General features: G+C 36.6%; 56 protein-coding genes, 1 pseudogene and 1 other annotated feature (2 of these 58 cut by a window edge). Of the genes and pseudogenes, 50 read left to right on the top strand and 7 right to left on the bottom strand.

The window, feature by feature from the left end; genetic code table 11:
- The 6 genes from ORH16_RS03110 to ORH16_RS03085 form a co-directional block, all read left to right on the top strand.
- Positions 1-557, top strand: the 3' portion of a protein-coding gene (locus tag ORH16_RS03110; protein WP_265456136.1) for a helix-turn-helix domain-containing protein. Its footprint begins 184 nt before the window's first position; only the last 557 of its 741 coding nucleotides appear in the window; its start codon lies off the left edge, out of view; it ends in the stop codon at positions 555-557.
- 43 nt (positions 558-600) lie between these two features.
- Entirely contained in the window at positions 601-2,880 is a 2,280-nt protein-coding gene (locus tag ORH16_RS03105; protein ID WP_265456134.1) for a hypothetical protein, read from the top strand.
- A complete protein-coding gene (locus tag ORH16_RS03100; protein WP_265456132.1) occupies positions 2,856-3,227 on the top strand; it encodes an LPXTG cell wall anchor domain-containing protein in 372 nt (123 codons plus the stop codon). The genes ORH16_RS03105 and ORH16_RS03100 overlap by 25 nt, the downstream gene beginning before the upstream one ends.
- Positions 3,224-3,784: a WxL domain-containing protein gene (locus tag ORH16_RS03095; protein ID WP_265456130.1), complete on the top strand. Its 561-nt coding sequence runs from the start codon at positions 3,224-3,226 to the stop codon at positions 3,782-3,784. Before ORH16_RS03100 ends, ORH16_RS03095 begins: the two co-directional genes overlap by 4 nt.
- A gap of 53 nt (positions 3,785-3,837) precedes the next feature.
- Positions 3,838-4,470: a hypothetical protein gene (locus ORH16_RS03090; protein WP_265456128.1), complete on the top strand. Its 633-nt coding sequence runs from the start codon at positions 3,838-3,840 to the stop codon at positions 4,468-4,470.
- A gap of 128 nt (positions 4,471-4,598) precedes the next feature.
- A complete protein-coding gene (locus ORH16_RS03085) occupies positions 4,599-5,687 on the top strand; it encodes a DUF916 and DUF3324 domain-containing protein (RefSeq protein ID WP_265456126.1) in 1,089 nt (362 codons plus the stop codon).
- A 613-nt stretch (positions 5,688-6,300) separates the two neighbouring features.
- On the opposite strand, the gene ORH16_RS03080 is transcribed toward ORH16_RS03085, so the two are convergent.
- The 3 genes from ORH16_RS03080 to ORH16_RS03070 form a co-directional block, all read right to left on the bottom strand.
- The gene (locus tag ORH16_RS03080) at positions 6,301-6,618 is read right to left on the bottom strand and encodes an antibiotic biosynthesis monooxygenase family protein (protein ID WP_265456124.1); all 318 of its coding nucleotides are present in this window, start codon (positions 6,616-6,618) and stop codon (positions 6,301-6,303) included.
- 306 nt (positions 6,619-6,924) lie between these two features.
- Positions 6,925-7,272 (bottom strand): VOC family protein, encoded by a 348-nt coding sequence (locus ORH16_RS03075; protein ID WP_265456122.1) that lies wholly within the window; start codon positions 7,270-7,272, stop codon positions 6,925-6,927.
- A 341-nt stretch (positions 7,273-7,613) separates the two neighbouring features.
- On the bottom strand, positions 7,614-7,913 hold the full coding sequence (locus ORH16_RS03070) for a bacteriocin immunity protein (RefSeq protein ID WP_265456120.1): 300 nt from the start codon (positions 7,911-7,913) through the stop codon (positions 7,614-7,616).
- A 436-nt stretch (positions 7,914-8,349) separates the two neighbouring features.
- On the opposite strand from ORH16_RS03070, the gene ORH16_RS03065 reads away from it, so the two are divergent.
- The 7 genes from ORH16_RS03065 (at position 8,350) to ORH16_RS03035 (ending at position 14,017) form a co-directional block, all read left to right on the top strand.
- Positions 8,350-8,817, top strand: a complete 468-nt coding sequence (locus ORH16_RS03065) for a hypothetical protein (protein WP_265456119.1) — start codon at positions 8,350-8,352, stop codon at positions 8,815-8,817.
- Positions 8,818-8,870: 53 nt separating this feature from the next.
- The gene (locus ORH16_RS03060) at positions 8,871-9,218 is read left to right on the top strand and encodes a hypothetical protein (RefSeq protein WP_265456117.1); all 348 of its coding nucleotides are present in this window, start codon (positions 8,871-8,873) and stop codon (positions 9,216-9,218) included.
- A 224-nt stretch (positions 9,219-9,442) separates the two neighbouring features.
- Complete coding sequence (locus tag ORH16_RS03055; protein ID WP_265456115.1) at positions 9,443-9,757, top strand: DUF5713 family protein; 315 nt, start codon at positions 9,443-9,445, stop codon at positions 9,755-9,757.
- A gap of 405 nt (positions 9,758-10,162) precedes the next feature.
- A complete protein-coding gene (locus tag ORH16_RS03050; protein ID WP_265456113.1) occupies positions 10,163-10,747 on the top strand; it encodes a DJ-1/PfpI family protein in 585 nt (194 codons plus the stop codon).
- Between the two features lie 1,237 nt (positions 10,748-11,984).
- On the top strand, positions 11,985-12,494 hold the full coding sequence (locus ORH16_RS03045; protein WP_265456112.1) for a GNAT family N-acetyltransferase: 510 nt from the start codon (positions 11,985-11,987) through the stop codon (positions 12,492-12,494).
- A gap of 398 nt (positions 12,495-12,892) precedes the next feature.
- A complete protein-coding gene (locus ORH16_RS03040) occupies positions 12,893-13,243 on the top strand; it encodes a RidA family protein (RefSeq protein ID WP_265456110.1) in 351 nt (116 codons plus the stop codon).
- Between the two features lie 363 nt (positions 13,244-13,606).
- Positions 13,607-14,017, top strand: a complete 411-nt coding sequence (locus ORH16_RS03035) for a helix-turn-helix domain-containing protein (RefSeq protein ID WP_265456108.1) — start codon at positions 13,607-13,609, stop codon at positions 14,015-14,017.
- A 255-nt stretch (positions 14,018-14,272) separates the two neighbouring features.
- Here ORH16_RS03035 and ORH16_RS03030 read toward each other — a convergent pair whose 3' ends face one another.
- The gene (locus ORH16_RS03030; RefSeq protein ID WP_265456106.1) at positions 14,273-15,091 is read right to left on the bottom strand and encodes a MerR family transcriptional regulator; all 819 of its coding nucleotides are present in this window, start codon (positions 15,089-15,091) and stop codon (positions 14,273-14,275) included.
- A gap of 638 nt (positions 15,092-15,729) precedes the next feature.
- Here ORH16_RS03030 and ORH16_RS03025 point away from each other — a divergent pair.
- Entirely contained in the window at positions 15,730-17,565 is a 1,836-nt protein-coding gene (locus ORH16_RS03025) for a glycosyltransferase family 2 protein (RefSeq protein WP_265456104.1), read from the top strand.
- A gap of 629 nt (positions 17,566-18,194) precedes the next feature.
- The gene (locus ORH16_RS03020) at positions 18,195-19,490 is read left to right on the top strand and encodes a glycosyltransferase family 2 protein (protein ID WP_265456102.1); all 1,296 of its coding nucleotides are present in this window, start codon (positions 18,195-18,197) and stop codon (positions 19,488-19,490) included.
- A gap of 416 nt (positions 19,491-19,906) precedes the next feature.
- Here ORH16_RS03020 and ORH16_RS03015 read toward each other — a convergent pair whose 3' ends face one another.
- A complete protein-coding gene (locus tag ORH16_RS03015; protein WP_265456100.1) occupies positions 19,907-20,101 on the bottom strand; it encodes a hypothetical protein in 195 nt (64 codons plus the stop codon).
- A gap of 290 nt (positions 20,102-20,391) precedes the next feature.
- Between ORH16_RS03015 and ORH16_RS03010 the strand changes: the two genes are divergently transcribed.
- From ORH16_RS03010 to ORH16_RS02965, 10 genes are all read left to right on the top strand, one after another.
- Positions 20,392-20,748 (top strand): helix-turn-helix transcriptional regulator, encoded by a 357-nt coding sequence (locus ORH16_RS03010; RefSeq protein ID WP_265456098.1) that lies wholly within the window; start codon positions 20,392-20,394, stop codon positions 20,746-20,748.
- 433 nt (positions 20,749-21,181) lie between these two features.
- The gene (locus tag ORH16_RS03005) at positions 21,182-21,520 is read left to right on the top strand and encodes a PadR family transcriptional regulator (protein ID WP_265456096.1); all 339 of its coding nucleotides are present in this window, start codon (positions 21,182-21,184) and stop codon (positions 21,518-21,520) included.
- A 2-nt stretch (positions 21,521-21,522) separates the two neighbouring features.
- On the top strand, positions 21,523-22,074 hold the full coding sequence (locus ORH16_RS03000) for a DUF1700 domain-containing protein (RefSeq protein ID WP_265456094.1): 552 nt from the start codon (positions 21,523-21,525) through the stop codon (positions 22,072-22,074).
- Positions 22,075-22,406: 332 nt separating this feature from the next.
- Positions 22,407-23,153: a helix-turn-helix transcriptional regulator gene (locus ORH16_RS02995; protein WP_265456092.1), complete on the top strand. Its 747-nt coding sequence runs from the start codon at positions 22,407-22,409 to the stop codon at positions 23,151-23,153.
- A gap of 151 nt (positions 23,154-23,304) precedes the next feature.
- Complete coding sequence (locus ORH16_RS02990) at positions 23,305-23,853, top strand: VanZ family protein (RefSeq protein ID WP_265456090.1); 549 nt, start codon at positions 23,305-23,307, stop codon at positions 23,851-23,853.
- A 336-nt stretch (positions 23,854-24,189) separates the two neighbouring features.
- Positions 24,190-26,031, top strand: a complete 1,842-nt coding sequence (locus ORH16_RS02985; RefSeq protein ID WP_265456088.1) for a beta-glucoside-specific PTS transporter subunit IIABC — start codon at positions 24,190-24,192, stop codon at positions 26,029-26,031.
- A gap of 4 nt (positions 26,032-26,035) precedes the next feature.
- Positions 26,036-27,451 (top strand): 6-phospho-beta-glucosidase, encoded by a 1,416-nt coding sequence (gene ascB / locus ORH16_RS02980; protein ID WP_265456086.1) that lies wholly within the window; start codon positions 26,036-26,038, stop codon positions 27,449-27,451.
- Between the two features lie 93 nt (positions 27,452-27,544).
- Complete coding sequence (locus tag ORH16_RS02975; RefSeq protein ID WP_265456084.1) at positions 27,545-28,114, top strand: DJ-1 family glyoxalase III; 570 nt, start codon at positions 27,545-27,547, stop codon at positions 28,112-28,114.
- The gene (locus ORH16_RS02970) at positions 28,107-28,658 is read left to right on the top strand and encodes a DJ-1 family glyoxalase III (protein ID WP_265456082.1); all 552 of its coding nucleotides are present in this window, start codon (positions 28,107-28,109) and stop codon (positions 28,656-28,658) included. The genes ORH16_RS02975 and ORH16_RS02970 overlap by 8 nt, the downstream gene beginning before the upstream one ends.
- Before the next feature lie 13 nt (positions 28,659-28,671).
- Positions 28,672-29,445 carry a MurR/RpiR family transcriptional regulator gene (locus ORH16_RS02965; RefSeq protein ID WP_265456080.1) on the top strand — a complete coding sequence of 258 codons (774 nt, stop codon included), beginning with the start codon at positions 28,672-28,674 and terminating at the stop codon, positions 29,443-29,445.
- Positions 29,446-30,267: 822 nt separating this feature from the next.
- Here the strand turns inward: ORH16_RS02965 and ORH16_RS02960 are convergent.
- Positions 30,268-30,639, bottom strand: a complete 372-nt coding sequence (locus ORH16_RS02960) for a winged helix-turn-helix transcriptional regulator (RefSeq protein ID WP_265456078.1) — start codon at positions 30,637-30,639, stop codon at positions 30,268-30,270.
- A 157-nt stretch (positions 30,640-30,796) separates the two neighbouring features.
- Between ORH16_RS02960 and ORH16_RS02955 the strand changes: the two are divergent.
- The 11 genes and pseudogenes from ORH16_RS02955 to ORH16_RS02905 all read left to right on the top strand — a co-directional run bounded on the left by ORH16_RS02955 (position 30,797) and on the right by ORH16_RS02905 (position 40,667).
- Positions 30,797-31,635: pseudogene (locus ORH16_RS02955) on the top strand (aldo/keto reductase).
- A 17-nt stretch (positions 31,636-31,652) separates the two neighbouring features.
- Entirely contained in the window at positions 31,653-32,129 is a 477-nt protein-coding gene (locus ORH16_RS02950; RefSeq protein ID WP_265456076.1) for a VOC family protein, read from the top strand.
- 367 nt (positions 32,130-32,496) lie between these two features.
- Positions 32,497-33,246 carry an ATP-binding cassette domain-containing protein gene (locus tag ORH16_RS02945; protein ID WP_265456074.1) on the top strand — a complete coding sequence of 250 codons (750 nt, stop codon included), beginning with the start codon at positions 32,497-32,499 and terminating at the stop codon, positions 33,244-33,246.
- Positions 33,247-33,302: 56 nt separating this feature from the next.
- Positions 33,303-33,630, top strand: a binding site (T-box leader).
- A 117-nt stretch (positions 33,631-33,747) separates the two neighbouring features.
- Positions 33,748-35,112 carry an anthranilate synthase component I gene (trpE, locus tag ORH16_RS02940; RefSeq protein ID WP_265456072.1) on the top strand — a complete coding sequence of 455 codons (1,365 nt, stop codon included), beginning with the start codon at positions 33,748-33,750 and terminating at the stop codon, positions 35,110-35,112.
- The gene (locus ORH16_RS02935) at positions 35,109-35,696 is read left to right on the top strand and encodes an anthranilate synthase component II (protein ID WP_265456071.1); all 588 of its coding nucleotides are present in this window, start codon (positions 35,109-35,111) and stop codon (positions 35,694-35,696) included. Before trpE ends, ORH16_RS02935 begins: the two co-directional genes overlap by 4 nt.
- Positions 35,680-36,693 carry an anthranilate phosphoribosyltransferase gene (trpD, locus tag ORH16_RS02930; RefSeq protein WP_265456070.1) on the top strand — a complete coding sequence of 338 codons (1,014 nt, stop codon included), beginning with the start codon at positions 35,680-35,682 and terminating at the stop codon, positions 36,691-36,693. The genes ORH16_RS02935 and trpD overlap by 17 nt, the downstream gene beginning before the upstream one ends.
- Entirely contained in the window at positions 36,694-37,464 is a 771-nt protein-coding gene (gene trpC, locus ORH16_RS02925; protein ID WP_265456068.1) for an indole-3-glycerol phosphate synthase TrpC, read from the top strand.
- The gene (locus ORH16_RS02920; RefSeq protein WP_322597280.1) at positions 37,464-38,087 is read left to right on the top strand and encodes a phosphoribosylanthranilate isomerase; all 624 of its coding nucleotides are present in this window, start codon (positions 37,464-37,466) and stop codon (positions 38,085-38,087) included. The genes trpC and ORH16_RS02920 overlap by 1 nt, the downstream gene beginning before the upstream one ends.
- 11 nt (positions 38,088-38,098) lie before the next feature.
- The gene (gene trpB / locus ORH16_RS02915; RefSeq protein ID WP_265456067.1) at positions 38,099-39,292 is read left to right on the top strand and encodes a tryptophan synthase subunit beta; all 1,194 of its coding nucleotides are present in this window, start codon (positions 38,099-38,101) and stop codon (positions 39,290-39,292) included.
- Entirely contained in the window at positions 39,289-40,053 is a 765-nt protein-coding gene (gene trpA, locus ORH16_RS02910; RefSeq protein ID WP_265456065.1) for a tryptophan synthase subunit alpha, read from the top strand. The genes trpB and trpA overlap by 4 nt, the downstream gene beginning before the upstream one ends.
- A gap of 47 nt (positions 40,054-40,100) precedes the next feature.
- Positions 40,101-40,667 (top strand): GNAT family N-acetyltransferase, encoded by a 567-nt coding sequence (locus tag ORH16_RS02905; protein WP_265456064.1) that lies wholly within the window; start codon positions 40,101-40,103, stop codon positions 40,665-40,667.
- Positions 40,668-40,768: 101 nt separating this feature from the next.
- On the opposite strand, the gene ORH16_RS02900 is transcribed toward ORH16_RS02905, so the two are convergent.
- Entirely contained in the window at positions 40,769-41,233 is a 465-nt protein-coding gene (locus ORH16_RS02900) for a GNAT family N-acetyltransferase (protein ID WP_265456062.1), read from the bottom strand.
- A gap of 412 nt (positions 41,234-41,645) precedes the next feature.
- Here ORH16_RS02900 and ORH16_RS02895 point away from each other — a divergent pair, with 412 nt between their 5' ends.
- From ORH16_RS02895 to ORH16_RS02830, 14 genes are all read left to right on the top strand, one after another.
- Positions 41,646-41,906 (top strand): hypothetical protein, encoded by a 261-nt coding sequence (locus ORH16_RS02895; RefSeq protein WP_265456060.1) that lies wholly within the window; start codon positions 41,646-41,648, stop codon positions 41,904-41,906.
- Positions 41,907-42,448: 542 nt separating this feature from the next.
- Entirely contained in the window at positions 42,449-43,690 is a 1,242-nt protein-coding gene (locus ORH16_RS02890; RefSeq protein WP_265456059.1) for a hypothetical protein, read from the top strand.
- A gap of 481 nt (positions 43,691-44,171) precedes the next feature.
- Positions 44,172-45,284 (top strand): tyrosine-type recombinase/integrase, encoded by a 1,113-nt coding sequence (locus ORH16_RS02885; protein WP_265456057.1) that lies wholly within the window; start codon positions 44,172-44,174, stop codon positions 45,282-45,284.
- 267 nt (positions 45,285-45,551) lie between these two features.
- Positions 45,552-46,268, top strand: coding sequence for a winged helix-turn-helix domain-containing protein (locus ORH16_RS02880; protein ID WP_265456055.1), 717 nt, complete (start codon positions 45,552-45,554; stop codon positions 46,266-46,268).
- A gap of 140 nt (positions 46,269-46,408) precedes the next feature.
- The gene (locus ORH16_RS02875; protein ID WP_265456053.1) at positions 46,409-50,032 is read left to right on the top strand and encodes a hypothetical protein; all 3,624 of its coding nucleotides are present in this window, start codon (positions 46,409-46,411) and stop codon (positions 50,030-50,032) included.
- A 14-nt stretch (positions 50,033-50,046) separates the two neighbouring features.
- Positions 50,047-50,358, top strand: coding sequence for an LPXTG cell wall anchor domain-containing protein (locus ORH16_RS02870; protein WP_265456051.1), 312 nt, complete (start codon positions 50,047-50,049; stop codon positions 50,356-50,358).
- Positions 50,358-51,167 (top strand): WxL domain-containing protein, encoded by an 810-nt coding sequence (locus ORH16_RS02865; RefSeq protein WP_265456050.1) that lies wholly within the window; start codon positions 50,358-50,360, stop codon positions 51,165-51,167. The genes ORH16_RS02870 and ORH16_RS02865 overlap by 1 nt, the downstream gene beginning before the upstream one ends.
- Before the next feature lie 70 nt (positions 51,168-51,237).
- Positions 51,238-52,086 carry a WxL domain-containing protein gene (locus tag ORH16_RS02860; RefSeq protein WP_265456049.1) on the top strand — a complete coding sequence of 283 codons (849 nt, stop codon included), beginning with the start codon at positions 51,238-51,240 and terminating at the stop codon, positions 52,084-52,086.
- Positions 52,087-52,248: 162 nt separating this feature from the next.
- Positions 52,249-53,334: a DUF916 and DUF3324 domain-containing protein gene (locus ORH16_RS02855; RefSeq protein WP_265456048.1), complete on the top strand. Its 1,086-nt coding sequence runs from the start codon at positions 52,249-52,251 to the stop codon at positions 53,332-53,334.
- Positions 53,335-53,370: 36 nt separating this feature from the next.
- Positions 53,371-54,054 (top strand): hypothetical protein, encoded by a 684-nt coding sequence (locus ORH16_RS02850; protein ID WP_265456047.1) that lies wholly within the window; start codon positions 53,371-53,373, stop codon positions 54,052-54,054.
- Positions 54,047-55,114 carry a signal peptidase I gene (gene lepB / locus ORH16_RS02845; protein ID WP_265456046.1) on the top strand — a complete coding sequence of 356 codons (1,068 nt, stop codon included), beginning with the start codon at positions 54,047-54,049 and terminating at the stop codon, positions 55,112-55,114. Before ORH16_RS02850 ends, lepB begins: the two co-directional genes overlap by 8 nt.
- A 205-nt stretch (positions 55,115-55,319) precedes the next feature.
- A complete protein-coding gene (locus ORH16_RS02840) occupies positions 55,320-56,231 on the top strand; it encodes a metallophosphoesterase (protein WP_265456044.1) in 912 nt (303 codons plus the stop codon).
- Between the two features lie 439 nt (positions 56,232-56,670).
- Positions 56,671-57,219 carry a hypothetical protein gene (locus tag ORH16_RS02835; protein ID WP_265456042.1) on the top strand — a complete coding sequence of 183 codons (549 nt, stop codon included), beginning with the start codon at positions 56,671-56,673 and terminating at the stop codon, positions 57,217-57,219.
- A gap of 46 nt (positions 57,220-57,265) precedes the next feature.
- Positions 57,266-57,671 carry the 5' portion of a hypothetical protein gene (locus ORH16_RS02830; RefSeq protein ID WP_265456040.1) on the top strand. The gene runs 149 nt beyond the window's last position, so only the first 406 of its 555 coding nucleotides appear in the window; the start codon lies at positions 57,266-57,268; its stop codon lies beyond the right edge, outside the window.

Genomic DNA, 57,671 nt, shown 5'->3' with positions numbered 1-57,671 from the left:
ATTTAGTAGAAGGATTAGTTCATAAATTGAGAAATCTTAAAATTCAACTGTATCGTATTGAAGCGGAAACTACTGATGATTCTCAGGACAGTGATTTGATGCTGACAGGAGTATTTTCACCAACAATTTCTATAGCTGAATTAAGAGAAGAAATATCAAATGACTATTATCAGCATAGGTTTTATAGTAGTCAAAAAAATGGTCAGCGTTCTTCGTCCCTATATATGTCAAATTTAGAATTGAACGAAAATCCGAGTGGAGCTTTCATTAGTATGCTATCAAAAAAAGAACTAGAAGTTTTTTTACAACTCTATCATGCTCAAGGGCAACATATTAAGCGTAATGATTTGGCTACAAAATTGTGGGGACTACCAATTAGCCAATCTAATTTAGCTCAACTTTCACAGATTATTACCAGACTAAAAATGAAGTTGATGAAATTGAATTTTGATGAACGTTGTCTGACAACTAGTTGGCGTAAAGGATATGCATTATCTCCAGAATTTTACGAAAAAAATTCTTTTTTCACAGAAAAACAGATGGAAAGTACAGATTAAGATTTGTGAAATTAGCCAAAAAAGGGGGGAGAGAAGTTTACTTATGAAAAAAAAGAAGGTTTTGTTTGTGGTATATTGTGGCACGTTATTATTGTCAGTGCTGCTCTTCAAGGAACGAACGTGGGCATCAAGTGTTGATTTACAAAATTCTACTGAGTTAATCACCGAAGAAACAATTATGGATAGTCCTTTAAATAAAAATGTTAATAATTATGTTGAGTCAAAAGCGTCGGGTATTTCTGGACCAGGTTTGAAGTCTATTCCATATGGTGCAAAAAAATTGGATGGCGTATTTGATAATGCAAATACCGCTGGATCTGGTTCTGGGAAAAATGTTGTTGTCCCACAATATCCAACCAACGGAACGAATGACAATCGTCCCTATGACGAAATTCGTTTAAGTGGTTCGCAGAATTGGCTATCTGTTTTTTCGAATGATTATCAAAAACTAGATTTTTCAAAGGATTTTAATGGGCGGGTTTTTGTCCAATTTCAGAAGAGAAGCACAGACGGTTTGGCTTTTGTTTTACACAACGATGTACAGAAATCAAAAGCAATTACTTCGGCCGTATCAAGTTTAGATGGTCAAAACCTCGGGGTATATGGTTCCTATCGAGGTGTTGGCGAGACTGCTTTTCGCAACCCTGCAGAGAAAGCCATACAAAATTCATTGGCTATTGAGTTTGATATGTATGGGAATTGGAACACTGATTCTGACAATTTTGATAGAAACTTGTTTCTTGCCACAATATATCCAACTCATATGGCTTATTCATTTCCAGGAAACCCAGATAGTTATGCTCCTTTTGGTGCATATTCTTGGACTAATAATGGAAATCCTAGTATTGCGACTCAGAAACACTATATTGGAAACCAAGCAGAAGGGTATCAATCTTTAACCAATGTTGTGGATGATACCTGGTATGAGTTTAGGTTTAGTTATCAAATAGGTGTAGGACTAAGTTACTTTCTATTCAACCCAATGAATAACTCTCAAACTGATGCAGTGCTGATTCCTGACAAACAATTAGAAACAAATTTAAAACTCTCAGAGAATAACCATACAGCTTATTGGGGATTTACGTCCTCAAATGGTAATTTAAGCGGGACAACTAAATTTGCTTTTGCTGAAACCCCTGTCGATAGCGTCGCTAGCCTAGCGAACCAAGTGACGAATAAAGATGGTATGGAAATTACTGTGCCAAGGGATGAACCTCTAAGTAACAAGTTTATTAGTAGTGGTGATCCTGTGGAATTTCAATCTCTTTATACATTAGCAAGTTCTCAACGAAGCTACACTATTGATAGTTGGAAAGGAAAAATTGACAGGAATGTGATCGCTATACCTTCCGATAATCAAATTAGTGTCTCTTATTCCGTAAATGATGGTGAGGAAAAGACACAAAACGTGATTGTTGATGCCAATGGTAACTTTGCCTTAGAGGGAATCAATTTAACAATCCCAAGAGAAGGCGGACATGTCGAATTCAAACTCAGTTTGCCAACTATAACTGATTTATCAGCTCAAAAAACGGTTTTTTACAGCAATATCAATGGACGCTATGGCACAGATAATTTTAATACAATTGTTGAAAGTGAGTCAAGCTATTTTTGGATTAATAAGCATAACAGCAATCCTGTCATTGATAGCGTAGTCTTCAATGAAGCGAGCTTTAAAGATTATCTCAGCACCTTTGGCTTCAAGATGGATTATCATGATGATGACATGACTGATGAACTGAAGATGAAAATTGTGATCAATAAACAATTTGTAGATGAAATTTCTTTGGCTGATGTTTCAGCACAGGATTTCTCTTGGACACTGCCAGTGCCGATTGATCTCCTATCAAAAGACAATATTTTGAAACGTGGGCGTAATGTTTTGGAATTAACACTGACAGATAAAGATGGTGCAACCACTACCCAAGAGTCTGAATTTCAAGTAGAAGGCTATCAAGGATTTGAAAAAGTTACTACTGAATACCAATGGAATTACAGCCGTGCACAATTACCTGTGAATAGAGAACCACAGGCGAGACAAGAAGAAATGATTTTTAAAGCACGGGATACAACTAGCACGACACCAACAAGTAAAGTCTCTTTGTCAGTAACAAGCATAACTTCAGATGAAAATAGTTTACCAGCTTCAGATTTCGTCTTTAAAGAAAATAATCAAGTTTATGAATTAGGAGCAATCACCTTTGAACCAAATCAAGAATATGTTTTTGATCAAACTGAAGGACTGCTTTTAAAACTTAGCGATCAGGATAATCCTGGTGAGTATAGGGGGGTTATTAATTGGACAATCAAAGATGCCCCATAAAAAATGAGGGAAGGGGACTAATAAAATTAGTAAAACAATCCGTGATATTAGTATTGCTTATAATTTTTATCAGTTTTCCCCAACCTTACTATACTCAAGCTGCACAAGCTACTGATTCCGCAGAGAGTCAGATAACAATTGAACTTAGAGATGGAGTCACAAAAGAATCTGAAAACAGTGGTGATGTACAGTTAAATGAAAAAAATCCAAATGGTGATTCTTCAACAGGAAAACTGCCGCGTACAAACGATGTTGAAAATTTGACTTTAGCTTTTGTGGGGACAATCATTATCCTCTTTGCTTTTTATGGATTTTACAAATTAAAAAAGCGGAGGAATTCTAAATGAAAAAGAAATTATGTTTTAGATTGGTTATTCTTAGCGGACTAATTTTAATGATACAACCGAATTTTGTGCAAGCTTCTGAAGGCGAGAGTTCACTTACAATAACTCCACTAGATGAAAAAAACCCGAGAATTTATGAAGTTAGTGATTTAGATTTTGGAATTCAAGATCAGAATGCTACTAAGGTAAATTTCCAAGCGACAGACGATTTGGTCATTAAAATTTTTGACCGACGCTTAATCGAAGGCGCTTGGACGTTACAAGTCAAACCCGGGATATTTGAAAATCAACAAGGTCAACAATTAACAGATGTCGATTTGACTGTTGGGGAGGGTATCTTGACCGCAGAAGATGCTTCAGGTATTCAACCCCACAACTTATTAATTGAGAATGACGGAGAAGACTATCAAAGTATTCTTACCTCTGATGCTGATCACAGTCGCGGGTGGGCTGAATATCGAGTACCTAAAGAAAAAATATCTTTAGCACTTAGTATAAAAGAAGCTTCAGGAGAATATACAGCAACAAATTATTGGCGAATTATTAACGCTGATACTTAATTTATTATCAATTATTTTGATAAAATATTTAAAATATACGGAGGAACAAAGATATGAAAAAAGCATTTGGAGTTACATTTATTGCGGCAGTTGCATTATTGACAGCAGTGCCAGCTGCACAAGCAGCAACAGATTTGAGTACAAAAGACGGGACGACTAAATTAGTCATTACTGACTATACAGTTGATCCTGGAACTGGCTTACCAAGCGACCCAGGAACATTCAGCTTAGTGGATGTTTCAAGTATTGATTTTGGAGCTCATTCATTGGATAGTATTGCAGATGCCAATCAAACATTGATTGGAACCTATGATAAAGATGTGAAAGTTCGAGATACTCGTCCAACAAAAGACAGTATAACAGCAGCGATTGCCCAAATTGGTCAGTCAACTGCAACACAAACGGAAAAAGATGAATCATTAGCAAAATGGAATGCAGCAGTTGCTGCTTCAGCGTTTAGAGTTCAAGCTTCTGCCACTTCATTGGACGGTGTTGGCTCTTCACTAAAAATTGGCACAACAGAAATTTTAACAGCGCCAGGAGTTGTTATCAGTGAAAGTGCTACTGCACCAGTTGGAACCAAAACTTATGCTTTAGACGAACCAGAATTGACAATTGCTAATAATAAATTGGACGCTAAAACTTATAACGGCACAGTCACTTATACTGCGGTATCAGCTGATTAAATTTATAAGCGCTTAGGAGGCTGTGGCTTAAGTAGCAAACTACTTGAGTCACAGTTTCTTTTTCTAAATAAGCCACTCAGTAATTTTTACATAGTGTCGTAAGTTACATATAATTTGGAGGATTTAATTTGAACAGAAAAAATTTTTTTTTATTGTTAGGTTTTTTAACTATCCTATTCACACCTTTTATAAGAGCACAAGCAGTCGAAAATAATGAGGTTGATTATAGTATTAAAGCCATTATTCCGGAGAACCAAGTCAATAAAGATTTGTCCTATTTTGATTTACGGGTAGAGCCAGGTGCCAATCAAACAATTGAGGTACAGGTCAATAATTTTTCCGATAAAGCAGAAAAGTACTCAGTTGAAGTGAATACTGCCCAAACGAATGGAAATCTGCTAATTGATTATAATAGCATAACGTTACCAGAAAATTCAATTAATTCTGTACCAATTTCTGAGCTTATTGACTATCCAGAAGAAGTGGAAATCCCACCACAAAAAGCAGGAATTATTTCTTTTGAAATCAAGGTTCCGGATGAGCCTTTCACTGGAATCCTATTAGGCGGGATTCATATCAAAAAAGATTTTAGTGATGAATCTAGTGACGATACAGGCAAAATAAAAAGTGAGTATGATTATATATTAGGCTTGCGTCTTTCTGAAAATGACGAATCTGTAACACCAAATATCGAATTTTCAACAGTGGCTGCATCAAATATCTCTAACAATGCGGGCGTCACTGTTCAACTTAAAAATCCTACTGCAACAACAATAAAAGGCGTTTCGATGACTGGTAATATATATTTAGGTGATTCTGATACGCCTGTCATTAGCAGAGAAATTGAAAATGGTAGTATAGCACCCCAAAGTATTTTTGATCTATTCTTCTTTAATGGTCAGACAGGAGGTACACAACCACTTGAAGCTGGAGATTACCATCTCGAAATGGAAATTAGGGACAATGCCGATAATCATTGGGAGTTCAATGAGGCTTTCAAAATAAGTGCTAGGGAAGCACAAAAGGTTAATAATCAGATTTTCACTACTGAGCAAGACAATACAATGTTATATATTGTTATTGGTATATTATGTGCTCTTGTAGTTGGTTTATTGATTATTTGGTTTATAAAGAAGGAACAGAAAAGAAGACAGAAGGAAAAAAGAAAAGTTCAGAAAGCAAAAACACAAAAATCGAAAAAAAGAAAGAAAGAATAGATTCTAATAGAAAACTGGTAAAAACAATTTTCAAGAATAGGGGTGAGACCAGCATGGAAAATACTACTTTGGATAGGATTTTTCATTCTTGTGAATTACATTTAAGAGAAAAAAGGAATTACGATGAATCCATTAATAAATCGTGGTACAGACTATATCATTCTTTTCTGAATGAAATTACGCTTCAACTAAATATCTCTGAGAATCAACTTTCTGAAAAATTACTTCGACACTGTGCCTATCTTTACTTATCGGATAATCACTAATGAGCTAGATCAATTTGTTATTGAAACACCAGTGTTAAATCAAATTTATGAAAAGAATCAATCATCGAAAAAAAAGATGGACAAGTTCTCAGAAGTCTTGGCAAATGATTACAATTATACACTTAGTGATACTGAGATTGCTTTATTTTTAACATATTTATTTTTGTAATCTGTTGGAACAAATAAAAAGAACTAGGTAGAAAAATTTTCACAAGTTGTATCAGTCATGCTTATACTTAAAGAAAATAGATACCTTTAGCCAAGAGACTGTAGAGTCGCTATTAAAATTAATCAAAAAATTAGCCTACCCAATAATATGGCAGGTCTACTGAGTATAGTGATAACTATTAATTAGGTTTTGATGAAAAGAAACATTTTTCAGTTTTATAAAAATTACTTTTACAACTGTTTAAATTTAAAAATGAATAAAATTTCTTAGCAGTTCCACTTTTGTCAACGACTTTTGTGAAGTTTTTCGCATCTTCCATTGTTTCAAAAGTAGTTGCATCTGCCCACGTATCATTGTCCGAAAATACCTCGAATGAAATATAACCTTGTTGTTTGGAGATATGATTTTCGTTTAAGTTTTCAACTGCTAGTAGAAATTCAGAAATATCGACATCTTTTTTTAGCTTATAAGAATTAAAAAAAACAATTTTACTCATAAAATTCTTTCTCCCTTCAAATTGTCAAGTTAGTTTCTATGATAAACGTTTTCATTGAATGGCACAATAATAAATGGAAATAAACAAAAGAAAGTCTACTTATATTGTGAAACTGAAAACAAAGTGTTTTGTTATTAGTCTGTAAGCGACAGATTTCGTTTACTCTGATAGTAATCAAATTTTCACTGCCAACTCAAATCAGCTGGCAGTGTTTCTTCATCTTCAATAAATGAAAAGAGTAGTAGACTAACTCAGGGAACAGTTGATTAACGGAAGATTCAGCAGATTAAAAGATATAAGCCTAACTTACTTTTCGGGCCCCTCTACAAAACTGATAATGTTTCCATCCAAGTCTGCAAACAAAAAAGAAAATGCACCCCAAGGTTTACGTTCTGGTGGCGCTACTATTGTAAGTTCAGGGAAACATTGAATTAGGCGCTTATACTCCATAATTAAATCCGGAACAACGAACATGAGTGACATATTTTTATCCTGGGCCACTTTAATATTTCCAGGGTTGTATACAGCAATTTGCGATTTTTTAAACCCATAATGCTGTTCTTCTTGGAAGGGTTCTTCTTGTAAAACTATTTTATAAAATTCTGCTAGTCGCTTAGCATTATCAGTATAAATGCAGACACCAATTAATTTCATAGTGGATTACTTCCTTTAAAGATCGTTTTAAAAAATTTATCATAAGGAGTATTTTAAAGCAATATTGATCTGAAAAACTGAAAAAAAGTATTTTAACGACGGATTTTACCTACTCAAAATAAAAATAGAGTTCCCATCACTACCAACTAGAAATCTGTTGGTGGTGATTTTTTTTATTCAAGTGTTTATTGTGTAAAATGATCTAGAAATTACGATTGGAAATTGGGAAAGATTGGGTGAATATGATGTTTAAGTGGTTGAGCATTTTTAGAAAAAAAGAGCCAATCAGATTAGACTGGCTGAAAGTGAAGAATAATTCGTCTTTACGGAGTTTTGAATTATTAGAACCAAATTGGTAGCATCATAGTGCTTAATGCAACACCTTCATATTTGGCTGCGTCATGAACCAACTGATTGTATAGCGTGATAAGAGCCTTTGGAGATTTGTCTTGGTGCATTAAAACATACCGTCCAATGTCTCTACAAAGCTTAGCGGACATTAATTCAATGCTACCGCCTTTGTCAACATCCATAGCTGCGGCAAAAATCAATTTCTCTAACTCAGGAATTTTTTTTACTTGTTCATCTGAATAAGCTGCACTTAAATAATCAGTCACAGTTTTAACTTTATCTTTTGACATGTTAATCCCCTCCTAGCTATTAATCTACTCTAATAACTAATTAAATTCAAATACTAGAAAAAAATAATTTGTATTTTGCGCAAAAAAATAACTAATAGTCTATATTTGCTAGCTATGAAAAAAAGGTGAGTGAAGACTTTAAACTTAAATCACTAATTGTTTAGAAAATATGTATCTTCCAGGCAATAATTGAAATCGCTTTTTTCATGTTTTTTTACAAGTAAAAAATCATCCTTGTACCATTTTTTTGTTATTGTGGAAAGGTATACATCCGATTTATTCTCATGTTCTTAAATCTATAAAATCATATTTAATTGGGAAAATGTGACCAATGTGACTATATTGATAGATTTTTATTGTTCAAATGGTGCTAGAATGATCTTATCAAGATCAGTTATACATGAAAAATCAAAATTGGTATAGGAGGAATTTACACATGAAAAACATTAACATTAGAAAAAATGAGCATTCAAGTAAATGGTTCAGCAAACTTTTTTTAATCACTTGTATCTTAGGAGTAGCAATAGGAACAGGAATTACAGCTCATGCTGCAGCTGCGGAAATTCCATCAACAAATACTCCTGAAATATTATCAGACGATAATGATTCAAAATTACCAAAAATGAGTCTTTCAGAAGCTCTAAAATCGGGAGAAAAGGAAGTTATCTTGGAAGATATCGATATTCCTGAAGTAGCACAAGTGCTAAATGAACACGCGGACGCTCCGTCCTCTTTTGAAACTAGATCTGCTGGATATTGGAAATATAAATATACAGCGCAACCTTATGCTTTTTATCAACACACTAAGACAAAAAAATGGAAATTAGTGCAAGTAACTCCTTATGTGACTCATATGACAAATACTATGATTAATGGTTGGGCGCAAACATTTCATTTGAGATAGGAGGCAGCATTCAGATAGTTATCATTTTGTTCTTAAGAAAAGAGGAAAAAATCATGAATAAAGAAACTTTCAAAACACCATTTAGTAGATATTTCCCAAGGAAAGTAGTTCGTTATTTGTTGGCTAGTATTGATGACATATTGGAGTACAGAAATTCTTCTGTAGACGAGAACGAACAAGAAATATTGATGAAATTCAAAAATGACTTGTTAAATAAGAAACTCTATTATGAAAAGGCTAGTTTAAATTTTGCTAGAACTGTTTACCCTTTAATTTTAAAGAAAGAAATTAGTGCTCAAACACAACAGCTATACTCAGAGGTATTGCGATTAAACCCAAATTTGGTTAGTGGTTTCTTAGGTTATGACTTAATTTTTAAAAAAGTATTTCACGTTCAATAGACTATTACTAATGGTACATCAATTTAAAGCATGGGAAATCTTCCATGCTTTTTTTCCATTAAAACAATTAATTTGTATCTTTCGAAATCCTGTGAATCAGAATTTTATTGTATCTAAAAAAGCTATTCAAACTACTCATTGAATCACACAAATCACCTTAACCAAAATGAAAATTTTAACGATATTTCTGATATAATAAACTTAAAACAAAAGGTGGTTATGTTATGGAGGAAAAAGATTATCTTTCTGATATGTATCGAGATGAGTATTATCCAAAGTTTTTAGTAGATAAATTGAAATTGATTTTACAAAATATTGTCTTAGTCCTTGAAAAAGGAGAAACTAATCTAGATACTATTCAATCTGAATTTGATAAGGCAACTATTGCTATCAATGAATTGGAAGAAGAATTTGAAAATCATGGTAGTCAATTAGAAACTGTCGCTAGAGAATCTATCGGTGAAACCGTATATCTAATACTAAAGCAATACAAAATAGAGCTTAATATGGAAGATGCTCTTCGAAAACGAGAATGGTAATTTATATATGGAATGACGCTATTTAAAATAGTGATTCTTATAATATCGATTAGATAAAGTCAGCCCGCCAGATCAACGTTTGGCGGGTGTTTACATGTGAAAAAGCACTTATTCCGTTGGCATAAATAGTAGAGTCCTGAGATTACGAACTTTGTAGATAAAAATAGTTAATGGAGTAAGTTTCGGCGTGAGGATATAAACTCAGGGTTTAATAGATTAATCTCAGAACTAAGCTAGGTCTTCTATTAAATGAGCTAATGCCAAGTAAAAGGAGTATTGTTAAACTTTTGTATAACTAATGTATTTATATTATAAGAACTACTACTCTTTTCACTAAGTTTATATTACCCTAAGTTTAAGTAATATATTGGGTTCAACATTAAAAAATTAGAAGGTTGTGATTTAATGAAGATTCTTTTATTTTGTTGTGTAGGATTTGAAACAATGGAATTTAGCCCCTTTATTGATGTTATGGGTTGGGCTAAAAATGATTTTGGATTTGATGTTGAAGTAGTAACATGCGGATTTAACGAATCAGTAAAAAGCTCATTTGGTGTATCAATACTTATTGATAAATTGTACAAAGATGTACAAGTAGATGACTACGACGCACTTGCTATACCTGGAGGGTTTGAAGAATTTGATTTCTACAAAGAAGCTTACGATAATCGTTTTCTAGACTTGATAAGGCAATTTGATATCCAAAATAAACCAATAGCAACAATCTGTGTTGGTGCATTGCCTGTTGGAAAAAGTGGGGTCTTGGTTGATAGAAATGCAACAACCTATCATTTGAAGGACGGGTATCGACAAAAAGAATTAGCTTCTTTTGGGGTAAATATTAAAAATGATCGTATTGTTATTGACTCGAATATTATTAGCTCGTATTGTCCTGAGACAGCTGCTGATGTTGCTTTTGAACTTTTGAAAAAGATATCAAACGAAGAGTTAATGCAACAAGTTAAATCTGCAATGGGTTATAGTTGGTAGACGCTAACTTGCTTTGATAGAAATAAAGTTATTTCAATTAGTGTAGACAAATGACGGATTTCATGGACTCATAATGAATTCTTCAATAATATGTGATAGTAGTATGATAGAATGATTGAAAAAATAAAAATGTTATACGTCTACTTTTTTCTGATGTTTTTTTGATATGTCAGAAAAAAATCTGGTAGTATAAGGTAGAAATTCTGAGAAATGGTGGTTGTAAGGAGCAAAAAATTTGTTCCGAAGGCTGATGGAGTTATTATTAGAGTTATTAGGGAATATCGCTTTTTTTGCAGATGAGCTCTTTGATGGAGTTGCAAACAAGGGTAAATCTAAAGGTAAGTTTTTGTTAACTATCCTCGTTTATCTAGTTGTTTTATCTTTCTTTTTAGTGTTTCTTTATTTATCGATTGCTACCTTGATCTATTGCCACCAAACTTCATCCTTGATTCTCTTTTCTGTCGGCCTGTTATTAGTTCTTATTTGCATGTATTTTGGGTACAAATTGTATAAATTTACTTTAGGATTATGGTTTATGCTAATCTCATTAAAAAGCAAAAAGAAGAATTAATTTTTTAATTTATCTGATAGAGAATAGTTGAATACGTAACGAAACTTTCAGGTAAATTCAGTGAATCAAATCAATCTTCAACTTATTATAACTATAAAGAACAATGTATCGACTCTTCAAAAATTAGACAAAAATCTAACTTTTTTGGGTTGATATTTTTCATGTTCAATAAATGAAAAGAGTAGTAGACTAACTCAGTGGTTAATACACTAAGATAACTCTTGGAGGATTTTTAATTTTTACTGGATATCGAAACGCTCTCGTAAAATGAGTTATTGAATTTCAGCATATGCTATACTATTAGATAATTAAATTAAAGAAAGCTTCAAATTGATAGGAATAAGAATAGCTACTGCTTTGATTATAATTGGTGGTAAATTAATCATAACAAGAGTTCAAGAGATTGCTAGAGCAAGTAAATACTATAAAATCATATTAATGACAGTGCTAAAAATAAAAAGTTTTTTAGTTTTTATCAAAGTCTGGTTTTAATCAAATAGATAAAACAGCATTTGTTCAATGATTAAGTGGGATAGAATAAAAATTTATAATTAAATCCGCAAGACACTTGATTCTTGGTTGATTAGTACGGTGATAAGAAATGGAAACGAATACATCATGTATTTATCTTGAGAATGGATAGTTTTACCAGAAATGGAGAAGCGTATGGAAATTGAAACTGGGCGATTATTGTTAAGAGAGCATGCACTTGAAGATTACGAAAGATTTTGGCAAATGATGATTGATCCAATAGCAAAAAAATATACTGGTGGTATAACCACACTAAGCTACGAGGAAAGAAAGAAGAAATTTCAAAATGATTTGGAAACTGGTAATGATAGTGACGAACTTGAACTTGCAGTGATTGAAAAAAATTCAGGGAAATACTTAGGTTATTGTGGTGTTAGAAGAATGAAAAATAGTGATAACTATGAATTTCTCTACGGATATTGTCAAGATAGCTGGGGACATGGTTATGCAACAGAGGCTGGCAAAGCTTTTTTGGACTATATGTTCAAGCACTTTAACCAAATCAGCTATTTTGCAACCTCTGACCTAAACAACACGGCCTCTGTAAAAGTACTTAAAAAATTGGGCTTCAAAAGAAAGAAAAAGCAAGAAGAGTTAGACTATATAGTTGATTTATATATCCTTGAAAAAGATGAAGCAAATTAATTCTATCTGTATAGGAAAGTGTAAGTTCCAATATATTTGCGGTATGTGTGGCAGATGTATTTGTATCGAGTCTGAGCCTAAGATAAATGTTCGCCGTTGGAATCTCGCTTTCAAACCTCTTGAAATTGCTAAACTATTTTTAAGAACTGGTGATTATATCGAACAAAGCTGTCGTGGACTTTATGAGATTGTAAATGGCTCATTTTAAAAGAATGCTTTATTTCAGATGGAGAAATATAGTTATCTAAAAGACTGAAGTAAGGCGACTAACTGAAAGTGAAATCAGTCAATATGTACCTTCAATTGAATTCACTAACGACAGAGCTCATTGGCACAATGAGTTGAAGAGAGGAGTACTGTATTTCATTGGAAAGAAAAAATATTAGTGGTAACTCTCCTTGGAAGATATTGTAGGTTATTCTAGAGCAATAAAAATCGAGAACACTATTGAAGTTGCAGGCACTACGGCTATTAAAGACGGTATGCCTTTTGGGGTGGGGAATCCTTATCTACAGACTAAGTATATTTTAAGCGAAATTGAGAAGATACTTAACTTAGAGGGCTTTTGTATAGAGCATGTCTATAGAACGAGAATGTTTGTGACCGATATAACAGTTTGGGAAGAAATAGGGAAAGCGCATGGGGAAGTTTTTAAAGATATAAAACCTGTTGCAACGATGGTCGAGGTTTCGTCTTTGATTGAAAAAGATTTGCTGGTTGAGATTGAAGTATCTGCAATTAAATCGTAAAAATATTTACTGTATCATTTTGAATTGATAAGAAAAACATCTGACTGTAAGAATATGATGTGGTAAAAATTATCGCGTTAGATTTCACCTACTAATAGAAAGCTCTGATCCACCGAATAACTCCGGTGGGTCATTTATTTTTCTATTATGTCAAAAGTGATAAGTTTTGATAGCTTGAAAAAAATCTGAGTGAATGCACGCAAGGGTTAGTAGCTATAGCAGTAGTTATTAGTATCAGTACACGGGTAATTATTGTCGTATCAGCAATTGCAACCGCCAGTTGCGGAATTTCAACGTCCAGATAGTAGATTCCCCATACTAATTTAAGTAAACTGAGAGTGAATGAATAAGGAGGTCCCTATTATGAGACTAGGTGAGAAGTTGCTACATTTGAGAAAGAGTAAAGGTTTGTCACAAGAACGGCTGTCTGCTGAAATCACAGTGTCCAGACAGGCAATATCAAAATGGGAGTTAGGAGAGTCTACACCAGATGTAGAAAATATTATTCAACTTTCACGAATTTTTGATGTCACAACAGATTTTCTTTTAGATGATGAACTTAGTGTACCAGGTACAAAAATCAGGAAGGATGAGACAGAGTCAGATATTGTCCGTGCCATGCTTGAAAGGGAATTACACGACTCTGACAACTTAGCATCAAAAATGTACAACAGCCAATCCAAAAGAAGCAGCGCTACAATGTTGCTATTGAACTTTTCTGGAATTTTACTAATCGTAGTACTAATTTGCCTTTATTACTTTTTCTTTAAGTGATTTATTTTTTTCAATGTAGAATACTGACAGATTTTTAGAGTAAAAGAGCCACCATCATGATTATTATTTGAAGGTGGTCAGTGTCTCATTTTATAATTTTTTTTGAAATAGTCAGTCTACTAACTCAGGGTTTTACTCATTAAAAAAGTCACCTAGTTTTCGCTAGATGACTTAAGAAACAAGTGTTCAATTGCTCCTAACGAGTTCTAATTGTCTACATTGAAATATTTTTTTGATGTTTTTGTGCGAAAAGGTTCAATTCAAATTTTTCGCAACAACAAAAGCAGTTTCTGTCACCCAATTATCTACAATAGGATCTTGGGACGGGGAAACATGAGAGATATTAATCATTGGACCAGCGATATGATAGTCGTTCAGTTCAATCCATTCTGCAAGAGCAGCTGTCACTTCAGACATTTGATCGAAACTTCCATGAAAAGTGACTGATGCTAGATTCATTGCAGGAGCGTTAAAAAATTTCACATCCTCATTATCTTTATAATCACCTGTAATTTGACTTTGGATTTCTACATTAGGATTTTTTTCTTGATAATCTGTATCGTGAAAAATGGTGATTTCTAAAGGTGGCGTACTTAATTGAACCTGCTGTTTTTGCTGCTCATTGTGCAACAACTCCCAAAGCGTTCCTTCTGCCTGATATGTTGGAATAGTTTTATGGATAGACATGACCTTTCTTTCAGGGAGGGTTTTCAATTGTACGTTATAGTTTGTCATATTAATGCCTTCTTTCTGATTTTTTAATATCTGGAGGAGTTTCTTTTGGTGCTGCAGTTTCTCCAATTCGGATTGCAGGTCTGCCTCTAGTTGTTGGTAGTGAAAATTTAAACTATCTAAATTATCTTCATCTAAAACATTTTTAATTGCTTCTAAAGGTAAGCCTACTTTCTGTAATACTTTGATACTGTTTACTATTGGCAGTTGTTTTGCTTTGTAAAACCGATAACCCGACTCAGGATCAATGAAGTATGGTTGTAGTAGCTCGACTTTTTCATAATATCTTAATGCTTGAATAGTAGTGTTACTGAGTTTGGAGAATTCACCAATTTTAAACATATTTTTCCTCACTTCGAAATGATTTATCTGCTAGCATACTTAAAGTATAAAGTCTTCTCTACGAATAGAGTCAAGCTTTTATGAAAATTTTTTTGAAAAATTGGACTCAAAGAAGTAGATAATAAACGGAATTCGTAGAGTCCCAGGAAATTTTTCAAACTTTTGTAATACTGATTACACGAAAAAATTCAAAGTGACAAGCTATTATTACTTTATCCCAATAAAACAAACCCAAACAAAATATTTTTTACTCCTAAACCCGCCAGTCCCTGCTGGCGGGTTCCCTTTTTGTCTAAAATCACTCCAAAAGAAGTTAATTCACATGCATCACCTTATACAAAATAAATAAATTCTGTCCTTGGTAGGCTAATTCAGTCAAGGTTACATCTCTTGTTATACAGATTAGTGATTATCGCTATATTTTTTCGAATTATATGTAATATGTAGTTAAACTTAAGATATTTTCCTTTTTTAAAACCTTATTATTGACATGAATACACATATGTGAAAAAATTTTATTATATAAAGACAATGAAAATCACCAATAAAAGAAAAATCTATTTAATGGTCAGTATTGTTTACCAAAATATATTCAAAAGAGTTAATAAATCATTTGAATTGTCTAGGAAGGATAGTACATGTATAAAAATAAATCTCAAAAAGCACCATGGCTCCATTTAGTTCTATTAGCTACTGTAATATTGCTGACAGTAGCTATCTTACCCATGATCATTGGAGACTGGTACGCATCAAATAACTATGCACACGGAACAGCAATAAAAGTCTGTTTGATTATTAATTCGATTATTCTCTTTTATTTCTGGTTAAATGGGTTTAAAGATGTATTTTATGTTGTATTCTTTTATTTGAAGAAAAAGAAATTTAAGCGAATTGAAGAGCAGTGCTATAAAGATGATGAGGTAAATAATTTTGTTTCAGATAAAAAAAGGCAGCCTATTGTGCTGTTGCTTTATTGCACCTGCAATGACTTTATGCCAGATGCGCTCTATCAATCGATGCAACAAGACTATCATAATTTTAAAACAATTATTTTAGATGATTCATCAGACGAAGAGTATCAGAAAGCCATTGATGAATTTTCTTTGGTACATAAAGTTTCCGTTATTCGAAGGAAAGACCGTACAGGATTTAAAGCTGAGAATATCAATAATTATCTTAAAGATAAAGAGGATTACGATTATTTTGTAATACTGGATAGTGATGAGATTATTCCACCTAACTTTATCCAAGACACGTTAAAAGTTTCACTGAATTATCAAGATGTTGGTATTGTACAAGCGCGCCATATTTCCACACGCAATGAGAATTTCTTTATGCAGCTTTTTGCTCGTAGTGTAAAGGCGAATTGGCCGACCTATTTACAAACGAAGCAGTTTTATGGGTTTCAATTTTTCTTTGGGCATGGGGCTCTAATCTCTAAAGCATGTTACCAAGCATCAGGAGGGTTTCCGGCACTTGTTGCAGAGGATTTAAGCTTTAGCTTGTCTGCGAGAATAAAGGGATATTATACTGTCTATGCTGATTTAGTCGAGTGTCAGGAGCAATTTCCTGTGGACTACTATGCGTTTAAAAAGCGACATTCTAAATGGATTCAGGGGAATCTAGAGTTTTTAAAAACGAAAGCCGGCACAATTTTTTTCTCGCCTTTAAAATGGTATGAAAAATTTGACTTGGTCTTGTTTACATTTAATTTGCCTTTGATGGCTGTATTTACACTATACCTATTAATGAACATTATTGCTTTTCCCTTGTTAAATTTTTCCCCACATTATGATCTTTGGGTTTTAGTGCCTACTATCTTGGTCTTTTTAGCTCCAACACTTAATGATATTGCCTATTTTGCTCGAGTGAGATTTATCTTTCATTTTCTTGTGTATTGGTTCGCATCATTTTTAATGTATGGTTCTTTATTTTTCTTAAGTGTGACAACCTATGTGAAATCACTGTTTGTGGCAAAAGCCAAGTTTATTGTTACGCCCAAAATTGCTAAAGACTTAACGATGATGGATGCTCTTTGGTTGAGTAAGGGAGAACTGATGTATGGCATTGCATTGTCCCTCACTTCACTTTTCTTTACGCACAGCTTAATTCCGGTGATTTTAATTATCATTCCAGCTTTTTCCAGCCCGTTCCTCTTTTTGTTTCATAAAAGAAAGAATACAAAAGTCATGGTGATACAAAAACACTTACTCGCCAATCAAGACCAAGACTTGAAAACTATTGTGGAATCCATTCCCTTCGAAGAAAATCAATTGTTAATGGATACAAGTAAAGTAATCGTCGTGGAGGAAAATAAGGTAGTCTCTAGTTTTTTTATCGATGAAAAAACTGCTTCTTCAACTACAGATGAAGTATATTTAAAGGTGGATGAACAAGGTTCAAACATGAAAAAAATTCGTTATCCACTGCACACGACAAAAATTTCTTGGGCTGATATCAGTGATTTTTATTAAGGAGAATAGCGAAAAGCAGCTCGTCACACCACCATTTGACGGGCGTTTTCGTGTGAAAAAGATATCTATATATGGTCTTGGTTATTGATTTAGTATTCAAGAGTATTTGCGAGATTAATACTTTTAGTTTTTATAGTGTCAACTAGTGCATTGAAGAATTTTTCAGTAGAGGTTCAGTAATAAGAGGTCTGTCATTCTAGTTGACGAACTTTTTCAGTGATGAAGGTGTACTTTTAGAAGACTTTAAAGTTGTTGATAAAAAGAGGGCATTTCCAATAGGCAAGTGTACGAATCGATGATTTCTTCTGTGATTATGATACTGCTTAAATTAAAGTCAGATTTGAAGACTAAAAATTTGATTCCCCCAGCCAATACGTTTTTGGTTGGGGTTATTACACTTTACATTGAAAGTATTTCCTTAGTTGAGAGAGGGAAAATTATCATCATTGACAGTAGTAGTTGTTAAACTGCAATCAGAGGTTATAACAAAAAAGGTAATTTCTATATCTGGAAGAAATAAGTATAATTACGGAATTGTTAAGTTTATTTGGTCTTTTTAAAGAAAAAAATAGAATTAACTTGAATAATTTATATTTCTGTGAAAAAATTAAGGTGAAAAGAGGTGTTTTATGGAGAAAAATATGCGGTTTACAGCGAAATATGTTATAGTTTTACTTTTTTCAATTATTGTCGTTTATACACTGAACATTGTAATAGAAGCTCAGTATCCAATCTATTTGCAGATAGTCATGGTACTAAATTTGTTATTTATATACAGCAAATTTATTTTTTCGTATTTATATAAAAGACGAGCGGAAAAAAAGAAAACAAAAGTTGACTTTGATGAGATCCATCATTCAGTAGATGTCATTATTCCTTGTTACAACGAGGATATTGAAGTTATTAAAAGCTTATTTGAAAGTTTAGGTCAACAGGACTATCACATACATAAAATCATTTTTATCGATGATTGTAGTACGGATACTCGTGCGTATGAATATGTTAAAGAATTGAAAGAGAATTATCGGTTCGATATTCATCTGCACAGATTAAATGTGAACTCTGGAAAATTAGAGGCACTCATGTGGGGCATTGAACGAGCTACTAGTACATATTTACTATTTTTAGATGCAGATGGCTATATTGCAACGGATACGATTAGACGTTTAATGGAGCCAATGATTATGGATGAAAAGGTTGGCGCAGTATGCGGTCAAGTTGTTCCTTTAAATGCAAAGGTGAATCACTTAACAAAAATGCAAACTATTTTGTATTACAATTCGTATCATTTGGGTAGACAGTTTCAGGCGTACTTCAATCGTGTATTGGTCTGCTCTGGAGCAATTAGTATGTATCAACGGGCCGTCATTATGGAGGATATTACACGTTTGAAATATACAAAAATTAGAAACAAGGAGAGGAAAACTGGAGATGATATTGCGTTAACGAATATTGTAATCAATCAAGGCTACAAAACAGTTTACGCTGAATTGGGGATTTGTTATACAAGCGTTCCTACAACGTTGAAAGATTTTTTTAATCAGCAGGTAAGATGGGCTAAAGATGCCTACTATTGCTTTTTTGAAGAGTTATTTTCGATTGTCAGGAATCCACTTTTTTTCCTGTTGCAATTTCAGGAAGTGTTTTTCTGGCTACTCTCAATTACCACATTTTGTTTCTTTATTTACAGCATGAATATCATATTTTCTTTGGAAATAATTGGGTTAATTATTCTATTTGATACCATCATTTATCTATTGAATAATTTTTATGTCATGGAAGAAAAAGTATCTAATTTTGTCAAAGTTTTTATTTACGATGTGGAATATCGGCTATTGCTACTTTTCATCAGATTTTATGCGCTACTTTCATTTGGAAAAATGTCGTGGAAAAAGCATTCTACTCAGATGAGAAAAGAGGCGTAATCTAACTAAATTAATATATGTAATAGGCTAGTACCTTGAAAATTATTGGGTGTCTAGCTTTTTTTGTAGAAAATTGATATCTAAAGAAGTCTACTACTGGCAGACTTCATGGATTCACTATAAACACTTCCTGATTTCACAAAACTAAATACACAAAAATTTCATATTTTCAGGCTATGATTAACTCGTCCCAATAAAACAAACCCAAATAAAACACTTTTTCATTTTTTACTCCTAAACCCGCCAGCCCCCACTGGCGGGTTCCCTTTTGTTTAAAATTCCTTTTTTTCCGTTAGTTCAGATAAATTCTGATATACGATGTAAAAAGCGAGAGGGAAAAAATAATACAAATAAAAGCCCCCTTCTTAAACTGAAAAGTTCATTAGAAGGGGAATTTATGCATATTAACTAACTATTTAGTTGTCTGAATTTGTATCCGTAGGCTTTTTAACAAAGTCCTTCAATCCAGCTAAAAGAAGAACTACACCTGTACCTAGAAAGCTATAAAAAATTGGCTGGCTAAAATATCCCACTCCTAACAATGCCGAAGCGATAAAGATTATTCCAATGTAGCCCACTCGTCCAAATTTTTCTGTTAGTTTCTTTTCCATACCATTTCCTCCTATTTTTTTATAACCTTCATTTACCCTTGTTACTCCTAAATTGGTTACTTTAATTTGGGAGTAAATTAATTATACCAAATCAAAATCAGTAAAAAACGATTGTTTTTTTTTGATTGCCTGTTGTTACTGTCGGTTTTATATAGGATTCCTCACAACAAGTAAAAAAGTTATCCTTTTAAACATATGTAAAACACATTGGACAGCGGATATAAAGGTATTTTGCTGAAATTACTTTGTAAGTCAGCTATGATATTAGTATAAATAAAAGGAGAATGATTATGGAATTAGCAACTAAACTGAAATTACACCGAGAAAAACGAAATCTTTCTCAAGAGGAGGTAGCAAAAATTATTAAGGTGTCTAGACAAACTATCTCAAATTGGGAGACCGGAAAAACTCTACCAGATATTAACAGCCTAATTCTTGTTAGTAATCTTTATGATATTTCCTTAGATTTTATGCTAAAAGGAGACGAGAATTATATGAATAAAATTGAGAAAGACACTCAGGATTTAGTTCGACTTCAAAAAGCTGTAAATGTTTTGAAAGTAGTTGGTCTATGCTGCCTCATTTTAATATTCCTTTATTTGTTGGGACATGCAATTGGGCAAGCTATTGGCTATCTTGACAATTAGCTCCTTTAATTTTTATTCCGAAGATTTTGTTACTCAACCATAAGTTTATGTAATGTCGATTAGACAAAACAGTCTGGCAGACCAGTATTTGACTGTGTTTTCCTGCCGAAAAAATCTTAATTAGTCTAGGGATATGATTGAAGCTCGTGACTTTGGATGTAACCTTTTTGAGAAATAAATCTTGGGATTGTTGTCCTGGTGTAATTTATTCAATTAAAATTTAGAAGTGTAATCAATTTTATTAGTGGGTAAGATCAGGGGTTAGTGGATTAACAACAGATATTATAGATTTAAAAATATTCTTTACTGACGACTATTTGAAATTCAAATAGTTTTTTTTGTTTAGATATTTAGTTGGTGCTTATTTCAAAAACCATACCTAGAAATACAAGGTACTATGTTGTAAAATGTTAATTGAAAAAGGAGAATGTCTATGGAAAAAAAAGAATGGCTCGCGCAAGTTAGAAAAGGCATTTTGGAGTATAGTGTACTTTTAATTATTCAGAAAAAACCGATTTATGGCTATGATCTTTTGTCACAATTAAATGAACAGGAAAATTTTACGATTGCTGAAGGTACAATTTATCCTTTACTACGCCGACTTGAAAAAAGCGAGTTGATTGAATCATCTTGGAAAGAAACGCTCCCTGGAGTCCCACCTAGAAAATATTATCAGCTCACAAAAAAAGGTATCTCGTCTCTTGGTATGATGAACACAGAGTGGAAGAAAACAATACAGTCAGTTGAGGCTTTTAAAAGAAGGGGAGTTTAAAAATGGAGGAAAAATTAAAAAAATACATCAAAGAACTAGAGTTGAACTTACGAAATGTAGATGAATCAGATAGAAATGAAATTTTAACAGAGATTAGAAATCACATTTATGAGGCTGTAAACAAAGGGGAGTCGATAGAGGAAGTCCTTTCTCGGATGGGTACACCAAAAGTATTATCTCAAGCATATTTACTTGATTACAAAATAGAAAAGAAATCATTTGGACCGACAGATTTTATACGTAATTTTTCATTCTATTTGGGAGTCGGCTCTTTAGGTGCCTTGGTTATTTCGATTTTTGGTTTTTTTGTAACCCTTTCACTTCTATTAGCTATTTTATTGATTGGAACTGCACTAACCAATTTTTCTGGTATCACAACTATTCCAATGTTCGTTTGGGGGTCTTCGTCAATAGCTCCAGGTGTTTTTCAGATTGTTTTAGCAAGCCTGTGTTCATTGGCCTTTGTTTGGATAGCAGTTGTTTGCTGGAAAGAAATTAGAAAATGTATAAAAAAAATCTCTCAAGAGTATCGTAATCATAAGATGGAGATTTAAATTAGAATGAATAGATAGTTTTAAACTGGTTAACTTTGGGTTTAGTCTATTACCGACGGATTTTTTTACTCAGTTTGCAATCAAATTTTCATTGCCAACTTGATTTAGCTGGGAGTGTTTGTTCATGTTCAATAGATAAAACGAGCAGTAGACAAACTGAGGAATTAACTTACTTGGTAAAATATGAACTAAGTGTACTAATATCTGGCAGGTTTTTATATACTTTTTTTAAGAATAATTTAGTATTGAAACCTTTCAAATAAGGATTCTACAATACATAGGTAGGCAATTTGAAGTCTTCCTTATACGATTAAGTCAAGGAGGGATTACCAATGTCTATCGGGAATAATATTGCACTTAAAAGAAAAAACAATGCCTGGACACAAAAAGATTTAGCAGCTCTTATACATGTATCAGACAAAACTATTTCGAGCTGGGAAAATGAACGAACATATCCAGATATTGGCTCATTGATTTTATTGAGTGATATTTTGGAACTCTCCTTAGATGAATTAATTAAGGAGGATTTGATTATGGTTAAAAAAATGGACAAGGATTTAAAGGAAGGGCAAAAATGGAAAAAATGGAAATGGTTAGTTATTAGCACCTCCGTTTTAATTTTGGGATTCATTTTGTTGAATGTTGCATGGGTTTTACGGACGAATCATAGGCAATCTGAAATAGATAACTACTCGTGGGAAACAGAGGAAGTTGAACTGCCAGAACTTTTGAGTAATGTAGCAGGTTATTATGTGAAATCAGGCCAGTTATATGTCTATTTATCTTCATATCAGACGAAGTATTCAACTCCTTATCTAGATTTTGATATAGCTCCAAGAGGAGTAACAGTCAGTGATGGTCAAAAAAAATCACTCGTAATTAAAGAGCCTGATAAAATTATTTTTTATAATGGGGAAGGTAGCTATATCAATTTGGATAACGATTTAGATCCTCTTAAAGGTGAGTCTTCTACAACTGAAATGACAAAAAGTGAACTAGAAAAATTTTATACAACCTATCAAGAAGATATTACTTTGTTTTATGAAGCAGGTATTCAAGTTTATTCAGACTTAAATTAGTAACTTCGTACAAAGGGTTTAAAGTCAACTAACTCAGGGTTTAATGGATTAATTAATAAACATTGATAAAATCACTTCAAAAAAATTCATACTTAAGTACGATTACAAGAGTTGATATTTTTCATATAATTAAACAAAAAAGGTGGGAGTTATGGGTATAGTTGTTAGTTTAGCATTAACTTGTATTTACCTATTTCTGAATAAGAAAACAATTACAAAATTGTATGTCCTTTGGAGTATCCTATTTGTTTTTTATTTAAGTGTACTTTTATCGGAAATTGTTGGCTTTCCAAATATGCCTGAGTTAAATAGAATGATTTCAAATGGAGATCCATTATTTAACCCTATCATAAATTGGGTTCCATTTAGTGAGGGATTTGACATTTCTAGCTTACTTAATATTATTGCATTTATACCTTTAGGTGTGGCGTTGATAGTTATGTGGAGAAGATTTCAAAAAGTGATTGCAGTAATTTTTTTAGGAATATCATTTTCTATGCTAATTGAAATAGGTCAGCTTTTCACATTATTTCGTCAAACAGATATAAATGATATTATCATGAATACACTTGGTGTTTTAGCAGGGTGGGTTCTAGGTAACTATATCTTTAAATGGAAAATTCAAAGAAAGAATGGAGTAAATATAGATTGGTTTGTTTTTATTTTAATATCTTTCTCTAGTGTTTTCATTTTTGGGTAGACTACCTTTCGATTTATAGTAGTCAGCAATTTTTGATAAAATTAATGCACGAGTCCACTAACGACGGATTTCACAAACTCAAAAAAACTAGCTCTTACCATACTATTAGGTGAGAGCTAGTTTTTTGGGCTTATATCCTTGGAGGATACCTAACCAGTCTGCTAATTTAGGTTTTGTGGATTGAAGTCAAGAAGATATTACTATCCAAAGCTTTTTAGTAATTTTTTATTCTCCCTCAAAGAAAGATGCATTTCCAGAATCTGGAAAATAGTTGTTTTGAAATGAAAGCGATTTTAAAATGTTAATTACCCGGGAATGACTTTTAAGGAGAATAAAATGAATAATTCTGAGATTGCTAAAAAGATAGTTGCTATTATTGGTACAGATAACATTAGTTACATGACTCATTGTGCAACAAGACTTCGTTTCAATTTAAAAGATGACTCTAAGGTTTCCCTGTCACAATTGGATCAAGTTGAAGGTGTTTTAAAAGCACAGAACAAGAATGGTCAGCTTCAAGTAATTATCGGTGCAAAAGTAACCGGTGTATTTGAAGAATTACAAAAGATAGTTGATATATCAGACGATATAGTAGTAGAGAATAAGGAACTAAAAAAGAATGTACTTTCGCGAGTTATTGAAGCAATCTCTGGTTGTTTTGGACCGATAATCCCTGTATTAATTGGTTGTGGAATGATAAAGTCTGTTACGGCTATATTAACTACGTTCAACCTGATTTCTTCAACGAGTGAAACATTTCAAATTTTTTCATTAATTGGTGATTTATTATTTTATTTCTTCCCGTTTTTCTTAGCCGTCAGTGCCGCAAAAAAATTTAAAACAAATGAGTTTTTAGCAGTTGCTTTAGCAGCTGCATTAATGTATCCGACCATTATGAATGGTGCTGCATCCGCTGCTGAAACTGGGATATCTTCTTTATCATTTTTTGGATTGCCAATTTTATTAGTGAATTATAAATCTACAATTATTCCTATAATTCTAAGCGTTTGGGTCATGTCTTATGTCTATAAATTTGTTAATCGCTTAATACCTGATATGTTTAAAGTGCTATTTGTTCCTATGATTGTCCTTTTTATTATGGTTCCATTTGAATTGATTGTAATCGGACCATTCGGATCTTATGTTGGTCAATGGATTGCTCAAGCAGTATCTTGGTTATATTCAACAAATGGTGTCATTGGTGCATTTTTATTTGGAACTTTTAGACCGCTGCTAATTATATTAGGGATGCACTATGCAATTACTCCGATTAATACACAATTGATTGCAGAGTATGGTTATTCAGTTATTTCACCAGCTAACTTAACTGGGAATTTAGCCCAAGCCGGAGCGGGTCTTGCAGTTTTCTTTTTGCTGAAAAATAAGGTTGAAAAGGGAACAGCTTTAACCAGTGGGCTTACAGCTTTATTTGGAGTTACTGAGCCAGTGATGTTTGGTTTTAACTTGAAATACAAGAAACCCATGATTTTTGCAATGTTAGGCGGTGGTATTGGAGCGGCCTATATTAATTTCTTTGGTGGTGGTGCAACTGCGATTATTTTACCAGGATTATTAGCCCTACCAACATATATTGCAGATAGTTATATCCATATTATTATTGGGATTTCAATTAGTATTGCTTTCGCCTTCTTGGGGACATTAATTTTTGGAATCTCACAACCTGAAGACACTTTGATGGACAGCCAAGAAAGCAATTTAAGGCTAGCGGAAAAAAATAAAAAAATCTCTATACTCCAACCAGTTCAAGGTCAAGTAGTTCCTTTATGTGATGTACCAGACGAAGTTTTTTCAACAAAAACTCTGGGAGATGGTTTTGCAATCATACCTACAGAAGGTAAAGTATTTGCACCTTTTGACGGAACTATTTCCATGGTATTTCCTACAAAACATGCTTTAGGAATTGAATCTGATACCGGAGTTGAACTTCTTATCCACATTGGATTAGATACAGTCAATCTTGGTGGTAAAGGTTTTGAAACATTTGTCAGTGAAGGAGATAGTATTGAAAAAGGCCAGTTGTTAGTGGAGTTTGATTTGGCTGAAATTGACAAGCACAAGCTAAACAGTATTGTTTCAATCGTTGTGACAAATGTCGAGGATTATTCAAATTTCTCTTATTCAAATGAATTAGACAAATTAACATTGAATCTAGGGTGAATTTATGATGACATTTAATGAAAATTTTCTTTGGGGCGGTGCAATTGCTGCCAACCAAGCTGAAGGTTGGTATGACGAAGCAGGACGAGGACTCTCCGTAATGGATGTTGTGCCTATGTCTGCTGAGAGAAAACCTGTGAAGCGAGGTACAGTTTCTTATAAAAAAATTTCTAATGATAACTATTTCCCAGCTAGATTTGGTGTTGATTTTTATACAAATTATGATGCTGATATTCGCCTTCTGGCTGAGATGGGGATAAAGTGTTTTCGAACTAGTATCTCTTGGACACGTATTTTCCCTAAAGGAATTGAAGATTCACCAAATGAACAGGGATTGTTGTACTACAAAAAAATGTTTACTTTATGTAAACAACTCGGTATTGAACCACTTGTAACCTTGAGTCACTTTGATGTTCCTTTATATTTAGTTGAAAAATATGGTGCTTGGAGAAACCGTAAAATGATAAATTTTTACACGAAGTATGCAGAGACTGTATTCAAAGAGCTAAAGGGATTAGTTAAGTATTGGATTACTTTCAATGAAATCAATGTTATATTGCATAATTCCTTTTCAGGAGGTGGATTGGTTTTAGAGGGAGAAAAGCATCCAGATCAAATTCGTTTTCAAGCGGCCCATCATCAGCTGGTTGCTAGTGCTTTATCCACTAAGCTGGCTCATGAAATCGACGCTGAAAATCAAATCGGTTGTATGTTGGCCGCTGGTGACTATTATCCTTTTTCTTGTAATCCGAAAGATGTGTTTGCTGCGTTGGATAAAAATCGAGAAAGCTACTTTTTTATCGATGTGCAATGTAAAGGAGTCTATCCATTTTATGCCAAAAGATTATTTGAAGAAAAACAGATAGTATTAGAGGTTATGCCTGATGATTATGAGACATTGAAAAAGTATACAGCGGACTTTCTTTCCCTAAGTTATTACACCTCTAGAACAATCAGCCATAATTTGAAAAAAACCAATGAAGCGAATGTGATGGTTTCTGTTGAAAATCCTTATCTTGAAAGTAGTGAATGGGGTTGGCAAATTGATCCATTAGGTTTTCGAATCACGTTAAATACTTTGTATGAGCGTTATGGAAAACCACTATTTGTGGTTGAAAATGGTTTGGGTGCCAGAGATAAATTGGAGAATGGCACTGTAGAGGATGATTATCGAATTTCTTATTTTAAAAAGCACATTGAAGCACTTCTTGAAGCTCAGAAAGATGGTGTTGAACTAATCGGTTATACAACATGGGGGTGTATTGATCTGGTGGCCGCCTCAACTGGGGAAATGGAAAAACGTTACGGTTTTATTTATGTGGATAGAAATAACTTTGGTGAAGGATCAAATAAAAGGTTCAAGAAAAAATCATTTTATTGGTATCAGAAAGTCATTGCTTCAAATGGAAAAATTTTATAAAGTTAGCATCTTATTTTCTAAATCTGGAAATACCTAGAATTAAAAAAAGTGGGAATCTATAATTATAGATATACAAATTGGAGGTAAAAATTTATGGAAAAAATTGCGGTGATGGTTGCTCCTGGTTTTGAAGAAGGAGAAACGTTAACGATTATTGATATTTTGCGCAGAGCTGGCTATACATGTGAGTCTGTCGGCTTCACTGAATTAGTGACTGGTGGACATCAGATAACTATGAAATGTGATAAGGTGTTAGGTGACTCGTTGCAGGAGTATCAAATGATTGTTTTGCCAGGAGGATATGAAGGAGCAACGGCTTTAAGAGATAATGACCACTTCATTCAATTGCTTCAAGTAGCTTCAAGAAGTAATAAATGGATTGCTGCGATGTGTGCGGCACCGATTGTTTTAGATAAAGCAGGGGTTTTGGAGAATAAATCCTACACTGCTTATTTGAACTATGATAAAAAAATTAATGCTGGGAATTATAAAGAAAATATTGTAGTGATTGATGGTAAGTTGATAACTAGTAGGGGACCAGCAACAGCCTATGCGTTCTCTTACGCTTTGATTGATGTACTTGGGGGAGACTCGCAAAAGGTAAAAGAACGAATGGTTTATTTTAATTCATTTGAAGAAAAACAGGAGGCTTTATATGTCTAAAGTAGCGGTTTTAATGGCAGAGGGGTATGAAGAAGGGGAAACGTTGACTATTGTTGATATCCTCAGACGAGCTGATATCCATTGTGATACTTTTAGTTTTAAGGGGAAATTTGTCAGGGGTATGCACGGGATAATTATTGAAGCAGACAAAATTTTCAATAATGAAATTAAAAAGTATGATGTCTTGGTTTTACCCGGAGGACGTCCTGGTGGTACTAATCTGAAGGATAACCCTGAAGTAATTAAGATGGTGCAGTTCTTTAATGAAAATGGAAAGTATATAGCAGCAATGTGTTCAGGAACGGTAGTTCTCTCAGATGCGAAAGTAATTGCTAATAAGAAAGTTACTGGCTATACTGGTTATGCAGAGAAACTTATCGACGGTATTTTTGAAGACACAGTTGTTGTGGCTGATCAAAACATTATTACGAGCCAGGGACCAGCCACACCTTTTCCTTTTGCATATAAAATTGCTGAAATTTTAGGAAAGGATGTTACTGATATGAAGGAAAAAATGTTATACAATTTCGCTGGCGGTAAATAAAAGGAATGATTTTATGCTATACAGTAAGCTACCAATAGTTTTATTAAGTGCAATCGCAAGTGAAAAAAACGGCTCTACAAATAGTACCATAGCGACCTACATTTTGAACCATTTAGATGAAATGAAAAATATTGGAATTACGGAATTTGCTAAACGGTGTAATGTCTCAATAAGCTCAATATCAAGATTCTGTAAAGAGATTGGCTTGGTAGATTTTGCTGAATTAAAAGCTATCTTAGAGAAATCAGAGCTTGGCTGGGATTTAGCGAGCCAGGAGAAGACTTTTCATAAGCGTGTGACTAGTTATTCAAAAAAAATCAATGATAGTATGGAACAAGTGGCTAACTCTATTTCACAAAAGGAAATTTCTCAATTGGTCAAGGATATCCGCAGCTTTAAAAAAGTTGCGGCTTTTGGTTTAATGAAAGCAGAGACTGCGGCATTGATTCTACAAAGTGATTTATTGATGAGTAAGAAGTACATTTACACAAATTTGGCGTATAAAGAACAGATGGATTATATCGAAACAGCCACAAACGATACTTTGATTATTATTTTTACTTACACTGGTTCTTATTTTGATTACAGTTCAAAAAGGAATTTTTTAAAGAATAAGGATAGGGCAAAAATTTGGATGATTTGTGGAGATAAAATTAATCAGCCAAGCTATGTTTTTCAGCAAATCGTTTTTGAGTCAAGACAAGATTATGCTAGCCATCCTTATCAACTTGATTTTTTTGCTTCCATTATTGCTAATGAATACAGCTTAGCGAGTAAAGATATCTAGCCTATCAGTTCTATTTCAACGATACTGTTTAGAAATCGAAGTCATTTTGTTCAAGTTAACCATTGTAAATTGATTTTTGCTGAATAAGATTTCTTAAATAATGTTCTAATCTAAAAATTATTGCCTAATCTTGAGTAGCCTAAAGACGGATTTCATCTACTCAAAAGAGGAAACTAGCTCTTACCATACTATTAGGTGAGAGCTAGTTGTTTGGAATTAAACTTGGAGGATACCTAATCAGTCTGGTAAATCAGGTTTAGTGGACTCGGATTATATTGTTCTGCGCAAATTACTTTTTAAATAGCCTTCAGTGCTTCTATTGCTAAGAGCAAGCTTTCATTATTATTATCCCATAAAAGATTTTTGGAAATCCACAAATAATTATTGTGTTCTTCCTCAAAAATAATTACATTATTTTTATGGGTCACAGCCAAAAAGGATCTTTATCTAGCACTAATTTTTTTGTGATTTCAAAAGAGTGCTTTGCGAAAAATGTAATATTTAAACATTTTTTTTGAATAGCTATCTCTTTAAAACTTCTCTTTCTGAGGTATCCAGACTATTTTCTTTTTTTTATTCCGCTAGTGATTGGTTGTCAGAAAGAAAACTCGTCATTTTAACCGTAAGGCAACAAAACTCCCAATAAACCCACACCTCTAAGCTATTTTTGGTTTCAATAGTATCCACTTTCCATAGATTCAAAAATAAATTTGCCTACTAAGCTTAGCAATAGCTGGATTACTAGACTAGTACTTTTACTTTTTAATAAGATATATGATGTTGGCTAATACGGGTTTCAATAGATGTATCAACAAAAAAAGGTTAATAATTAATTAGTTGCTCGTTACCTAGTAAGTGCACGTCTTGGCCTTTTTTTTGTAAAGTATCAATGTGCATTTTACCCCAATTACATAAATTATCTAGAACAGTTCCTAGTGTTTCACCGTAACTGCTGAGAGAATATTCAACTTTAGGTGGGACTTGATTATAAACTCTACGGGTAATAATTTCGACTTCTTCAAGCTCTCTTAATTGCTGGGTTAACATTTTTTGGCTAATCCCCGGGATTTTTCGTTTCAATTCACTAGTTCTAAGAGAACCATGGCGCAGGTTGCACAAAATAATTGGTTTCCACTTGCCACCAATAGCATCCATAGTCGCTTCAACTCCGATATTATAAATTTTTTCTGGCATTTCCATTCCTCCTAATCCTTTATTTATACAAAAGGCACTTTTTGGTTACTATATCACTTCAAAGTGCGTACTATACAAATTTATACTGCTATTATATATTAATTTCAGAAATCAACAAGGATACTGCAGTATTCATTAAAAAATGAAGGAGAATATTATGATTCAAGATTTATCAGATAAGGTTGCATTAAATAATGGTGTCAAAATCCCAAGGCTCGGATTGGGTGTTTTTCAAATCCCCAATGAAGAAACCGCTGAAGTTGTTAAAAATGGTATTGTAACTGGTTATCGACTAATTGATACAGCACAAATTTACGGAAACGAAGTGGAAACCGGTATAGGTATCAAGCCCGAATAGCTGCTACAGGTATTTCCAGATCTGATTTATTTGTTACCTCAAAAATTTGGAATGCCCATCTTTCCTACGATGAAGCAAGAGCAGCCTTTGAAGAAAGTTTAGAAAAAATGCAGTTAGATTATGTAGATTTATTTTTAATTCATTGGCTAGGACATGATGCATATAAGGAGTCTTGGTTAGCTTTAGAGGATTTGTATGCAGCTGGCAAAATAAAGGCAATTGGGGTCAGCAATTTTCAAGTGCATCACTTAAAAGAGTTAATGTCTTACGCAAAGGTGATTCCCGTGCTAAATCAAATAGAACTACATCCAAAATTAGCTCAAGAAGAAATCTATGAATTTTCTACCCAGCATGCTATTAAAATTCAAGCATGGTCGCCGTTAATGCAAGGACAGTTGTTAACTCACCCTGTCATTGTCGAACTAGCGAAAAAATATGATAAATCACCAGCTCAAATTATTTTACGCTGGGATCTTCAGCGGGATATTTTATTAGTTGTAAAGTCTGTCCATGTCGAACGAATGCGCAGTAATGCAGATATATTTGACTTTCACTTAGATTCAGAAGATATGAATAAACTAAACCAATTGGATGAAGGGCTTCGTAGCGGACCTGATCCAGATACATTTGATTTTTAATTAAAGGAGCGAAAAAAATGACGAATCAAGGCTTTTCACTGGTGAACCATGTTGGAATCACCGTCAGTAATTTAGACAAATCTATCGTGTTTTATGAAGCATTAACTGGAAATAAAATTTCTAATAAAGATGTCATCGGCGGCAAGCGAATGGCTCAATCACAGGGGCTAGAGGATACTCTAATTAAATATGCTAATCTTCGCTTAGGCAACGTCAATCTCGATATTTTGGAATATGTAACTCCGCAATCTACTAAAGCGAACTATTCAAACGAACAAATCAGTGCCATGCATCTCTGTTTTGAAGTAGAGGACTTAACTGCTGCTGTCAAACGATTACAAGCTATTGGGATTAAACCTGAAGGTGAGCCATTTTATTTTGAAGAACAAGATGGCTTAAAAGCTGGCTTTGGTACAGGTGTTGTTTACTTTACAGATCCTGATGGTACTAATTTAGAATTAATTTCACCGCAAGGACCCTTTCAGCGGGGATAAGTTATTTGAAAGAAGAGCCCTGTTCTAAGGACAAAGGCTCTTTTTTGATGGAACATTTGCTTTCTACTATATCGAGTAACAATAACTAAAATGTATCTGAGTGACTTAACTTGGGAATTGGTACTTGTAATGCTGATATTATATAGAGCCAACTGCTACATTGAAGTATTTTTCAACGAAGTGTGGTTTGACAATTTAAGGTTTAATAAATGAGAATAACAGTTGCTTAATTCTGGTTATTAGCTGAAATTTTTTATTGAGCAGTTAGAAAATAATTCCTGAAAAGCCTTGCAATTTATTTGAATTTCTCCTAAACTAAAAGCAAATATTGAAAATGATTCTCAATTAAGCAGGGAGGAAGCATCCCATGATTGAAATTAGTAAAAATTTGCAGCAGGGGCATCGCCAAGTGACCTCAGAAGTGATTTTGCCGATTGAAGCCGGCAAGCTAACCGCTTTGATTGGACCGAATGGCGCTGGTAAGACCCGCTTTATGACGATGATGAATCGTCTTTTAAAAGAAGATGTCGGAGAAATTTATTTGGACCACAGTGAAGTTCGTGCGTGGAAATCGAATAAACTGGCCCGTAAGTTAGCCCTGTTAAAGGAAAATAAAGGGGCCTCTTTGAAACTGACGACCCGAGATTTAGTCAGTTATGGACGGCTGCCATATTGTAAAATTTGGTTTACCGATGAAGATGAAAAATTAATCGATCAAGCGATGGCGGCACTGGATTTGACAGAGTTAGCTGACACCCGGATTCATTTATTATCTGGTGGGCAGCTACAACGGGTCTACATTGCGATGCTGCTGGCACAAAATTCAGAATATATTTTATTAGATGAACCCTTGAACAATTTGGATATTGCTCAGAGCAAGCACTTAATGGAAACTCTGCAAAAATTGGTTAGGGACTTTGGCAAGACGATTGTCGTAGTGCTGCAGGATATTAATGTGGCTGCGACCTATGCGGAAAATATCGTGGCGATTAAAGCAGGGCAAATCCATGCGAGCGGAACGGCGACCGAGATTATTCAGCCGGAGGTTTTAGCTGGCTTATACGGGATGGAGATAAAAGTCTGCGAGCTGGCTGGGAAAAGATTCTGTATTTATTAAAAAAAGATTTGACAACTCTCATTTTAAGCGGTAAACTTACATCAATATTTAATTTGATAGACGCGTTAAGAGAGAGAAGTAGCCAGATAATAAACTTTTCAGAGAGCTGATGGCGGTGGAAATCAGCAGGTGGCGTTTGGTGAATGGACTTTCGAGCAAATCATTGAAGCAAGTAGGTGATTTCGGGAACTCCCGTTATAGAGTAAGATTGTTGTTTGACAATCGATAAAGGAAAGCTTGTCTTTCACCACATGAGGTGGCACCGTGAATCTTCGCCCTCAGTTCAACGATTTTGTTGAGCTGAGGGCTTTTTTATTTTCACTGCTAGTGTATGAGAAAAGACTCGCTTAATTGAGGTGGCACCGTGAGCTATTCGCCCTCAGACTTACCATTTTTTGGTGGGTCTGAGGGCTTTTTTGTTTAACAGAATAACTCTCACAAATTAAAAGCTGACAAACAGACAATCACTAAATTAAATTTTAACAATCAGGAGCAAAACGTATGAGAAAACTAGAGCGTATTCCCGCCGATAATTTAACCGTCATCAGTGCTTATCTGCGGATTCAAGGTCAGCATAAAGCTTTGTTGGAAAGTATTCCCCGTGACCAGTCAAAAAGTCGCTATTCGGTGATTGCTTGGAATCCAGTCAAAGATATTTCTTACAAAGATGGTCTGATGCAGATTAATCAAGAAACTTTTGCAACCGCTGACCCTTTAAAGGAATTAGAAAAAATCGTCATCACCCAGCAAGTTTTGACAGAAGAATTGCCCTTTCAAGGAGGCGTCATTGGCTACGCCGGTTATGATGTGATTGCGGCTTATGAACATATCGGGCAGCTGCCCCAAGATGAATTGGGCATAGCAGACTTGCATTTTTATCTCTATGAATCCTTTTTAATTTTTGACCATGCTAAAGAAGAAATTATTTTAGTGGAGGACAATTGTTATTCGCAACGGGAGTCAGACGCCCTGAATAAAGCGTTAGAAAAAGTTCAACAGGATTTGCGAGTGATTGCTCCAACCGAATTGAGCTATTTGCAGGATTTTCATTTTGACTTTACCAGTAATTTCACACAAGAAGAATTTGAAACAACTGTCAATAAGGTCAAAGATTACATCAAAGCGGGGGACATGTTTCAGATGGTCCCCTCCCAGCGACTGACGACAGATTTTAAGATTCCACCCTTTGATTATTATCGCCATCTGCGGATTAGTAACCCTTCAGCTTATCTTTATTATTTAGATTTTGGCGACACCAAAGTTATCGGTTCTTCACCGGAGAGCTTGGTGAGTGTCAAAGATGATATTGTTACCACTAATCCCATTGCCGGGACTCGCAAACGGGGAGGAGATAAAGCTGAGGACCAACATTTAGCTGAGGAATTGCTGGCAGATGAGAAGGAGCGGGCGGAGCATATGATGCTGATTGACTTGGGACGCAATGATTTAAGTCGTGTCTCTGAGGTGGGTTCGGTGACAGTACCAGTGCTGATGATTATTGAAAAATATCGGTATGTGATGCACATCGTCTCATTAGTCACCGGAAAATTAGCTGCTGGAAAAACAACGATGGATGCGTTGAAGGCTACTTTACCGGCTGGGACCGTCAGCGGAGCACCAAAAATTCGCGCGATGCAACGAATTTATGAATTTGAACCAGTCCGGCGGGGAATTTACGCTGGAGCGGTGGGTTATTTTTCCCAAGATGATCAAGGGGACTTCGCCATTGCGATTCGCACAATGGTGGTCCATCAAGAGAAAGCCTATGTGCAAGCTGGAGCAGGGATTGTTTACGATTCCGACCCGACCAGTGAATATTTTGAAACGTTGCAAAAAGCCAAAGCCTTATTGGAGGTACGCCGATGATTTTAATCGTTGATAATTATGATTCCTTTACTTATAACCTCGTTCACCAAGTCAGTGGAGAGGTGGTGGTCCTACGTAATGACCACCCGCAACTTTTAGAAACGGCGGCCAAGGCGGATGGCATTATTTTATCTCCTGGGCCCGGCCGACCAGAAGAGGCTGGGTTGATGCCGACACTTTTGCAAAAATTTTATCAGGACAAACCGATTTTAGGTATCTGCTTAGGGCATCAAGCCATCGTGCAACTCTTTGGCGGTCAAGTAGTAGGGGCACCCCAGATTCGCCACGGAAAAATTAGTCAGCTAATTTTTGAAAAAACTGGACTGTTTAATGAGTTATCAGAGGCTAGCGTGATGCGATACCATTCATTAATTGCCGAAGAAAGTAGCTCCCCTAGTCAGTTGAAAATTACCGCCCGAGCAACAGACGATCAAACGATTATGGCTTTGGAGCACCAGAGCCTACCGATATACGGCTTGCAGTTTCATCCAGAATCAATCGGTACTGCAAGCGGTCAAGAAATGATTGACCAATTTTTAAAACGAACAGAGATGGAGGCATTGGATTATGCAAACAATTTTTGAAAAATTATATCGTCAGGAAAATTTAACCCGCCAAGAGATGGCTCAAATTGCCAACTTGATTTTTGAAGGTCAATTAAGTGAAGCCCAGCTGTCGGCATTTCTCACCAGCTTAAAAATCAAAGGTGAAACACCAGAGGAAATGGCGGGCTTAGCAGAGACGATTCAGCAAAAAGCGTTGCAGATTAAACAGACACCGATAGCCGCTATGGACAATTGTGGCACCGGAGGCGATCGTTCCAATAGTTTTAATATCTCAACCACGGCTGCTTTTATTCTAGCGGCGGCGGGGATTCCTATGGCGAAACACGGCAACCGCAGCATTTCTAGTCGTTCTGGCAGTGCGGATGTTTTAGAAACTTTAGGCATTCAACTGGCGATTACACCAGAAAAAATTAGCTATCTCTTAAATGAAGTTGGCATCGCCTTTCTTTTTGCACCGGCGATGCATCCGAAAATGAGCCATGTCATGAAGGTTCGTAAAGAGTTGGGCACGCCAACAATTTTAAATTTAATTGGGCCGTTAACTAATCCCGTTCCACTGGACACGCAACTTTTAGGCACATATCGACGGGATTTGGTGGCAGCCACGGCTGAAACCTTTGGCAAACTCGGTCGGCGCCAAGGGATTGTTGTCAACGGTGCCGGTGGGATGGACGAAGCTAATTTATCCGGCGAGAACCATTATGCCTTTTATCAAAATAATCAGGTCACTGAATATACATTTACACCAGAAGAAGTTGGCTTTCAGCGGGCACCAATCGCAGCCATTCAAGGGTCGGGTCCTTTAGAAAATGCTGCAATTTTAGAAAGTGTCTTAAAAAATACTGCTTCCGTATACACCGACACCGCTATTTTAAACGCTGGTCTGGGCTTAGTGGCTAGCGGCTTGGTGGTAGATTTACCGGCCGGCATTCAATTAGCTAGACAAATCGTTGCTAGCGGTGCCGCTTATGATAAATTGCACCAGCTAGTTGGCAGTCAAAGGGAGGTCGCTTAAATGGATTTTTTAGAAAAAATATTAGCCGAAAAATTTTTGGAAGTTGAAAAAATGCCACTGGAAATTTTACAGCCGCAGCCACAGCGACCATCCTTTAAAGCATATGTGAAAGCTCATCCAGAAAATGTGCAGGTCATCGGCGAGGTCAAACGGGCCTCCCCTTCAAAAGGGGATATCAATGTGGATGTTGATATTTTGGCTCAGGCGCAGGCCTATCAAAAAGCCGGCGTGGCAGCTATTTCCGTCTTAACAGATCCGGTTTTCTTCAAAGGGACAATCGCTGATCTAAAACAAATTGCCGCAGTCGTTGAGGTGCCAATCCTCTGTAAAGATTTTATCATTGACCAAAAACAGCTAATCCGTGCTAAAAATGCCGGTGCCAGTCTGGTGTTGTTGATTGTTGCAGCACTTTCTGAAGAAAAATTGCGGGAGTTGTACCAACAAGCATTAGACTTGGATTTGGAAGTTTTAGTTGAAACCCATGACCAAGAGGAATTGGCGGTAGCGCTGACCTTGCCTGAGGCGATTATCGGCGTCAACAATCGCAACTTGAAAACCTTTGAAGTCAGCTTGTCGACCAGTATCACTTTAGGTAATACGGCACATCAGCAGATTTTTGTCAGCGAGTCTGGCTTTAAGACGAGTGAGGATGTCAAACAAATTGCCGACAATTATCAAGCAGTCTTAGTCGGTGAAACTTTGATGCGGGCCCAAAATCCCCAAGCAAAGGTTCAAGAGCTGCAAGTGGTGCGTAAAGGAGTGCAGGTCTGATGCAGGTGAAAATTTGCGGCTTACAAACACCAGAAGCGATTGACGCCGCTATCGTAAACGGCGCCGATTTCATTGGCTTTGTCTTTGCAAAAAGCAAACGGCGGGTGACGCCAGAGCAAGCGGCAGAATTAACGAAAAATCTGCCTACAACTATCAAAAAAGTCGGCGTCTTTATCTCACCGAGTTTGGCTGAATTACAGGGAATCAGCCAGACTGCCGGCTTGGATGTCGTGCAAATCCACGGTCAACTGCCACAAGAACTAATAGAAAAACGAGAAATTTTTCCTTTGCCAATCATTCGGGCCTTTAGTGTAGCTGCTGGAAAATTACCTAGTGAAGCTTATCAAGAAGAATATGAGTATTTATTATTAGACGCTCCCGCCAAAGAATTTGTCGGCGGCAACGGGGCAGTCTTCGATTGGTCGGCGGTTCAACTCGCCGACTTACCAGCTAAACCACTTTTTGTTGCCGGTGGTTTAACCGTTGATAATGTTCAAGCGGCTAAAAAATATTTTCACCCCTTTGCGGTGGATGTTTCCAGTGGTGTCGAGACAGAGGGCGTCAAGGATGTAACAAAAATTCAAAAATTTTTACAGCGGGCCCAAGCAGCCAGTCAAGAATAGGAGCAATTAGTATGTATCAACAACCAGATGAGAAGGGTTTTTACGGCGAGTACGGTGGACAATTTATCCCAGAAACGTTAATGTATGCCGTCAAAGAATTGACAGAGGTCTATGAAGCCTCAAAAACAGATGAGGCTTTTCAAGCTGAATTAGCCTACTACTTAAAACAATATGTTGGCCGGGAAAATCCGTTGTATTTTGCTGAGCGCTTGAGCGATTACGCCGGCGGAGCCAAAATTTATTTGAAACGAGAAGATTTAAATCACACCGGTGCCCATAAAATTAATAATGCGCTAGGCCAAGTGCTACTAGCCAAAAAAATGGGGAAAAATAAGATTGTTGCGGAAACCGGCGCCGGTCAGCACGGCGTGGCGACAGCGACTGTCGCCGCCTTGTTCGGAATGGAATGTGTGATTTTTATGGGAGAAGTCGACGTCAAACGGCAAGCCCTTAATGTTTTTCGGATGGAATTATTGGGCGCCACAGTTGAAAGTGTTCAGTCCGGCAGTAAAACTCTAAAAGATGCTGTCAATGAAGCCTTGCGCTATTGGGTAGCAAATGTGGAAGACACCCATTATGTAATGGGTTCAGCTTTAGGTCCCCATCCATTTCCAGCGATTGTCCGAGATTATCAAAGCGTGATTGGCAGTGAATCCCGCCGGCAGATTTTAGCCGCAGAAGGCAAATTGCCAGAGGTGGTGATGGCGTGTATCGGTGGCGGTAGTAATTCCATCGGCATGTTTTATCCTTTTATTGAAGATGAAAACGTGCGGATGATTGGCGTTGAGGCTGCTGGTTTAGGCATTGAAACCGGTGACCATGCGGCACCAATCACAGTGGGGTCAGTTGGCGTTTTGCATGGCGCCAAAATGCATCTCCTTCAAGATGATGCCGGACAGATTAAAGAGGCTTTTTCGATTTCCGCCGGCTTAGATTATCCCGGCGTCGGACCGGAGCATTCTTATCTGCATGATATTAAACGGGCCGAATATGTTTCGATTACTGACGACGAAGCGGTCGCCGCTTTTCAATTATTATCCCGCAAAGAAGGTATTATTCCGGCTTTGGAAAGTGCCCATGCGATTGCTTATGCCGTCAAAGAAGCGGCCAAGATGCAGCCGGAGGAAGTGATGATTGTCTGCCTTTCCGGGAGAGGCGACAAGGATGTCAATCAAATTAAAGAACGTTTGGAGGCCCAAGCATGAAATCATTAACGACTATTTTAAAAAGAAAACAAGGCACTGGTGAAACGATTTTAGTTCCCTATTTAATGGCGGGGGCCAGCAGTTTGCAGCAGTTACCAGCCGAAATTACCGCCTTGGCAAAAGGCGGGGCGGCAGCGATTGAAGTCGGCATCCCTTTTTCTGATCCCGTTGCAGATGGTCCTGTGATTCAAGAAGCTGGTTTGCGGGCCTTGGCTCAGCAGGTTAGCCTCGCAGAAATTTTGGAAGTCTTAAAAAATTTCAATTCACCGGTTCCTTTGATTTTAATGGGCTACTTCAATCCCTTTTACGCCTATGGGTTAGAAAAATTTGTTGCTCAGCTAGCTGACACTGACGTTAAAGGTTTGATTATTCCTGATTTGCCTTATGAGCATCGTAATTTGGTGACGATTTATTTAGATGAGAGCGATGTTGCCCTCGTGCCACTAGTGACCCTCACCAGCACAAAAGAACGGATTGCGACTTTGGTAGCCTCTGGTGAAGGCTTTATTTATGCAGTGACTGTCAACGGCGTCACCGGTACTGGCAGAAATTATCGAGCTGATTTAGATGCCCATTTAAAATATATTCATGAAATCAGTGAGATTCCTGTTTTAGCTGGCTTTGGCGTATCGGAAAAAGAGCATGTTGAACGCTTCCGCCAAAGCTGTGATGGGGTGGTTATCGGCAGTAAAATTGTGCGGATGCTAGCAGAAGAGCCCTTGAGTGAAGTCACACATTTTGTGGAAAAATTATTAGCTTAATCAAATCTATGGTATGCTTTTATAAATAAATAAAAGCAGGTGACCAGATGGAAGAGCTCGTCAATTATAATTTGATTTTTGCTGAAAATCAGCGGATTGAAACAGAACGCTTGATTTTGCGTCCCGTGTCGTTGATGGACGCTAGTGACATGCATATTTTTGCTAGCGATGATGAAACGACTTTATTTATCTATGAGAAGCACGACTCGCTGCAGGATACTCAGCAGGTGATTGCCAATTATTTTATGAAGGAGCCCTTTGGCAAATACGGCATTGTTTTGAAGGCGACCAAGCACCTGATTGGCACGATTGATTTGCGGGTGGATGAACAAAAAGTCACCGGCGAATTGGGCTATGTCTTGAATCGCCAGTATTGGAATCAAGGCTATACCTCTGAAGCTAGCATTGCCTTGCTGTATCTAGCCTTTGAACAACTCAAGCTGATTCGCGTCAATGCCTTGTACAATGAAAAAAATCCGGCTTCCGGTGGTGTTATGCAAAAAATCGGCATGAATCAGGCGGGCTATTTCAAAAATTATCGAATATTCCGTGGAGTACCGGTTAACTATTTAGAGTGGGCGATTACCAGAGAAGAGTGGCGAGCTACTCATTAAACTATAAAAATGCAGCAAGGCCTCAGATAGAACATACGACTAGCATGTTCACTATCCGAGGCCTTTTTGAGTTCGCTTTACAAGTGCTTGTTGGTAAATATTTAGTTCCGCGTGTTCAAAGTTAACGTGAGGGGAATAAATTTGATGCCATCCGTTTCAATAACAGTAGTGTCACCCTCAAAGCCTAGTTTTTGATAGGCGGCCAGTGCATAGGGACTAGAGTTGACGGTGACGGTTGTAAGGTTTGCTGAATGTTCTTGCAGCCAATTAGCAAAAAGCTTCCTGGCAATCCCTTTGCGATGATAAGCCTCCGCTACAAAAAGTAAGCAGATGTGATTAGGGTTTCTGATACCTAGTAGACCGACTATTTGCTGGTTAACAAAATAACCGTACAAACTGATTTTACCGCTAGTAAGTTGAGGATATAGCTGTTGGAAATCAATAAAGTTTTTAAAACTGGCAACCCCGTCTGGCCCGTAGTCCGGCGCCTGAAATGTATCAAAGACTGCTGTGACAAGTTTTAAACCGGCTTTGATGTCAGCTTCTTTGGTTAACTTTTTTATCATCCTCTTTCATCTCCCATCCTGAAATTTCTTTTAAGTTAAGCATACACCATTTGAAAATAGTATTCAGCCTTTATAAAAAACTTGAAATTTTTTTGTATTGTATAGAATAGCTTGCCGTTATAAATAGCGTCACAACGTTTTGTAAGGGGATACATATGGTATAATATAATCAAAAGGGGTGCAGCTTATGTTGGGAACATTTTTTGCTTTATTTTATTATGCGATTGGGGCAGCCGTCCTCTATTTTCTGATTCGTTTGGCGGTCAAGCACGGGATTCAAGATGCCAATCGAGATAAACGTTTTTAAAGAATAGAGTTTTTTTAATTTTGTGGGTATGGATTGATTCTTGGTGGGGAATTTTTTTTATGAATGAACTGGATGAATGAATTTTGGCATGAAGGAGGCTTGATGATGGCAACAAAACTGACAATCGTGCTTGTGCTTTTATTTATGTGCGCTGTCTTGATTGGGTTGGCCTTTGTGATGCGGGCGACTGGGGGGCTGTTCTGGTCCCGCACGTTGAACCAATTTCAACGAGACCGCAATGACCCGAAATATCAACTGGAACGAAACGTCGGCACAGGTGCTTCTGCCTTGATTTTTAAAATTGTTACCCCAATTGCTATTGCACTGGTGATTATTTTGGGAATGGTCTTGTTGGGGTTGATTTGATTTATGTGTTCAATTGTACATTGCATAGAATATTTGGTAAGAGAAGAATTAAAAATGAAAGCTCCGTTGAAATTTTGAAATTTCAACGGAGTTTTTTTCGGTTTCATTTAAAAAAAGAAAAATAACCTCGAAAATTATGGAGATCCAAAAGAATTTTCAGCAGTGGATAAGCTCAAATATCCAGAAATCCTCTCAGTTGGTATTAGAAAAATATTTTCTTAAAATGAATGAATTGGGAAATAAAACAAAAAATGGAGTTCATCTATTATTAAATTTAAGGAAAACGATTTAATTTTATCATGTGCTAAATTATTTTTGTTTTTATTGATAATAAATTTACCTTTTTGAATTTTCTGATTATAATTAAAGCAGAATGAATAGGAAGGGTTTACACATTTTACAATCAGTTATTACTATTGAGTACCGAACTCTCTGAAGATGACGTAAAATCGGAACTGGCCCGTTATGATATTGATAACGAAGGCTTTTTTGTTTAAAGGAGGAGAAAAAGAATGTTTGGATATCTATGTAAATGGAGGAGATTGAAAGGAAGAAAAAAATTAAAAACGGCTGCGACTGAATTGCATCTTTCAACGACGCACTTATCAAATATTGAAAATGGCCGGCGTTTAGCTTCGTTGGAATTGGAAATAAGCTTGACTGATTATTATCAGTTACCAAAAAAGTTTGCTAAAGAAATTTCCTGTAATGAACGCCAGCTATTATCAGACTGCCAGCGTAGCTTATTTGATTTTGATGAGGAGAAGTTTACGGATATTTTGGCGAAAGGTCAAAAAATGCTATTTTCCGAAGGCGCCTATTTGACACTGGATCTGCTAGCTTATACGTATCAGCAGCTACTGCAGCCAGAGAAAAATAGCGGCATCGCAAAGTTTTGCTTAGAACTAGTCCGTGAAAATGATCCAATATCGCTTGATTTGAAGAAAGTGGCCTTATATCTTGTCATTTGTGAAGCACAATCTGCAGGAGATTACCTGCGGGCGCAGGTGCTGATTGATGAATATCTGCCGCTACTGAGTTTTGAAGATGATTATTATGCGCTACAGCTGACTATGAAGAAGGCTGAAATCAATTGGGAGCTGGGTGAGCGCTCCTCACTTTTAAGGGATTTACCAGAAATTCGAGCTCAATTACAGCTTGTGACGGATCCAGAAAAACATTTGCTAGAACGTTGGAATTATCTATACGGGCAATGTATGCTTTATTACGGATTTTTGGAAGAGGCAGTTTTTTTCTTGGAACAATTAGCTAATCTGAAAAAAAGTGGTTCCGGAGAGATTAGTCGGGTGATGATTGGTAAGATCTTACTTTTTTCTCACACCAATTCTCAGCTTGTTAGTGAAGATGAGTTGAGACAGGAACTCAAAAAAAATGAGCATTCACGTTATTTTATGCAGACAGTGCGACCATACTTATACACATTTGCATCAGCTCTAATCTTACTAGATAAGCCAGTTTTGGCTGAAGAGGTGATTGAAGAATCTTTAAGAAATGTTGGCAACGCAAAAAATGAACCTAACTACTTGTATTATCAAATTCTCAGAGCTCATTATTTTCATGAAAATCAGTTGATGGTGGCCCTCTGTGAAGAATATTTTGCTAAGGAAAGTTTTTTAGCCCAAAATCCTTTTCAAGCAGTTGATATTTGTAAGCTGATGGTGGAGTATTATGAATCAGCAAAACAATATAAAAAGGCCAGTTTTTGGGGGAATTGGGCCATCAAAGTCTCTAATACTTACTTTGGCTGTAAAAGCTTAGTTTAAATAAAACCACTAGAAAACAGCAAATGAGCTGAGTTCTAGTGGTTTTACTTTGAATACTTTTTGTAAGAAAAAGCTTTTCCATATCTTTTTCAAGATTTTTATTCAAATCCTTTTAAAAATAAGTTTAACCGCTATAATTTTGTCTATCTCTTATAACAACCAATTATAAGATAAATGTATTTTTTTGAAAATAAACTCTATATATAAATATTAAATCCAAATTATTTAACTGTCAATCTCAAAATAATATAAATTTAATATATTTTGAATAAAAGTTGATTTTTTAGTGATTTTATTCCAGAAAAACCTTTTTTTCATAAAGGTTATTTCTATGGTAATTAAGGGGTTTAAGCAAAGAAAAGAATATTTTGTATTCTGATTTATTTTAGAGGAATGTTTTTATTTTATTTGCCAAAAAAATGAAGATGACTGCTTGCTAGGAGTAATTGCCGTCAAGATTCTGGTCAAAAGAAAGGTGATAATGATGCGACGTGGAGAAAATATTTACAAAAGAAAAGACGGTCGATGGGAGGGCCGCTACTTGAAATATCGCTTAGACCAAAAAGCTTATTATGGATCGGTCTATGGGAAAAAATATTTGGAGGTAAAAGAAAAGCTGACACGTATTAAACAAAATCAGCAACTAATTGAGGAGACAACTGGGTACTTAGGCACTTATGGAGAGTTTTTAGAAAAAATTTATTTGGAATCGGTCGCTCTTTCGATAAAAGAATCCACTTATTATACTTACTCAAGAATAATTCATACATATATTGCTCCGTATCTTGGAAACTATACATTTTTTCAATTAACCAAAGAGCAATTGCAGGATTTTGTTGGCAGTTTAGTCAATCAAAAGCTGAGTCCAGCGACTATCAAATTGATTTTCAGCGTTGTCAAACAAAGCTTTACACTAGCAGAGAAAAATGGTTGGCTGAAGGTAAATCCTGTGACTGAAATTGACCTACCAAAAAAGAAGTACAAAAAGACTCAGCCGTTAAGTCTTACTGAACAAAGGGAGCTTGAAAAAATTTGTACTCAATCAGCTCATGGATTGGCTGTCTTGATTTCTTTGTATTCGGGTTTGCGAATCGGCGAAATTAGCGGCTTGACTTGGGAGGATATCGATTTTAAAAGCAATTTAATCAGTGTGAGTAAAACTGTCAATCGGATTCAAAATATTGGAGACTCTAAAAGAAAAACCAAGGTGATTATCACAACCCCGAAAACTGAGTTTTCCAGACGTTTTGTGCCAATGCCGAAGATTTTGCGGAAACTCTTGCTAAAAGAAAGAGTTAGCAGTCAATCTAGCTATGTCGTTTTTTGTAAACATGGGTTAACAGAACCTCGGATTATTAATTATCGCTTTAAGAAAATGCTGGTTGAGACTTCTTTGAAGGAGATTCATTTTCATACTTTACGGCATACGTTTGCTACCCGCTGTTTAGAAAGCGGGATGGATGTCGCCAGTTTAAGTCGAATTTTGGGTCATCAGTCCATCAAGCTGACACTGGACACTTATAGCGAGTCACTCATGGAGCAGAGAGTGAAAGAAATTCGTAAATTGGACAAGCTTTATCAGATGAAAAAATAACGGTTAAAAGCCAGTCAAATTTTCTTTTGACTGGCTTTTCTGTCGTCAATGTTACCGTCAAAGTTTGCAAGTTCTTCTCCCTGAAAGGGTTCCAGTACCCTATCTTATAATTGGTTGTTACAAGATATTTTACTGACTCAATGAACTGCTAGAATGCTTGCCGATACTAGCTAGTTTAGAATAGTTTGGTGAAAATTAACTTAAATATTCAAGGCAGTTACATGAGTTTAATCTTTTTTAAGAAAATCCAGAAGTGGAGGTGATGATATGAGTCGTGCTGCAGTTCTCAGCAGGAGTAGCACCATTGATAGCCAAATCGATGTGAAATTAAAAAAATTAGGCTATGAAGTTTTTTTTTCGATTGAAATTCTTGATTTATTGTTGAAAAAAAGTAAAGAGACACAACGCTTTTTTGAGCTTTTTCCGTTAGTCATATTCAGCGAAACAGTGCCAGACAAAGAGATTGAACAAATTATACAGCAGCACCAATTTGACCGAACCCGCTTTTTCCGGTGCGATACCAGCATACCGACAGAGGAAGAGTTTGCCCAATGGCAGAAAATAGGTTTAAAAAATTGGCTGCAGTCAGAGATTTCCCTAAGTGATTTGCGGGAAAAACTTGCCGAACCGATTACCGTTGTTCTGCAGTCAGAATGGGGCATTCAAGAGCATGAACCGATTGATACAGTTATCCGTTTTTCCTTTGAGAATCGGCTTTCGCCAAAAGAAAAGCAGCTATATGAAATTCTCAAAGAACAGCCGGGCAACTTCATTAATCGCAATGATTTAAGCGAATATATCTGGCAACGGGAGGGGGACAATTCGACTTTTTCCCAATTGTCTCAGCTTGTGAAAAAAGTCAAATTCAAGATGAAAAAAAGCGGCATTGACCCTGACCTTTTTATGTCCAATTGGCGGGATGGTTACGCTTTGTCAGAAACTTTATTTGATGAAAATTTGGAGATTAGTCAGAGTTCAGACTAGACGGAAACATTTGAAAGGGGGTGCTGTTGTTGGGAACGGCAGAACTATTTTCATGTCTGCTGTTAAGTATCTCTAAATAAAAGGGTTTTTAAATAATTCTAGTGCTACTCCCCTAGCACTAACGAAAGGAGTTGAAACGAGTGAAAAAGAAAAAAATTGGGTTGTTGTTATTGCCCGTTTTAATAGCAGCAATCGTTGGGGGAATTATTTTAGCGCAGACGACGGATACGAAGGCTGCGCCAACGCCAGCTGGGTATTTGGCCTTGGAAGGTGCACCAGGGGTACATTTACTTGATAGCACTACGGGGTTAGCCGATGATGAATTGCCACCAGAATATGGCGCTTTCTTTCAATTAAACCGCAATACCTATTACACTTCTCAAGATGTCGGTCGAGTAAATACTCAAGGACGATCAACCATAGTGGATACAAGTAAATCTAATACATTCCTTATTTATGGGCCTACTAATCCAAGCGCACCTAGTAATCCAAATCCTGAAATAACAATCCATAATGCTGGATTTTACCAAGGTAGATCAATTGATATTAAGCTAACTATTAATAGTACAAATGCTTACCTTTTCTTCTTCCATGGCATTATGTATGAGGATAAAGACATTAGTGCAGATTATCTGCTGCCAAATAGTGTGGGTGGAATGACTTTTGAAGATTTGTACTTGGGATTTTTGAATCAGATGATGCAATATACACAGGCAAATTGGGGACAAACAGTTCCTTTAAATGGGAGTTTGGATTATACATGGGAATTTTATGATTCTGAGACACAACAACCAATAAATTACAAAGGGTTATGGAATGCAGCAAATATTAATAACATAAAAACCTTCGCAATTCAGAAAGATAATGATACAGATTTTTCGGATTTTTATGTACCTGAAGATAGTCGTGTGGGATACACCTTTGCTGATGGGCTTTTGACGACTTATGGTGAAGGTAGCGAAGCAGGAATCAAGCAGCACATGTACTCCTATGCTTTTGATGGTACGTCATTAAGACAAAAATTTACAAAACAAATTGAAAATGGGGCTCTTGGTGTTTTCTATACGGCTGAAGCTATCAGTCGGGTAGGACATACACAACCAGTTGTTAAAGGTGTTACCAACAGTACAACTCATACAGAATCTGGCTACCAAGACTTGCATTACCAAATTACACAAACTGTTTCAAATAACAGCGTTGGCTTCCGTGATAACAGCTTTGTGATTAACAGCACTTTGCCGTCAACTGATTTCGATGTTGATTTAAGCCGTATCACGGTAACCAATGAAATTTCTGGTGCGGATGTTACAGCTGACTTCGATATTACTGGTTCTGGGCAAAACTTAAGCGTCTCACCAAAAGATCCAACATCAGATGAGTTTAATGGTACCACTTTTATGATTGATGTTTATGGCACACCAAACAGTAGTTTTAATGTCTTAAATACTCAAAATGGTTATGTCAATAATGCCGCAAGTATTGATAACGGATATATGGTCTTTGATTTGGATGTAACACAGACTACATTAACTTATCAAGCATTGAGCTTTGACACAAAAACATTTGATTCCATCATTGACGGCAGTGCTAGCCAAGCAAAAACCTTATACGAAGGGATTCCTTCTGCAACACCGAAATCTGGATTGACTATTGAACCTAATGGCGATATCGAAACGGTTTTCGCAAATCCTGGCACAAGCATGTTAGATAATTTAGCAGTTGATACTAACAATGATTCATTTGATGAACCTGTCACGGTCACTTTTGAAACACCATTGCCAAGCACAGCGACTGAAGGGACGATTACTGTCAATTTAACATTGACCACTGCTCGTGGTGTAGAAAGAACAGTTGCAGTACCAGTTCTAGTTGGAGCTAATACTGCTACGTTGACGGCAACTGATAATACTGGACGAACGGATGAGTATTATGGTCAAAATTTATCAGATGCGGCTTTTGATGCTTATATTTTAGGCAAAGGAAATCCGGAATTAGCGGTGACCTATCAAGGTACGACTACCAATTATGACTATGCAACGAATCCTGAATATTTCAGTATTGAAGATTATGGCGGCTTCAACAAGACTTCCGGAGCAGGAACTTACACGATCACGGTGGCCTCTGATGTCAATGCAGCCATTAATGTCGGTGAAAAAGTAACAACAACCTTTGATTTGACAATTACTGACATGACACAGCCAATCGGAACCGGGCGCTGGGGCTTTGCCAATGTTGGTGGTGGCAGTTTCTATACGGATAATCGGACGGACAGTGATTGGCTAAAACAATTTTTAATCAGTTACAGTGATGAAACCACTTCGCCGGAGAATATTTTTGCGCAAGGGGCAATTGCTGATACAGCTTTTGATGACCAATTGACAACAACTGGTCGCTTTACCACAACCTCTACCAGTCCTTATGTTGGTAAGTATTACTTAATCAAGTTATACGACGAGGCAGGTAATTCGTCGGACAATGTGTTTGTTCCAATGATTGTTCTAGATGATGCCAGCATTGATGCAACGGCTTCTTTAGCTATTGAGTCGAATTTAGCAGCCACTGGCAATATCGCTGAATGGAATACTCAAGTGACTAATAACACTCTGCGGGATTATTTAATCACAAAGTATGACATGAAGGCTTGGGAATTGGATATGACAGCGGACTTAACGAACTTGACACCAGATTCTGATGTCAAAGCGGATGAGTCAAAATTTACTATCGATACTAGCGGAGTTGTTGCTAGCAGTTCCATGACCAATATTGCTCAAAAAATTACGTTAACGCTGACGGTTGATGGCAGAACGGTCTCTAGAGAAGTTACGATTACTTTTGGTGATGATCAGGCTCCAACGGCTGATCCAGCAAATCAAAGGATCAACATTTTGAATGTAGCTGATTTAGAAGCGATGGATCCAAGAGACTTTGTGACCAATATTCAAGATAATGTGTCGGCACCAGCTGATGTGACAGTGGAATTTGTGGGCACACCAGATTTTGAAACAATTGTTGCAACAACAGGTGACAAAACGATTCAAGTTCGTCTGACGGATGAAGCTGGTAATTCTGCGACCGTGGATGTCACGATTACGGTCTATGACAACCGGATTACGGTGAACTTTATCGATGGCGATAACAAGGTTTTGGAGACTGCCATTCAAATTGCAGGCAGACCAACGGAGCCAATCGATTTAGCAATTAATGCGGAAGTGCTGTCGAAAATTTCCTTAGTGACCAATCAAGGCTACACTTTGGAAACCACTGGGCGACCAAATCCAGAAACATTGACCTTTACGGAGACGACACAGTCGGTTGACTATATCTTCTCAGGTATTTTAGCGATTGAGTCAGCGCCAACAGAAATTGTCTTTGATGCAATTGTCTTTGATGCAACCGTTCAAAGACGAGATAACCCGAATTTGAATGGAGAAAAATTAGCTATCAGCGATAACCGCGCCAAAGTCGATGGCGGATGGACATTAACGGCGACTCTTACAAAAGAGATGACTAATGATCAAACAAAGTCTGTCATGTCGAATGCTTTGGTTTACGTTGATGCAAACTTAAAAGAAGTCCCTTTGTCTGATCAAGCTCAAACAATTGTTACCAATACAAACGGTGGCAGCCAAGTCATCACGGACAGCTGGGGAACAACAGCTGATACCGAAGGCCTGAAGCTGATTGCCGATTCTAGTGAAACCACGGTTTCTAGTTTTGGAACCTATACCGGCCAAATCACTTGGACAGTTACAGCAGGACCATAGAAAGGAAGGGGAAAATGAAAAAAATAGGGTTAAAGTTTCTCCTTAGTTTGGTGATCCTGTTTGTGGGTTGTCTAAGTGGTGGAGTGACTGGGTTGGCAACTGAGGCAGTTGGTGGGCAGGCAACAGTTGATGGAAAGATTACGTTTTATGAAACATCGACAGAAGCGCCGGTGACATCTTCCAGTCAGGCTTTGCCTGACACTGGCGGGAAATTACCTCAAACAGGTGAAGTCGTTAGAAATTACAGTCTCATCGGCGGTGGAGTCATCCTCGCATTGCTGCTGCTACTCTATTATCGGCGTAAAAAAGAGAAGGAGGCGGACTGATGACAGTTAAATCACGTATTGCTTTAAGCAGTCTGGTTCTTCTCTTTGGTATAAGCATATGTAGTGATAGAGCAGAAGCCGCAAGCCATAGTGTCAATCAAAATGGCTCACTGGAGGTTCAGGATTCTGGAGTAACAAATCCTGTTGACCCGGAATTTCCAGGAGATGATGTCGATCCAGGACCGGGACCATCTACTGACGGTGCGCTTAGATTTGATTTCATTTCAAGTCTAGGATTTGGTCAACATGAACTGACTACAGATGATCGTTTATATAACTCGTTAGCCCAATTGTTTCATAGTGAGACAAATGCAAGGGGATATTACGTGCAGATTACTGACGTTCGAGCAGTAGCAACTGGATGGGAATTACAACTGTCGCAAGATACTCAATTCAGCAATGAGGTCATCCAAGAAATGAATGAGCAGAGTCTAAATGGGGCTGTTTTGTCCTTTGATAAAGGCTGGGCAAATTCAGGAGGTATAAGTGATGTGCCATCTGTGACAAGAGATACGATTGAAATTCAAGAAATCGGTTCAGCATACACAGTAGCGAGTGCTTCTTCCACTCAAGGAAAAGGAACTTGGACCATTGAATTTGGAGCTTCTGGGGAGAATCAAGAGGGGCTTGCTAATACGCTCAATGCTGTCCTTGATGAAACAGGACAAAGCGTTATGGACGCAACATTCAATAAGCCAGTTTATACAAACTCAGCGATTCAACTGCGAATTCCTGAGAGTACTCGGATTTATCCTGTGCAATACAGTACAAGTTTGACATGGACATTAACAGCAGGTCCGACAAACTAATACCACTTAATTTATGACAATTTGGGGGAACCCATTTGTAAATAAAAAGGAAACTATAGGAGGAAACAAAATGAAATTAAGAAGTTTATGTGCTACTGCAATGGTGGCAGCTATCGGGGCAACACTTTTGGTACCAGTGGGAGCAAGTGCAGCAGGTACGACTCATTCACTAGATTCAACTGGCCGTGTTATTGTATCTGCTGGTAGCTTAGATCCTAATCTGCCAATTATTGACCCGGAAAAACCTGGTGAAGAAATTGACCCTGGCGGTTTAGTTCCAGGTGTTGATCCTGGCCAATTGGGGATTAAAAATGTTTCAGATTTGAACTTTGGTGAGATCAATACTGGTCGTGCACAAATTAATAAACCTGCCGCTGCGCAAACAGTCAATCAATTAGTGGCGAATGGTACACCCGTAGAAGTGACTCGCGGGGCAATGGTCGTCTTTGGTGATATCCGAGGTACCAATGCTGGCTATACCGTTCAAGCAGAGTTGACTCAACAATTTACTAGTTATACTACTGATGGAACAGGTGCAGAAGTATTAGGCACTGCGACATTAGATGGCGCTTCTATTTCATTTAGCAATGGAATTTTAGAAACAGATTTTGATAATCCAGCAACTGCTGGAACCATGACAAATACTGCTTTTGAGTTATCTATAGAAGATACTGTGGCAGGAACTGGTGGTGCAGTGGAAGTTGTTAGAGCAGCAAATGGAACTGGTGCTGGTGAATACACGCTTGAATTCGGTCAAAGTGCTAGTTACTCTCAAACGGATGCAAATATTGCGGTTGGTGGGGTAGCAAACACAGCTGATAAAGCCGTTGTCTTAAATGTTCCGATTGCAACTGCTTCAAGTATGACTGCAGCAAATTACAAAGCATTAGTTACTTGGACAATCGCTTCTTTGGCATAATACGAAGCACAGGTTTGAGTTGAAATTTTAGTAAGTGGTTGTGATATGAGTCAATACATTAACAGACTTGTGACGCAGCCACTTGCTCTTTGTTAAATTCAAAAAAAGTGGTACAGATTCCTATCAATTAGGAAATACATATAGTGGATGATGGTGACTAAGATGACAAAAATAGAACGTGGTAGAATCAGTTTCGTCAAATTTTTTTTAACTAGCATATTTTTAGTGTTCGCTTTGCCTCTAAATGGATTAGCAACATCAGAAGAAAATAGTGGCACAGCAACGGGCTTCAACTATCAAGTTGATTTTCCAGAAAACCAGACTGATACAAGTCTCGGTTACTATGATTTGATGATGACACCAGGGCAACAACAAACGATTACCTTAACTTTGAATAACCCCAGTGAGGAATCTGTAACAGTCAATTTGGACTTAAATGGTGCAAAAACTAATAGTAATGGTGTCATAGAATACGCCGCCAATAATATTGAAAACGATCCTTCTTTAGCCTATGATTTTACGGAAATTGTCTCAGGTCCTGATTCAGTTGAGCTAGCAGCTGGTGAAACTAAGCAACTGGAATTAACGATTCAAATGCCGGAAGCTTCTTTCGATGGAGTGATTGCGGGAGGACTCGTTATGCAACGGCCTGAAGAAGAAGCCGCTCAATCAGATGATGCCAGTGGTGGTTCTCGTGTTGGTAATCGTTACCGTTACGCTGTATCCATTTTACTGCGAAAAAGTGATGTTGAGGTTGCCCCAGAGCTGTCATTTAATGAAGCTTTTGCTGAACAGCAAAATTATCGGAATACTATATTTGTAAATTATTCCAATATCGCTGCTACATATGTGAATGGATTGACAGTTCAAGCTCAAATTTCAGAGAGCGGTAGTAGTCAGGTACTGTGGGAATCTCGTAAAACGGGGATGCGAATGGCCCCTAATAGCTTTATGAACTTTCCGATTAGTATGAATGGAGACCGCATGACACCGGGAACCTATACAGCTCATATAAATGCTTATGTTGGAGATCAAAGTTGGGAATGGACCGAGGAGTTTGAAATTACGCAAGAAGAGGCTGATGAGTTCAATGAACGAGATGTCGGCTTGGTACAAGACCGAGGATTTGACTGGCAAATTATCGCTATGATAGTTGGCGGATTTTTAGCTGTTGTATTGCTAGGCTTTTTAGTAGTGAGAAGAATCCGCAAACAGAATAAAAAAAATAGAAAAGGTAAGCGTAAATGATGATTATACGTCACTTAAGGATACAGGGGGGAAGCAATGACAATTCTGGAATGGGTGATAATGATTGGTATTGCTGCCACGATTATCTTGATTATTTTTATGTTCTATTTTATCCTGCAGTTTCTTTTGAAAAAAAGAAAGCTAAAAAAATTACCCCAACGATTACCCAAAAATAAAAAGAAGCGTATGAGGTTTTTAAGAGCTCAGAAAAAATTTCAGCAACAAAAAAAAGCTAGTCTTCGAAAAGTAATCATACTCTTTTTTGCAACCTTGATTTTCGGCAGTGGGACAGCTTATGGAATGTTCTATCAGTCAACTAACCTTTCGTCTGATGATGCGGATTTAGTTGCTCGCTCTTTTTCATTAGTTAGGGAGGTCCAGGAGCAACTTTTATCAGCCGAGAATCAAGAGGAGGAGGAAGATGCTATCAACCGCAATATCCGATATTTATCGACTAGTCTAGCAAGTTATGGAAGTAAGGTAGCTAATTCTTTAAATACAGTAGACGGACAAACAGTTTTGAACCGATATTACGCTTCACTCGGGGAACTAGGCCTTAACTTGACCCGTCAATCAGCTGATTTTTATGGCAATCCTGAACTAGTCGCTCAATATGCTAGTGACATCGAACGAGTGATTACTCTGGAAGATGCGGCTTTCGACTACTTCCAAGTGAATAAAGATGCCTTGGAAACTGAAATGAGTGGAGGCAATGAGTAAGGCGAAAAAAACAACGAGGGAATCCAAAAATCACCCTAAAAAAAATTTAGCTAGGCGTGAACAAGTTAAAAGAACTGTTAAAGGTAATGGCAAAGCAAGCTTTCAAAAGGATACCTTAGAAACAGGGCAAACAAAAGCTAAAAAAAATACTCAAGGCAAGGCCCCAGTAAAAATAAAAAAAGCAGTTCCGGTCAAGGCCCAAATTACTGTTACAAAAAAGTCGCAAATTAGAAATCAAGTAACAGCCAAAGATACTAGTGCTAAGGTAAGACAAACAGAAGTTAAACAAGCTAGACCTAAAAAAAGTCTAGTGAAAACTACAGAAGAAGCGGCAAAGTTAGCGAAACAGCGAAGCGCTGCTGGAAAAGCAGCGCTAAAGAAAAAAGATTCCGCACCCACTAGAAAAGAAAAAAAGCCTAATCAGCAGAAGAATTCCGCAACTCCATTGGCTGTCAAAAACACGACTGCTAAAAAGAGAACTCAGAAACAAAAAAAGCGGCAAAATAAAAAACAGCCTCAGCTGATTAGATTAGTTGTGCATTTTAAAGAGCTGTTGCTTATTTCTGCAGGGACTTTATTGGTTTTTGTTTTGATTGGTTCCTTTTTTATCACTATCACCAGGGTAAACGGCTTCAGCATGATTCCAACTTTAAGGGATGGCGATACGGTTATCGTTCATAAAACGACTAGTGTGAGGCGAATGGATTTGGTAGTGATTCAGCGGGGGAATACCCAACAAGTTAGACGGGTGATTGGACTGCCGGGTGAGGATATTGCGTATGTTGACGATGAGCTTTACGTCAATGACAGCATCATTAGCGAGCCCTTTATTATCGATGAAATCAACGAGTCTCTGGCTAATGGCGGAAATTATACAACAAATTTTCGTCTGGTTGAGATTACTGGCGAAAATAGAATCCCTGATAATTGTTATTTGGTTTTAGGCGATAATCGCTCCTTTGCCAGCGACAGTCGTCAATATGGATTAATTGATACAGAACAAATCCTTGGTGTGGTAAAGATGCGCTTGCTGCCGATTAATGATTTGGCTTCGTTTTGAAAATTTTCGAAGCTATTACTTTTTAGGAGGTAATAGTTTTTTTACATTTATTCTTGTGAGAATAATTTATTAATAAGCTGGTATTCAAATCAACTTTACTAATTTTGCTGAGTTTGTTGATAGAAAACGAATCAATGTTTGTTCGACACCCCTCCTTTGTAAAATCCCCCTTCTCTAAGCTATACTTATCACGGAGGCTTTTTCTATGACGACAAGCAGATTGGCAATTCTTTCGGATTTACATATGGATATAAATCAGCTGGATGAGGTGGATTTGACGGTGCTAGCGGATGTGCTGCAGGAGTCGGGGGTGACTCATTTGCATTTGGCGGGGGATACGGCGAATAAAGTGCAGAAGGTTTTGCAGACGGTGGCTTTTATCGAGCAGAACGGAATTACGGTGACCTTTAATTTTGGAAATCATGAAATGCCGGATGTGGCAGGGCAGATTGAGGATTATCCGGACCGGCATTTTTTGAATCTAGACTATCAGAATTTAAATGACAAACTGGTTTTGCTGGCCTTTAACGGTTGGTATGACTATTCTTTTTCGGTGGAGAAGGACCCGGTTAAAAATTCGGCTACTAAAAATCTTTATTGGTACGACCGCTTTATCCGTCGGGAGGCCGATGATCCGACCCTCAATCGGGAAATTTTACGCAAACTAAAATTGGTTCTGGATGACTTGGCTCAACAGCAAAAAGAGGTAATCATTGCCACTCATTTTGTACCGAAAAAAGAATTTATTGTCTATCAACAAAAGCCTTATGAGCTCTGGAATAGTTTTAATGGCTTTTTAGGCAGCGAAGCAACCGGCGAGCTATTTGATCAATATAGCAATCTTGAACTGGTGGTCTTTGGTCATACTCATCGCCGTTTTCCCCAACAGGAAATCAATGGCACCCTCTATTCCTGTCAGCCTTTTGGTTATTATTTTGAGTGGCAGATTACCCGCCAATTTGTAATGAAAAATAACTTGATGCCAGAATTCAATCCGATGAAGCTGCGGAAAATTCTAAAGGATAACCAAACTGAATTTACCCGCTACCGGCGCTTGCATTTAAAAGAAGAATTCCGTCGGGCATTAACTTTATGGGATTATCCAACAAATAAATAATCAGCGAGCACTGAGGAAATTCGCTAGTTTAGTGGGATTTTTTCAGTGCTTTTTTGGTTTGCATTTTTTCAGAAGCTCACCGGCTACAAATTTACTGATAAGTTCAGCTAGCTAGAAATTTTTTTCAATTCTATCTGTCGACAATTTTTTGAGTGTGCTCCTTGTTCCATGTTGGCTTAGTTAATAGAAGTTTTTTCTAGATTCCTCTCTTTAGCGAAAAGCCATTGCTAAACAAAAATAATTTTACTATTTACGAGATAGATACCACGATAAAAAGACTCAAAAGTAATTCACTAAAATTCTTTAGTATAAGGAAAAACTGATAAAAATATGAGCAGCGGGGCATCTGGTTCAAAAGATTCGATTATCGAAAAACGATAATTAGTTATTGTTTTAAATAAACTGTTTTAGTATAATTAAAGTTGAGGAGGGGAGCGAGATGGGAATCAAGGGATTTCAAAAAGTAGCTCGGATTCTTTATTGGTTCTTTTTGATTACGTATCTAGTGAAACTTGTGCCGCTAGTTTTTCTGACACTGACGGGGACTATTTTCGTGTTTCTTGGAGACGGTGGCGCTTATCTTTACGAGCCGGCAACTTACACCTTGTTCACAGCTGATGTTAATTCGTTGATGAAGGATAATTTAGCGATGAAGCTCATTGACCTCTGCAGTATTTTCCTGTCAAATTTTGCGTTGATTGCCTCCTACTACCTCGGGTCGGAAAGTTTTTATAGTCTGTCTCTGGGTGAAACACCTTTTAGTCCGTGGTTTGTACGGAAAATCCGTAGCATCAGTTTTTTATTGGTGCTTGAAGGTCTATACGCAGGCGTACTTTATTCGGTTTTACAAAGTTTGGCAATGCCAAATGGTTATTTGATTACCTTAGGCGTAGGGCCGAGTCTTTTTATTGGGTTGATTATGTACGCAGTAGCCGGGGTTTTTCACTATGGAATGCAACTGCAAAAACTGTCAGATGATGTAATTTAAAATGAAGCTAGATATAATTTAAAGTTGGATAAAAGAGGAGAAAATTATGGGAGTGAAAAAATTTCAAAGGATTGCTCGTTGGCTAGGCCGGATTTTTTGGTTTTTCTGTGGCGTTCAGATGCTTCTTGTCTTTCTGCTTGTTTTAAATCTTTTTCGTGTTGGGGAGGTTTCCTTTGACTTTGATCCACAGTTTTTCATGATTCTGCGTTCAGAGGGTGCTGGGATGAGATTGGGTGGCAGTGGAGCGGAGCTGCAACATTGGATTGATGGCATTAGTGGGTTATGTTTATTTTTAGCGAATAGTTTTATCTTTTATCAGGGAGGCACCATTTTTCAAGGACTGGCTAAAGGAGAGTCGCCTTTTTCAAAGCATTATTTGCATAAATTAACGCTGATTAGCTTCACTTTAATTGGTTCAGGTTTGTATGTTGGCTTTGTTCATCCTTTTGTGA

Source organism: Enterococcus sp. HY326 (assembly GCF_026157065.1).
Taxonomy (GTDB): Bacteria; Bacillota; Bacilli; order Lactobacillales; family Enterococcaceae; genus HY326.
Note: the sequence above shows the minus strand (reverse complement) of the source record. Positions and strands in the feature narration are given on the sequence as shown.

Bases quoted from the DNA above. Each gene is read 5' to 3' on its own strand.
- ORH16_RS03000 (WP_265456094.1), top strand. From the start codon at position 21,523: ATGGAGGAAAAATTAAAAAAATACATCAAAGAACTAGAGTTGAACTTA.
- ORH16_RS02970 (WP_265456082.1), top strand. From the start codon at position 28,107: ATGTCTAAAGTAGCGGTTTTAATGGCAGAGGGGTATGAAGAAGGGGAA.
- ORH16_RS02920 (WP_322597280.1), top strand. From the start codon at position 37,464: ATGCAGGTGAAAATTTGCGGCTTACAAACACCAGAAGCGATTGACGCC.
- ORH16_RS02935 (WP_265456071.1), top strand. From the start codon at position 35,109: ATGATTTTAATCGTTGATAATTATGATTCCTTTACTTATAACCTCGTT.
- ORH16_RS03050 (WP_265456113.1), top strand. From the start codon at position 10,163: ATGAAGATTCTTTTATTTTGTTGTGTAGGATTTGAAACAATGGAATTT.
- ORH16_RS02985 (WP_265456088.1), top strand. From the start codon at position 24,190: ATGAATAATTCTGAGATTGCTAAAAAGATAGTTGCTATTATTGGTACA.
- ascB (WP_265456086.1), top strand. From the start codon at position 26,036: ATGATGACATTTAATGAAAATTTTCTTTGGGGCGGTGCAATTGCTGCC.
- trpC (WP_265456068.1), top strand. From the start codon at position 36,694: ATGGATTTTTTAGAAAAAATATTAGCCGAAAAATTTTTGGAAGTTGAA.
- trpE (WP_265456072.1), top strand. From the start codon at position 33,748: ATGAGAAAACTAGAGCGTATTCCCGCCGATAATTTAACCGTCATCAGT.
- ORH16_RS03070 (WP_265456120.1), bottom strand. From the start codon at position 7,913: ATGTCAAAAGATAAAGTTAAAACTGTGACTGATTATTTAAGTGCAGCT.
- trpD (WP_265456070.1), top strand. From the start codon at position 35,680: ATGCAAACAATTTTTGAAAAATTATATCGTCAGGAAAATTTAACCCGC.
- ORH16_RS02870 (WP_265456051.1), top strand. From the start codon at position 50,047: ATGAAAAAAATAGGGTTAAAGTTTCTCCTTAGTTTGGTGATCCTGTTT.
- ORH16_RS03025 (WP_265456104.1), top strand. From the start codon at position 15,730: ATGTATAAAAATAAATCTCAAAAAGCACCATGGCTCCATTTAGTTCTA.
- ORH16_RS02835 (WP_265456042.1), top strand. From the start codon at position 56,671: ATGGGAATCAAGGGATTTCAAAAAGTAGCTCGGATTCTTTATTGGTTC.
- ORH16_RS02990 (WP_265456090.1), top strand. From the start codon at position 23,305: ATGGGTATAGTTGTTAGTTTAGCATTAACTTGTATTTACCTATTTCTG.
- ORH16_RS03055 (WP_265456115.1), top strand. From the start codon at position 9,443: ATGGAGGAAAAAGATTATCTTTCTGATATGTATCGAGATGAGTATTAT.
- ORH16_RS02960 (WP_265456078.1), bottom strand. From the start codon at position 30,639: ATGCCAGAAAAAATTTATAATATCGGAGTTGAAGCGACTATGGATGCT.
- ORH16_RS02995 (WP_265456092.1), top strand. From the start codon at position 22,407: ATGTCTATCGGGAATAATATTGCACTTAAAAGAAAAAACAATGCCTGG.
- ORH16_RS03095 (WP_265456130.1), top strand. From the start codon at position 3,224: ATGAAAAAGAAATTATGTTTTAGATTGGTTATTCTTAGCGGACTAATT.
- ORH16_RS02865 (WP_265456050.1), top strand. From the start codon at position 50,358: ATGACAGTTAAATCACGTATTGCTTTAAGCAGTCTGGTTCTTCTCTTT.
- ORH16_RS03065 (WP_265456119.1), top strand. From the start codon at position 8,350: ATGAAAAACATTAACATTAGAAAAAATGAGCATTCAAGTAAATGGTTC.
- ORH16_RS03090 (WP_265456128.1), top strand. From the start codon at position 3,838: ATGAAAAAAGCATTTGGAGTTACATTTATTGCGGCAGTTGCATTATTG.
- ORH16_RS02975 (WP_265456084.1), top strand. From the start codon at position 27,545: ATGGAAAAAATTGCGGTGATGGTTGCTCCTGGTTTTGAAGAAGGAGAA.
- ORH16_RS02880 (WP_265456055.1), top strand. From the start codon at position 45,552: ATGAGTCGTGCTGCAGTTCTCAGCAGGAGTAGCACCATTGATAGCCAA.
- ORH16_RS02855 (WP_265456048.1), top strand. From the start codon at position 52,249: ATGACAAAAATAGAACGTGGTAGAATCAGTTTCGTCAAATTTTTTTTA.
- ORH16_RS03005 (WP_265456096.1), top strand. From the start codon at position 21,182: ATGGAAAAAAAAGAATGGCTCGCGCAAGTTAGAAAAGGCATTTTGGAG.
- ORH16_RS02850 (WP_265456047.1), top strand. From the start codon at position 53,371: ATGACAATTCTGGAATGGGTGATAATGATTGGTATTGCTGCCACGATT.
- trpB (WP_265456067.1), top strand. From the start codon at position 38,099: ATGTATCAACAACCAGATGAGAAGGGTTTTTACGGCGAGTACGGTGGA.
- ORH16_RS02860 (WP_265456049.1), top strand. From the start codon at position 51,238: ATGAAATTAAGAAGTTTATGTGCTACTGCAATGGTGGCAGCTATCGGG.
- trpA (WP_265456065.1), top strand. From the start codon at position 39,289: ATGAAATCATTAACGACTATTTTAAAAAGAAAACAAGGCACTGGTGAA.
- ORH16_RS03045 (WP_265456112.1), top strand. From the start codon at position 11,985: ATGGAAATTGAAACTGGGCGATTATTGTTAAGAGAGCATGCACTTGAA.
- ORH16_RS02905 (WP_265456064.1), top strand. From the start codon at position 40,101: ATGGAAGAGCTCGTCAATTATAATTTGATTTTTGCTGAAAATCAGCGG.
- lepB (WP_265456046.1), top strand. From the start codon at position 54,047: ATGAGTAAGGCGAAAAAAACAACGAGGGAATCCAAAAATCACCCTAAA.
- ORH16_RS03080 (WP_265456124.1), bottom strand. From the start codon at position 6,618: ATGAGTAAAATTGTTTTTTTTAATTCTTATAAGCTAAAAAAAGATGTC.
- ORH16_RS03060 (WP_265456117.1), top strand. From the start codon at position 8,871: ATGAATAAAGAAACTTTCAAAACACCATTTAGTAGATATTTCCCAAGG.
- ORH16_RS03035 (WP_265456108.1), top strand. From the start codon at position 13,607: ATGAGACTAGGTGAGAAGTTGCTACATTTGAGAAAGAGTAAAGGTTTG.
- ORH16_RS03030 (WP_265456106.1), bottom strand. From the start codon at position 15,091: ATGTTTAAAATTGGTGAATTCTCCAAACTCAGTAACACTACTATTCAA.
- ORH16_RS02840 (WP_265456044.1), top strand. From the start codon at position 55,320: ATGACGACAAGCAGATTGGCAATTCTTTCGGATTTACATATGGATATA.
- ORH16_RS03015 (WP_265456100.1), bottom strand. From the start codon at position 20,101: ATGGAAAAGAAACTAACAGAAAAATTTGGACGAGTGGGCTACATTGGA.
- ORH16_RS03010 (WP_265456098.1), top strand. From the start codon at position 20,392: ATGGAATTAGCAACTAAACTGAAATTACACCGAGAAAAACGAAATCTT.
- ORH16_RS02900 (WP_265456062.1), bottom strand. From the start codon at position 41,233: ATGATAAAAAAGTTAACCAAAGAAGCTGACATCAAAGCCGGTTTAAAA.
- ORH16_RS02945 (WP_265456074.1), top strand. From the start codon at position 32,497: ATGATTGAAATTAGTAAAAATTTGCAGCAGGGGCATCGCCAAGTGACC.
- ORH16_RS03105 (WP_265456134.1), top strand. From the start codon at position 601: ATGAAAAAAAAGAAGGTTTTGTTTGTGGTATATTGTGGCACGTTATTA.
- ORH16_RS02950 (WP_265456076.1), top strand. From the start codon at position 31,653: ATGACGAATCAAGGCTTTTCACTGGTGAACCATGTTGGAATCACCGTC.
- ORH16_RS02895 (WP_265456060.1), top strand. From the start codon at position 41,646: ATGGCAACAAAACTGACAATCGTGCTTGTGCTTTTATTTATGTGCGCT.
- ORH16_RS03020 (WP_265456102.1), top strand. From the start codon at position 18,195: ATGGAGAAAAATATGCGGTTTACAGCGAAATATGTTATAGTTTTACTT.
- ORH16_RS02885 (WP_265456057.1), top strand. From the start codon at position 44,172: ATGATGCGACGTGGAGAAAATATTTACAAAAGAAAAGACGGTCGATGG.
- ORH16_RS02965 (WP_265456080.1), top strand. From the start codon at position 28,672: ATGCTATACAGTAAGCTACCAATAGTTTTATTAAGTGCAATCGCAAGT.
- ORH16_RS03075 (WP_265456122.1), bottom strand. From the start codon at position 7,272: ATGAAATTAATTGGTGTCTGCATTTATACTGATAATGCTAAGCGACTA.